The sequence below is a fragment of the Pasteurella dagmatis genome (assembly GCF_900186835.1).
Classification (GTDB): Bacteria; Pseudomonadota; Gammaproteobacteria; order Enterobacterales; family Pasteurellaceae; genus Pasteurella; species Pasteurella dagmatis.
Genome location: NZ_LT906448.1, coordinates 229,629 through 287,299 on the forward strand (window position 1 = coordinate 229,629; position 57,671 = coordinate 287,299).

The following is a 57,671-nucleotide window of genomic DNA, read 5'->3' on the forward strand; positions in this document are numbered from 1 at the left end:
CTCTTCGGCATCCATTCCTGTAGGTACACGTTTATTTAACGATCCATTTTATTTTGCTAAACGTGATGCACTTTATCTTTTACTGTCTTGCGTTTTTTTTTATTTCACTGTGCAAATTTCCACTGAAAAATGGGAACAATGGCATGCGCGTTTATTCTTGTTAGCATTATTTTTATTGGTGCTGGTTTTGATTCCAGGCATTGGGCGTGAAGTGAATGGTGCAAGACGCTGGATCCCAATGTTGTTCTTTAACTTTCAGCCTGCTGAGTTTGCTAAACTTGCACTAACTTGTTTTTTAGCCAGTTATTTTACCCGTAGATATGATGAAGTTCGTTCTCGAAAATTAAGTGCAATCAAACCTTTTGTCGTAATGGGGCTAATGGGTTTTTTATTACTGATACAGCCTGATTTAGGAAGCACTGTTGTTTTATTTGTCATTACTTTTGGATTGTTATTTATTGTCGGAGCCCATTTTATTCAATTCCTTGCATTGATTGGAATTGGTATTTTTCTTTTTGTAGTATTGGTGGTGTCTTCAGCGTATCGATTAAGACGTTTTACTGGCTTTTTAGACCCATTTAAAGATCCTTATGGAACGGGCTTTCAGCTTTCTAACTCGCTAATGGCATTTGGGCGTGGTGAGTTTAATGGTGAAGGTTTAGGTAACTCAGTTCAAAAATTAGAATATTTACCTGAAGCACACACTGATTTTGTAATGGCTGTTATTGGCGAGGAATTCGGTTTTTTAGGCATTCTAGCGATTATTATTTTGCTCGGTTTATTGATTTTTCGCGCAATGAAAATTGGTCGAGAATCTTTACAAAAAGAACAACGTTTCAAAGGCTTCTTAGCATTCGGGATAGCATTTTGGGTTTTCTTCCAAGGATTTGTTAATTTAGGTATGGCGCTAGGTTTATTACCAACGAAGGGGTTAACCTTCCCCCTAATTAGTTACGGTGGTTCTAGCTTAATTATTATGTCAATTTCGATTGGATTATTATTACGTATCGATCACGAAAATCGACTAATGCAAATAGGGCAGGCGAGATTACGTGACGATTAAAGATTTGTGAAAATTTGATGAAAACAGACCGCACTTTTGGTCTAAATTTAGGAATGGTTTATCTGTAATTTTATGTTGCGATAAGAATAATAAAGGAAAATAACGTGACAACACAAAAGAAAAGATTATTAGTAATGGCAGGTGGTACGGGAGGACATGTCTTCCCCGCAATTGCTGTTGCGCAATGTTTACAAAAACAAGGCTGGGATATCTGTTGGTTAGGTACGAAAGATCGAATGGAGGCTCAACTTGTACCTAAGCACAATATTCCGATCGAGTTTATTCAAATTTCAGGTTTGCGAGGAAAAGGGATTAAAGCGTTGCTAACAGCGCCTTTTGCCATTTTAAGAGCGGTTTTTCAAGCGTATAAAATTATTAAACAATACCGACCGCACGCAGTGTTAGGGATGGGGGGATATGTGTCAGGTCCTGGTGGTGTCGCTGCAAAATTATGTGGTGTGCCAGTGATTTTGCACGAGCAAAATGCAGTGGCAGGTTTGACCAACAGTTGGTTATCAAAAATTGCCAAACGTGTATTACAAGCATTCCCAAATGCTTTTCCAAACGCTGAAGTCGTGGGTAATCCTGTACGTGAAGCTTTATTTTTAAAGCCAGAGCCAGAGCAACGCTTTTCACAGCGAGAAGGAAAATTACGTGTATTAGTGGTTGGTGGTAGCCAGGGGGCAAAAGTATTAAATATGACTTTGCCAGAAGTGCTGGCAGGTCTTGCTAATAAAATTGAAGTTCGTCATCAAGTGGGACAAGGTGCAGTTGAAAATATACGAGCATTATATGCAAAAGATGCCTCTGTTACTGTCACTGAGTTTATTGATGATATGGCAGACGCTTATGCGTGGGCGGATATTGTGATTTGTCGTTCTGGAGCGTTAACGGTCTGCGAATTGGCTGCTGTGGGAGTACCTGCAATCTTTGTGCCATTCCAACATAAAGATAGACAACAATATTTGAATGCAAAATACTTAGCAGATGCGGGAGCTGCAAAAATTATTGAACAGCAAGATCTTAATGCTGAAGTCTTAATTCGGTTATTAAATCAATTTGATCGCAGAACATTACTTGAAATGGCAATTAAAGCAAAAACAATGTCAAAGCCATTTTCAGCACAACGTGTAGCTGATGTCATCATTGAAGAAGCAAATTAGAGCAGGAATAAAGCAATGATCAATTCAAACTGTGGAAAAGAATTTAAACAACGTGTAAGAGATATGATCCCTGAAATGCGCCGAGTGCGCCAAATTCATTTTGTTGGAATTGGTGGTGCAGGTATGGGCGGTATTGCTGAAGTGTTATTAAACGAAGGCTATTTTGTGACCGGATCCGATATTATGGAAAGTGCGGTCACAAATCGTTTAGTTTCTTTAGGTGCGAAAATTTACTTTACGCATTCAGCAGAAAATGTACAGGATGCTAGTGTTGTTGTGGTTTCAAGTGCGATTAAACCAGATAATATAGAAGTGGTTACTGCAAAAGAAAAGCGTATTCCAGTGATTCAACGTGCACAAATGCTTGCAGAGATTATGCGTTTCCGTCACGGTATCGCTATTGCAGGTACGCACGGCAAAACAACAACTACCGCAATGATCTCAATGGTTTACGCAGAGGCGGGCTTAGACCCGACCTTTGTGAACGGTGGTCTTGTGAAATCAGCAGGAACAAATGCGCATTTAGGTTGTAGTCGCTATTTGATTGCAGAAGCGGATGAAAGTGATGCATCCTTTTTACATTTACAACCTATGGTATCTGTGGTTACGAATATCGAACCTGACCATATGGAAACATACAATGGTTCATTTGAAGAAATGAAACAAACTTATGTGAATTTCTTACATAACTTACCGTTTTATGGTCTTGCAGTGCTTTGTGCAGATGATCCCGTTTTAGAAGAATTAATGCCAAAAGTTGGCCGCCAAGTGATTACTTATGGTTTCAGTGAAAAAGCTGATTATCGTATTGAGGATTACCAGCAAACGGGTTTCCAAGGGCATTACACTGTGATGACACCAAGTGGTGAGCGCATTGATGTATTATTGAATGTACCAGGTCGTCATAATGCATTAAATGCAACAGCAGCATTAGCTGTAGCGAAAGAGGAAGGTATTGAAAATGAGGCAATTTTAGCCGCACTTGCAGATTTCCAAGGCGCAGGACGTCGTTTTGATCAGCTTGGGCATTTTATTCGCCCAAGTGGTAAAGTGATGTTAGTGGATGATTATGGTCATCACCCAACTGAAGTGGCTGTGACTATTCAAGCTGCTCGTCAAGGTTGGGAAAATAAACGTGTTGTAATGATTTTCCAACCGCATCGCTATTCACGTACACGTGATTTATTTGATGATTTTGTACAGGTGCTATCACAAGTTGATGCACTAATTATGCTCGATGTGTATGCCGCTGGTGAAGCACCAATTGCAGGTGCAGATAGCCGATCATTATGTCGCTCAATTCGTAACTTAGGAAAAGTTGATCCTATTTTTGTATCAGATCACAACCAATTAGGCGAAATTCTCGATCAAATTTTACAAGATGGCGATTTAATCTTGGCACAAGGTGCTGGCAATGTAAGTAAAATTGCACGTCAATTAGCAGAAAAATGGACTCAAGAATAACGGATAACAAAATGAAAAAAACATTAAAAGAAGAAAAAATTGCCGTGTTATTAGGCGGTACTTCTGCAGAACGTGAAGTGTCTTTAAATTCAGGTCAAGCTGTTTTAAATGCATTATTAAATGCGGGTTTTGATGCGCACCCAATTGATCCAAAAAACTTCCCTGTTGCTAGCTTAAAAGAGCAGGGGTTTGATCGTGTATTTAATATTTTACACGGTCGCGGGGGTGAAGATGGTACAATGCAAGGCTTACTTGAGCAAATAGGTATCCCTTATACAGGTTGTGGCGTGATGGCCTCTGCTTTAACAATGGATAAAATGCGAACAAAAATGTTATGGAAGGCCTTTGGTTTACCTGTTGCCGAAATGGAAATTGTGACAAAAAACAATGTTGCAGAACTTAATCCAGCCGAAGTTGTCGAAAAATTAGGATTACCATTAATGGTAAAACCTTCTTTAGAGGGGTCTAGTGTTGGTTTAACTAAAGTTAAAGCGGTAGAAGATCTCAAAAGTGCGGTCGATTTTGCGTTAAAATTTGATGAAACCGTATTAATTGAAGAATGGTTAGCTGGAGATGAATTAACGATTCCTGTGCTAGATAATGAAGTGTTACCCGCTGTACGCATTGTGCCTGAAGGCGAGTTTTACGATTATGAGGCTAAATATCTTTCAGATAACACACAATATTTTTGTCCCGCAGGTTTAAGTAAAGAACGTGAACAAGAGTTAAACCAATTAGTTAAGCGTGCTTATGATGTGGTAGGTTGTCGTGGTTGGAGCCGAATTGACGTAATGACAGATAGCAAAGGTCAATTCCGCTTAGTTGAGGTGAATACTAACCCAGGAATGACAAGCCATAGCTTATTCCCAAAATCAGCAGCAGTTGTTGGCTACTCATTTGAGCAATTGGTTGTTAGAATTTTGGAGCTAAGTGCGAAATGATTCAGGGTGTTAAACGTAGAGTAACACAAAATATCAAGTATAACGACTCAGAAAGTTATACGTTTAAACCTGTAAAATTAGTGATTATCCTATTGTGTTTAGGTGTGTTTTTTTATGTGTACACAAATTGGCAGAGTTTATTAGAAAAATTAGATAATCGACCAATTAATGCCTTTATTTTGACCAATAACCCATCCTACACGACTTATGATGATGTACGTGATTCTGTGCTAAAAATGGGCGGTTTAAAAGGCTTCTTTGGTCAGGATATTGATGCTGTACGTGAGCAAATAGAAACAATGCCTTGGATTAAAAAGGCTGCTGTTCGGAAGATTTGGCCTGATAAGCTAAGCATTGCCGTCATTGAGCACCAACCAATTGCAATTTGGAACGAAGGTGAGTTTTTATCGAAAGAAGGCGAAATTTTCCAGTTACCCATGGATAAATTAGAAGATAAAAATTTACCGCACTTATCGGGACCTGACTATCAAAGTACGAAAGTGTTAGAAGCGTGGCATCAAGTGAATGCGAATTTGACGGAAAAAGGGCTAAAATTAAAGGCTGTTACAATTGATGACCGTGGTGCGTGGCAAATTGTATTAGATAATAATCTTGTATTAAAATTAGGTAGAGGTGAATGGAAAGCAAAACTTGATCGTTTTGTCACAATTTACCCACAAATTGAAGTACCAGAAAATAAAAAATTGTCTTATGTGGACTTAAGATATAGCGTTGGTGCAGCCGTTGGATTTGCTGATATTGATGCTAATTAGTTTTTTGTGAAGTGATAAGAAATGGCAAAGATTGTGGAATCAAAAATTATTGTTGGACTTGAAGTGGGAACCTCTAAAGTGGTTGCTTTAGTGGGTGAACTTTTACCCGATGGTGTAGTCAATATTCTAGGAGTTGGTAGCTGTCCAGCAAAAGGTATCGATAAAGGAAATATTACTGACTTAAATGCTGTTGTGACATCGGTACAACGTGCGGTTGAGCTTGCGGAGTCAGTTGCGGATTGCCAAATTCTCAGTGTGACTTTGGCGATTACAGGCGAACATATCCAAAGTTGGAATGATAGCGGTGCAGCCCCCATTGTAGGTGATGAAGTGACGCAAGAAGATATTGATGCAGCGTTGCATACAGCAAGTTCAATTAAAATGCCAGAAGGTTTAGCATTATTACATCGTCTTCCACAGGAATACTCTGTGGACCAACAAAGAAATATTAAAAATCCACTTGGTTTTCAAGGTGGCCGGTTAACTTCAAATGTGCATTTGATCGCTTGCCACCAAGATTGGCTGAATAATTTACGTCAAGCAGTTGAGCGTTGTAAGTTGAAAATTGATAAAGTCGTGTTTTCAGGCATTGCAGCAAGCCATTCTGTATTAACCGAAGATGAAAAAGATCTTGGTGTATGCTTGATTGATTTTGGTGCAGGTACAATGGAGGTCATGGTATATACCAATGGTTCATTGCGTTTTAGTAAAGTAATTCCTTACGCAGGTAATCGTGTGACTGATGATATTGCCTATGACAGGACAACATCACGTATTGAAGCAGAAAATATTAAAGTGAAATATGGTAGTGCAGTAAGCCCTCCTCGTCAAAATCCTGAAGCTGAATTTGATGTAATGAGTATTGATGGTAGTGTGATTGGTCGCTGTTCAAAAGCACGGTTGTCTATGGTAACCGCTGCACGTTATCAAGAATTGTTAGGATTAGTGAAACAAGAGCTGATTCAACTTAAATATGAATTGGAAAGTAAACAAATGAAATTTGAGCTTATTGCAGGTATTGTGATTACAGGTGGTGGTGCTCAAATTAAGGATTTAAAAGAGTGTGCAACAGAAGTATTTGGTTTACACGTACGTATCGGTAATCCATTGAACATTACTGGCGTAACACATCACGTAGAGAATAAACCACAATATTCAACAGTATTAGGTTTATTGCAATATGATTATAGTAGTAATGATGAAAGCCCTTTAAATGATACTTATAGCAATGATGCTAGTCTTTTGGGCTCTTTATGGTCAGGAATGAAAAAAGTTGCCAAGAAAGTGCGTTCAGAATTTTGAGAATTTAGATTTTTCATCTACAATAAGAAATATTTAAGTTTTAGTAATGTGCTAGCAGAGAATTAGCATCGACGGAGAATGAATATGTTTGAACCAGTAGATTACGATCTTGGTGAAATGGACGGAGCTCTCATCAAAGTTGTGGGCGTAGGTGGAGGTGGTGGTAACGCCGTAAACCATATGGTTGCCAGTATGATTAAAAATAATATTGGTGGCACACTAGTTGATGAAAGTGTAATGGATTCAGATGAGCATGGAAAAATCATTTTCTATGCAGTGAATACTGATGCCCAAGCATTGCGTAAAAGCCAAGTACAACAAACTGTACAAATCGGTGGTTCAACAACGAAAGGTCTGGGTGCTGGTGCAAACCCTAATGTAGGTCGTAAAGCAGCAGAAGATGATCAAGATGCACTGCGTGCTATGCTTGAAGGTGCTGATATGGTGTTTATTGCTGCTGGTATGGGTGGCGGTACTGGTACAGGTGCAGCCCCAATTGTTGCGCAAATTGCAAAAGAATTGGGTATTCTTACCGTTGCAGTTGTGACTAAACCATTCTCATTCGAAGGCAAAAAACGTATGGCTTTTGCGGAAATGGGAATTAAAGAACTTTCAAAACACGTTGATTCTCTAATCATTATTCCGAACGAACAATTAGCAAAAGCATTGCCAAAAAATGCGACACTACTTCAAGCTTTCTCTGCAGCTAATGATGTATTACGTAACTCGGTGACCGGCATTTCAGATATGATTACTTCACCGGGTTTAATTAACGTGGATTTTGCTGATGTAAGAACAATAATGTCTGAAATGGGGCAAGCAATGATCGGTTTCGGTTCTTGCAAAGGCTCAGCTGGTGAAGGTCGTGCAGAAGAGGCTACTCGTCTTGCAGTGAAAAGCGATTTATTAGAGCGTGTAGATCTATCTGGTGCAAAAGGTATTTTAGTGAATATCACCGCAGGTCCAGATTTAGCGTTCACTGAATTTACTATCGTGGGCGATACGATAGCAGAATTTGCCTCTGATGAGGCGACAGTTGTTGTTGGTACAACATTAGTTCCAGAAATGGAAGATGAAATCCGTGTGACTATTGTTGCAACAGGTCTTGGTGAACTTGATACGCCAGATGTACAAATCGTACAGCGTCAGCAATCCATTCACCATACACCGGGTGAGTCAAGACCATTGCAACCAGCAAACTTAAGTGGCCACCAAGTTCAAAACCCTACTTACGGTTCACCACCAAATACAAGTAGACCGACTGACTTAAGTAAGACAAGTATATTGGATACGCCAATCACAGCGCGTCCAACAAATTTGCAAAAAGATGAAAGTTTATTTAATGTACCAAACTTTCTTCGCAATACAGATAAATAATTAAGATTAGCCTTGTTGTATTAAGTGCAATAAGTTAAGAGACGAATATGATTAAACAAAGAACTTTAAAACAAAGCATTAAAGTAACAGGTGTTGGCTTACATAGTGGTAATAAAGTAACCTTGACGTTACGTCCTGCTATGCCAAATACTGGCGTGATTTATTGTCGGACTGACTTAAACCCACCAGTAACTTTTTCTGCAAATGCTAATTCAGTACGTGACACAATGCTTTGCACCTGTTTAGTAAATGAAGAAGGTGTCCGCATTTCAACTGTTGAGCACTTAAATGCTGCATTAGCAGGTTTAGGTATTGACAATGTCATTATTGAAGTGGACGCACCAGAAATTCCAATTATGGATGGTAGTGCTAGTCCTTTCATTTATCTTCTATTAGATGCAGGCATTGAAGAACAAAATGCAGCGAAGAAATTTATTCGTCTGAAAAAACATGTGCGCGTTGAAGATGGTGATAAATGGGCAGAGTTTAAACCTTATAATGGTTTCCGCTTAGACTTTACGATTGATTTTGAACATCCTGCTATTGGCAAAGATGTACGTAATTATGTGATGGATTTTTCTGCACAAGCATTCGTTCAACAAATCAGTCGTGCACGAACTTTTGGTTTCATGAAAGATATTGAATATCTTCAATCTCAAGGGTTAGCATTAGGTGGCAGCCTAGATAATGCCATTGTGTTAGATGATTACCGTATTTTGAATGAAGATGGATTACGTTTTAAAGATGAATTAGTTCGTCATAAAATGTTAGATGCTATTGGTGACTTATATATGGCCGGTTATAATATTATTGGTGATTTTAAAGCCTATAAATCTGGTCATGGTCTAAATAATAAATTATTACGTGCAGTATTAGATAACAAAGATGCTTGGGAGTTTGTGACTTTTGAGGATAAACAAGATGTTCCACAAGGTTACGCAGTATCAACACAAGTGTTAATCTAATTACATCACTCTGATTAAAAAAGCTATATTTCTTATGAAGTATAGCTTTTTTGTTTAATATAATCCGTATTATTTATTGTGAAAGCCATTATTATAAATGGGGTCTTTTAGTTAGGTTTAGAGTATAAAATTTAATCTAGTTGGTAAATAAGTTAATCATTTTAGTTTATTCATATAATTATGAATGAGTAGTCTTCTTTCAAAAATATAACGTTTAAAGGCATTGTTTAAAAATGCAACAAGAAACTCATTTGCATCATCTTAAAAAAGAAGTTCAGTGTAAATTGCATCAATCTTTCCAGATTGCAGAAACTTATTTTGCTCGTCAGTTTTTAATCCCTAATGTTAATTATAAGGTTCGGGGGGCAAAAGCCGGAGTTGCTTATTTACAACAAAATGAAATCCGTTTAAACCCAATATTATTGTTAGAAAACAGTGAGGATTTTATTCGTGAAGTTGTGCCACATGAGCTAGCTCATTTGCTAGTATATCAACTCTTTGGGCGAGTCAAACCACATGGCCAAGAATGGCGGAATATGATGAAAAATGTTTTTCATTTGGAGCCTCGAGTTTATCACCAATTTGATACATCAAATGTAGTAAAGTCAGTTTTCCCCTATGAATGCAGGTGTAAAGTACATTATTTAACAATTAGACGACATAATAATATTCAAAATGGTAAAATAATATACTTTTGTAAAGAATGTAAAATTCAGCTAAAATTTAAAGCATAATTCAAACTAAGTGCTATACTTCAAGAAAAATATAATTCTTAACCATATAAAGAGGGAATTTATGATGAAAAAATCATTATTAGTATTAGCAATGGGAACATTATTTGCAGCAACTGCAAGTGCTAATTTCTATGTTCAAGGAGACTTAGGAACATCGAAAGTAAAATGGTCTGGAGATGGTGAAAGTTCTAGTAAGACTGGTTTTTCACCAAGTTTATCTGTTGGTTATAAATTGACAGATTTTCGTTTAGCTCTTGATTATACAAAATATGCAGATGTTAAATATAGTTATGTAGATGAAGAAGATTTGGCTAATGTATTTGTTTCTGCAAGTGGTAAATTTAAAACTGAATCTTTAGGTTTATCTGCAATCTATGATATTGACCTAAATAGTAATTTAACTCCTTATGTTGGTGCGCGTATTGCAGTTAACCGCTTCTCATTAAAAGAAAGTGGTACTGAAAGACACGTTACTCCGAATATGCAAGGAAAAGATAAAATAGTAAAAACTAATGAAAGCTATAAAGAGACTAAAGTTGGTTATGGCATTTTAGCTGGTGTGAGTTATAAATTTACTGATAGCTTAGCGGCTAACGCAGGTCTTGAATATAACCATTTAGGTAGTTTTGATGGTGTAAAAGCTCGTCAATACGGTGCTAAAGTAGGTTTACGCTACGAATTCTAATTGAATTTATCTCAATTCCAAAAGTGCGGTAGAAAAATCAAAAATTTTTACCGCACTTTTTGTATTCATTTCCCTTGAAATTTCCTTTTTTGCTCTTATATCTAAAAGCACTTGTGTTTTAGCGTAATAAAAGGAAATGCTATGTCGAATAATCAAGAAACTCGTGGTTTTCAATCTGAAGTTAAACAACTTCTTCAATTAATGATCCATTCTTTATATTCCAATAAAGAAATTTTCTTACGTGAATTAATTTCAAATGCCTCTGATGCGGCAGATAAATTACGCTTTAAAGCGCTTTCGGCACCAGAATTGTATGAAGGTGATGGCGATTTAAAAGTGCGTATCAGTTTTGATGAGGCAAAAGGCACATTGACCATTAGTGATAATGGTATTGGGATGACCCGTGATCAAGTGATTGATCATCTAGGTACGATTGCAAAATCCGGTACGAAAGAGTTTTTAAGTTCATTAGGACAAGATCAAGCCAAAGATAGTCAATTGATTGGTCAGTTTGGTGTAGGTTTCTATTCTGCATTTATCGTGTCTGATAAAGTGACTGTAAAAACACGAGCTGCGGGTGAAAGTGCAGATAAAGCTGTGCTTTGGGAATCTGCGGGTGAAGGTGAATATTCTGTTGCAGATATTGAGAAAAAAGAACGTGGTACAGAAATCACCTTACATTTACGCGAAGATGAAAAAGAGTTTTTAAACGAATGGCGTTTACGTGAAATTATCAGTAAATATTCCGATCATATTGGTTTACCAGTAGAAATTCTAGCTAAAGAATATGACGAGGAAGGCAAAGAAACAGGCATTAAATGGGAAAAAATCAATAAAGCTCAAGCTCTTTGGACTCGTTCGAAAAATGAGATTTCAGAAGATGAATACAAAGAATTTTATAAACATATTAGTCACGATTTTGCGGATCCACTTCTTTGGTCGCATAACCGTGTAGAAGGTAATCAAGAATACACGAGCTTGCTTTATGTGCCTGCAAAAGCACCGTGGGATTTATTTAATCGTGAACATAAACATGGTTTGAAATTATATGTTCAACGCGTGTTTATTATGGATGATGCTGAGCAATTTATGCCAAATTATCTGCGTTTTATGCGTGGTTTAATTGATAGTAATGATTTACCGCTGAATGTTTCGCGTGAAATTTTACAAGACAATAAAGTCACAGCTGCCTTACGTAAGGCGCTTACTAAACGCTCATTACAAATGCTTGAGAAATTAGCTAAAGATGATGCAGATAAATACCAAAGTTTCTGGAAAGAATTTGGTTTAGTATTAAAAGAAGGTCCAGCAGAAGATTTTGCTAATAAAGAAAGTATTGCGAAGTTATTGCGTTTTGCATCAACACATAGTGACAGTAGCGAGCAAAACGTGTCTTTAGACGATTATGTCGCTCGTATGAAAGAAGGGCAAAAGGCGATTTACTACATTACTGCGGATACCTATGTAGCAGCGAAAAACTCACCGCATTTAGAGTTATTCAATAAAAAAGGTATTGAAGTCTTATTATTATCAGATCGCATTGATGAGTGGATGTTGAGCTATTTAACTGAATTTGATGGAAAACAGTTACAAACCATCAGCAAAGCAGATTTAGATCTAGGTGATTTAGCGGATGAAGAAAAAGAAGAGCAAAAACAGCAAAATGAACAGTTTGCTTCTTTTGTTGAACGTGTGAAAAACTTACTTGGTGAACGCGTGAAAGAGGTGCGTTTAACTCACCGTTTAACTGATACACCGGCGGTGGTTTCAACTGGTAATGATCAGATGACAACTCAAATGGCAAAATTATTTGCAGCTGCGGGTCAAGCAATGCCAGAGGTGAAATATACGTTTGAGTTAAACCCAGAGCATAGTTTAGTGCAAAAAGTGGCGGATATTGCTGATGAGCAACAATTTGCTGATTGGATCGAATTATTGTTAGAACAAGCGATGTTGGCGGAACGTGGTTCGTTAGAAAATCCAGTTGCGTTTATTAAACGTATGAACAGTTTATTGGGTAAATTAACAAGTCATTAACGCACAATTTTTTAAATATGCTAAAATCCCTAAGGTAATAAACCTTAGGGATTTTTAGTTTAGAGGTATAAATATGATTACTGTTTATGGCATTAAAAATTGTGATACTGTAAAAAAAGCATTGACTTGGTTGGCGGCACATAATATTCCACATCAATTACATGATTATCGTATTGACGGTTTAGATAAAACTTGGCTGGAACAAGCAGAAGCACAATTTGGTTGGGCAAATTTAGTCAATAAACGGAGTACGACTTGGCGAAATTTAGCTGATGATGTCAAAGAAAATCTATCAAAACAGACTGCACTTGAGGTGTTGTTTGAACAACCAACATTGATTAAACGCCCAATTATTTTGCAAGAAGGCAAAGCGTTGATTGGCTTTAATGTAAAAGAGTATGAAGCTTGTTTTAAATAATATTCGTGGGCAGACAGTGTGTCTGCCCTGAATATTTGTTTCCATAAAAGTGCGGTATAAAAATGAAAAATTCGATTATTGAGCTTGCAAGTGAGTTAATTCGTCGCCCATCGGTTAGTCCTGATGATCAGGGTTGTCAACAAGTGATTGCTGAACGATTGCAAAAATTAGGTTTTCAAATTGAATGGATGCCCTTTAATGACACCTTAAATTTATGGGCAAAACACGGTGTTGGATCTCCAGTGATTACGTTTGCAGGGCATACTGATGTTGTACCTGTAGGTGATGAAAAACAATGGCAATATCCCCCTTTTTCCGCTCAAATTGTGGACGATGTACTATATGGGCGTGGAGCCGCTGATATGAAAGGCTCGCTTGCAGCAATGGTGGTGGCAGTAGAGAAATTTGTTAAAGCAAATCCAAATCATCAAGGTACGATTGCATTATTGATTACTTCTGATGAAGAAGCAGCAGCTAAAGATGGTACTGTGTGTGTAGTTGAAACCTTAATGGCACGTAATGAACCAATTGATTATTGTATTGTTGGAGAGCCGTCTAGTTCTCAGAAGTTAGGTGATATTGTGAAAAATGGTCGTCGAGGTTCAATCACTGCAAACTTGTATATTCAAGGTATTCAAGGTCATGTCGCTTATCCGCATTTAGCAGAAAATCCTGTGCATAAAGCATTAGCTTTTTTAAGTGAATTGACTACTTATCAATGGGATAATGGGAACGAATTTTTTCCACCTACTTCATTACAAATTGCCAATATTAATGCTGGAACAGGCAGTAATAATGTGATTCCGGGAGAGCTTTATGTACAGTTTAATTTACGCTATTGCACCGAAGTGACAGATGAAATTATTAAAAAAACAGTAGCTGAAATGTTACAAAAGTATCAGTTAACACATCGTATTGAATGGAATTTATCAGGTAAACCATTTTTGACGAGAAATGGAAAACTTGTAGAGGCAACAATTAGTGCAGTGCAAAAAATCACGAAAAATACACCGCACTTAGATACAGGTGGTGGCACATCTGATGCACGCTTTATTGCGTTAATGGGGGCTGAGGTAGTGGAATTTGGTCCATTGAATAAAACTATCCACAAAGTGAATGAGTGCGTTGATGTAAATGATTTGGCTAAGTGTGGTGATGTTTATCAACAAATTTTAATCAACCTTTTGGATAAATAATGTGTATGAGATTGAGTTCAGCGCAGTTAACGGGGAAATCCCGAAATCATTTAGTTCATTTACCTTGTCCATTTTCCAGTAACCATTTTTTACAAGCAGATTCACTTAAAGCATTTCAATGTTTACAACAAAGTGCGTTGAAAAAAGGTTTTAATTTACAGCCAGCTAGCAGTTTTCGGGACTTTCAACGTCAACAATTAATCTGGAATAGTAAATTTAATGGTGAGCGTAAAGTTCACGATAATCTTGGAAATCCATTAAATCTGACCGCACTTTCTGTGTGGGAAAAAGTACAAGCGATTTTGCGTTGGTCAGCATTACCAGGAGGCAGTCGCCACCATTGGGGAACGGAAATTGATTTGTTTGATCCTAATTTATTGCCACCTGAACAAACTTTGCAATTAGAGCCTTGGGAATATGAAAAAGGCGGTTATTTTTATGAATTAAGTGAGTGGTTACAGCAAAATCTTGCACATTTTGATTTTGTATTACCGTTCACACACTTACCGGAAACGAAAGAAATTGGCTACGAACCTTGGCATATCAGTTATTTACCTGCGGCAGAACTTGCCAAACAACAGTTGTCAGTCGAGATATTATTAGAATCTTGGCAAAATGAAGATATCGCAGGCAAGGTCTGTTTAACACAGCATTTAGATGAAATTTTTCAGCGATTTTTTATTTAATTTTTATTGGATTTTATGGGGAAATAATGGAAAAGAGGACATCAGAACAAAATCATAGCCATTTTAGTAAAATAATATCCAGTTTATTGCAGTGGGTGCTAAATATTTCATTGGTAATTTTGGCAGGGATTTTGGTTATATTTTTAGCACAAGAAACCTATAGTCTTGCACAAGTTTTGTTAACAGAAAGCAATAAAGCATCTTATTTATTGATTGAAAAAATCGTGGTGTATTTTTTGTATTTTGAGTTTTTAGCATTGATTGTGAAATATTTCAAAACTAATTATCACTTTCCATTACGCTATTTCATATACATTGGGATCACTGCAATGGTTCGTTTAATTATTGTGGATCATTCAAGTGCAGTAAACACGTTGCTGTTTTCAGGGTCGATCTTATTAATGGTGATAGCACTATTTTTAGTCAGTTCAGAACGATTAAGAAAAAGTTAATTTAAGAGGATAACAATAAAATGGATATTCAACAGTTTAGCCAGCAAGATATTGAAATTTTACACGAAGAAACCTTGTATAAAGGTTTTTTTGAATTGAAACGTATTCAATTTAAACACAAATTATTTGCTGGAGGCGAGAGTGGTATTGTGACTCGCGAATTATTAGTGAAAGGGGCTGCATCTGCAGTGATTGCTTATGATCCTGTTAAAGATGCGGTAATTTTAGTGGAGCAAGTGCGTATAGGTGCTTATCAACCACAATCTCGTCAGTCACCTTGGTTATTAGAGCTCATTGCTGGTATGGTGGAAGAAGGCGAAAAGCCAGAAGAAGTGGCATTGCGTGAAAGTGAGGAAGAAGCTGGCGTGAAAGTCACTAATTTACAACATTGTTTAAGCGTATGGGATAGCCCCGGTGGTGTGATTGAGCGTATTCATTTATTTGTAGGAAAAGTGGATAGCACTCAAGCAAAAGGAATCCACGGACTTGAAGAAGAAAACGAAGATATTCGTGTGCATGTAGTGAGCCGTGAAACAGCTTATCAATGGGTGAATGAAGGTAAAATTGATAATGGAATTGCAGTATTAGGGTTACAGTGGTTACAACTTAATTACCAATCATTACAGTAAGTAAGTGTTGAATCAATTTAGTTCAAAAATGTGATTTAGGTTTAATTTTTAAAAAAATTTTATAAAGAAATATGACATAGATAACATTTTTTTATTTTGGTGCGTGCAATTTATTTTGTAAATCTGTAACTTATTCGCAGTTTATTATTTTATATTTGCAGTAGGAGTTCGCTTTGTTCAGTACTTATACATACGATACTTCGGCGGAGGTGTTTAAATTTATTCAAGTCACTGATCCGCACTTATTTAGGGAAGAAAACAGTGAATTATTAGGTGTTAAAACATATCAAAGTTTCGTACAAGTATTGGACGAAATAAAAGAGCAAGATTTCGATTATGATTTTGTTTTAGCTACCGGTGATTTAGTTCAAGATAATAGTGATGAGGGATATTTACTGTTTTGTGAACAAGTCAAAAGGCTTGATAAAACAGTATTTTGGATTCCTGGCAATCATGATTTTCAACCTAAAATGTTTGCTATTTTGAATCAAAATCAAGGTAACTTGAATGCTAAAAAACATATTGTGCTAGGAAAATACTGGCAAATTTTAATGTTAGATAGTCAAGTATTTGGCGTACCTCATGGTGAATTGAGCCAGTACCAAATTGATTGGTTAGTCTCTAAATTAAAAGATAATCCCGAACGTTACACGTTAATTGTGTTACATCACCATATTCTACCAACGAATTCAGCTTGGTTGGATCAGCATAATTTGCGTAATGCACATGAATTAGCTTATGCACTTTCTCCTTTTGATAAAGTGAAAGGTATTTTACATGGTCATATTCATCAAGAAGTGGATGCAGAGTGGAATGGCTATAGAGTCATGGCAACACCAGCGACTTGTATTCAATTTAAACCAGATAACAATACGTTTGCATTAGATTGTGCTCAGCCAGGTTGGCGTGAAATTGAGTTATATGCTGATGGTAGAATTGAAACACGTGTTAAACGCATTCAAAAAGCACAATTTTTACCTAATATGAATGAAGAAGGTTATTAATTATTTGAAATAAAAAAGAGCGGTCAAAATTTTTAAATTTTTGACCGCTCTTTTTATGGCTTAGAAAAGGTAAAAATAGCAGTCATTATTAGCTTTTATAGCCATAGTATTCATAGTAATTGGAGGCTTTTAGTTTCGCCCCATTTAAGATAAATCCATTGATATTAATACCTGCTTGCTCAAAACGGGCTCTTGCGACTTCAACTTCTTTGACTGTTGTTTTACCGAAATAGCCTACGAGTAGTATAGTGCCAACATATTTTCCAATTACTGCAGCATCTGTCACAGGGAGAATTGGTGGCGTATCAATGATTACAAAGTCATAATTATTAGATGCCCATTCCAATAACTGTCTAAAGCGATCTTCATAAAATAATTCTGAAGGATTTTTTGGTGTTTTTCCTTTAGTCATGATGGAAAAATTACCATATTGGCTAATCGCATTTTCAAATGGGATATTTTGTGTTAGCACTTCGCTTAATCCCTCATTGTCTTTCATAGATAGGAAGGAATTGAGATAGCTACGACGTAGGTCGGCATCAATAAACAAAACTTTCTTATCTGTCTTAGCAAGGATATTTGCTAAGTTCATAGAGACAAAGCTCTTTCCTACAGATGGTATAGTACCAGAAATCATAACAAGATTATTTGGTGCATTTTGCATAGCAAAATATAAGCTTGTTCTCAAGCTGCGAATTGCTTCGATAGCATTGTCTTCAGGGTGACTGTCTGAAAGTAATGTATGTTTCCCTTTACCAATATTTTTTAATGAAAGATTTGGCTGCAGTGATGAATGGGGAATAACAGCATAAGTCGGTAACCCTGTTTTCTCAATTTCTGCTGTAGACTCAATCCCTCTAGATAAGAAACTTTTTATCATTATTGCCAATGAAGACAGTGCTAATCCTAAAATGAGTGACATTAAAATAATTAATGATTTTTTAGGTGCAATTGGGTCAGGAAATACTTGGGTCGTATCTAAAATCCTCACATTACCAATTGTACTCGCTTTTACAACATCTAATTCTTGAATACGGTTAAGTAATTGGATGTAGACTTGTTGGTTAACTTCAAGATCTCGGGTTAAGCGGATAATTTCTTTTTGGGTATTTGGTAACCTTTCAACTTGTTTGTTTAAGCGTTCTTTTTCTGCATTTAATACATTACGTTTTTTCATCAATGCTACATAAGCGGGATGATTGCGCGTAAATTTTTGTGAGATTTCACTTTCATGAGTCTTTAATTCGCTTAACTCAGTTTCAAGACGAACGATTGTTTCTAATGTAGATCTTGCTTCAAAACTTAAATCTAAAGATTCATTTTTCAAACGAAATGCATTTAATTTATTTTCTGCATCAGAAAGTTTTTCTCTGATTTCTGGTAATTGCTTATTTAGGAACTCAAGACTTTTTGATGCTTCAGCAGAATTTCTTGCCACGTTCTGTAATAAGTAACTATCAGCAACGCTTGTTACGATATTTTTGATATGGTTTTTATTTTCACCCTGTATAGCTATATCAATAATACCAGTTTGTTTTCCTGCTTCGGATACAGAGATTTGGTCTTTTAATTTAGAAATAGCAGATAACTCAGATACTTTGTTTATTTTAAAACGTTGTCCTGGCTTAGCATTAATTTGAGATACTGCAAAATGTAGAAGCTCAGTTTCATATATATTTCCAACGTTACCATCTAAGATTTTATCAGAAGTTATAGCTGAGTAGATAGAATAAGTATTTGGTTCATCTCCCACTTCTAATATTAGAGAATTTGCATTATCAGATAGTGGAGCAAAGTAATATACTTTTAATTCTGGTTCATAATTAGATAATCGTGCCATCATTTTTCCAAAAACTGGTATAGAAAAGTGCGGTGTGATTTCTGTAGTAAGGTTAAGTTGATTTACGCTATAAGATAAGACCATTCTTGATTTTAAAATAGCCATCTCTGTATGGGAAGATGATTTCTCTTCAAAAATTCCCGCAAAATCTTTTAAGGCACCGCCATGAGATTTTTCCTCAATCTGGATTGATGCATGAGCAAGATAGATCGGGCTGGATAAGAAAGCGTAGCCAATCCCAATAACAGTTGTTATAAGCGTAGAAATAATTATCCACCACTTATAATCCATTAAGGTCCTCATTAATTTAAGTATATCAATTGTATCTTCTTGATTTGTTTCACTCATTATGAATCATCCTATAATTTTTGTTTCCAATGATATGCTGCTAGTTCAAGTTTTTTATAAACAGAGTCATATATGCTTATATCCTTTTTATATGGATCAGGTATTTCTAATTGAGGTATTAGCCAGTGTCCAAATAGCATTACTTTTCCTATAGAGGCTGGGCATAGTTGATGTACTAACTCAATTTGTCCTTTATCCATAACTAGAATGAGTTCTGCCTGATTGCAGTGTATAGTTGTGACTTGCTGGGCCAAATGACTACTAATATCTAAATTGCTTTGTTTGGCAATTTGTATCATTTTGGGATCAGCTGTTTTTCCCACTAAGCCACTTTCTTCTACAACAATGCCGGCAGATATAATTTTTTTTTCAGGGAAATAGTACTGTAATAATTTCTCACCAACAGGGGAGCGACAGATATTTCCCATACAAACAACAAGAATGTTTTCAAACATTTCTACCAGTTTCTAATACGTAATGTACTTTCAGTGATTGAGTTAAAGCCAGATAGTGTTGGTATCACTTGAGTAATTACACGGTTCCAACGAGTAATTGGTGCAGTTGTAACGTACACCACATCGTAAGGTTTTAAGTAAAACTCTGTACCTAAGATGTAAGAGGTTGCATCTGTTACATCAAGTTGATAAATATCTGCCACTTTCTCAATTTGTTCATTATTTTCAATATCCGCTTGTGGTACGCTTAAATGTGGTTTTTTCGTTTGATTACGTTGACCACGGATAACGAAAATACCTGTCGCATCAGCGGCAAGTTTGTCTATGCCTCCACTAGCAGTAATGGCTTCTGTCAATGTCATACCGTAATGGGTAATTTTAAGCATTTGTGGTTGTGCTACTTCGCCAATCACGAAGATCTTATTTGCATCATTACGTGGTACGTGAACAATGTCCCCATCTTCAAGTAAACGGTTTTGGCTAAGATCGCCTTTTTGGATAAGTGCTTCAAGTGATAGTTTTTCTTCTCTGCCTTTATTGGTTAAGGTCACATTATGCCAGTCGGCATCTTGAGCAAGTCCCCCCGCTTTATTGATAGCATCTAATAAAGTGAGTGGAATATTGGAGAGATATTGCTGACCTGGGTTATTCACTTGTCCTGTAATGTAGGTTTTTTGGGATTGGTAAGCTGCGACACTCACTTCAATTTGAGGGTCGCTAATATAGTTGGCAAGTCGTCTTGTTAGCTTAGTTCGAATTTGGCTAACAGTTAAACCTGAGACGGAAATTGAGCCTACGTACGGGTAGAAAATCGTGCCATTTGCGTGAACTTGGCTACCTGATTCTGCTGCTGAACGATAAGATCCTGCTGGTGTGGTTAATTCTGGATGATCCCATACTGTGATATTAAGAATATCGCCAGGTCCAACTCGGTATTGATAGCCTTTAAGTTGTTCTTCAAGTGATTGATTGGTTCTTGCGTATGCTAGATTTGGAGCCATTCTTTTGACGAGTGCTGGTGTAATTAAGTATGCATCAACAGCTTTTTCTGCATTTAAAGGCTCACCTTGTGAATGTACCTTCACACCCCTAATTGGGGAGTGTGTTGAAGGAAAAATTAGAGAGCAAGCAGAAATAGATGCTACAATACTTAAGACTGCGAACAGTTTAGATAATTTATACATATATTGTTCTCATTTTAGTTAAAGATTGTTGGTTTACAGTTAATTAGACTATGAAGTTTAAATAATATTCAATATTGTTTTGTTATGTACAATTTGTCTACTCCTAAGCATGTATTTTAGTTTGTTCAGTATGGATTAAATCTGATAATTTACTTACTGGTTTATAGCCAGTTGGCGCTTTGAGTAAAATCTCATTAATTTTTTCATAATCAGATTGCTTGCATGCTAGTTCTAACTCATCTAATAATGAAGACAATTCTGTGAAAGAAAGAAAGTTTTCTTGTGCAGTTAGAATCCTTGGGTGAATCGTTTTATTTACATTTTCTTCCCCGATTAGAAGTTCTTCGTAGAGTTTTTCTCCTGGTCTTAACCCTGTAAACTTAATTTCAATATCGCCATTAGGATTATTACTATTTTTGATACTTAATCCGGATAAAGTAATCAGCTTTTTAGCAAGATCAACGATTTTGACAGGTTCTCCCATATCTAGAATAAATACATCGCCACCTTTAGCCATGGCACCAGCTTGAATAACAAGTTGAGCTGCTTCAGGAATAGTCATAAAGTAGCGTGTGATTCGTTTATCTGTAACTGTTATTGGTCCCCCTTCTTTAATCTGATCTTTAAAAAGTGGGATTACAGAACCTGAAGAACCCAATACATTACCAAATCGCACCATACAAAAGAGGGTATTGTGAGTCACATTATTGAATTGTTCTCCTTGCAGATGTGCAAATGCTTGCAAACAAAGTTCAGCAATTCGTTTAGTTGTCCCCATAATATTCGTAGGGCGTACAGCTTTATCTGTAGAGATTAAAACAAAAGACTCAACATTATTTTGTATTGCTGCTTTAGCGGTGTTATAGGTACCAAAAATATTGTTATAAATGCCTGGAATGATATTGTATTCTACTAATGGTACATGTTTGTAAGCAGCAGCGTGATACACTGTTTGAATATTAAACGTTTGCATGGTTTTCATTAGCAAGTCAAGATCTTGAACTGATCCTAGTAGTGGTATGAGCTCAACATTCACATTATTTTCTTTTTGAATCTGTAAAAGATCCATATGAATTGAATAAAGTGCATATTCACATAGTTCAAATAACACAAGCTTTTTCGGATTATTCAAAATAATTTGGCGACATAATTCCGAACCAATTGAGCCCCCAGCACCAGTAACCATTACATTCTTATTCTTGATATTTTTATTTAATAGCTCTTCGATTGGTGGAACAGGATCTCTGCCTAAAAGATCTTCAATTGAAATATCTTGAATATCAGAGATTTTAACTTCACCATTCACCAATTTTTTTAGATTCGGTAGCTCTTTTATTTTGCAATTGGATTTATCTAATTGGCGAATGATCTCACGTCTTCTTTCCCGGCTAACAGAAGGTAATGCGATGAGAATTTCATCAATCTCATTTTTCTTCAAAAGAGTGATCGCTTTCTCAAAAGGATACACTTTAAATCCATCTAATGTTCTGCCCCATAATTGTTTATTATCATCAATAAAGAAAACAGGTGTGTATTCAAAAGAGCGGCTTAACGCACTAATAATTTGTTGCCCTGCAGCACCCGCGCCATAAACCACGATACGCTTATTGGTTGCTTTAGTAGCAAGTTGTGATTTGACTATAAAACGAATTGCCCCTCTACTTACCCAAATCCAAGTAAACATTAAAAAGCCATACATTAAGGGAATCGAACGTGGCAATATTTCTTCGGAAATAAAGCTAAGTAAATAGAGGTTGAATACAGTCATTACTGTAGCGAAACCTAACTTTAAAATTAAGGCTTCAGTAAAGCTACGAATAATAAAGTTATAGATACCAAATAACAGTAATATTCCTACAGAGAGTAGAGATATACCGAATAAAAACGGTAAACGTGTTGGAACATCTGCACTCCAAAATCGCAATAAATAGCACAACCAAATTATTATTGGAAATGCAAAGAAATCCAAAACTAATAAGAAAATTTTCTTATTGGTCTTAGAAAGTAATGTCAGTCTTGTGATAAAAGCAGTCATAAAATTCCGATAAAATTGTCTATTTAATTTGTTCAATTACATTTTTAATAACATCAATGCACTTTTGCATATTCTCTGATGTCAATGTAGGATGAACTAAAAACATTAAGCTTGTTTCACCCAAAAATTTTGCATTGTTCAAGCGTTTAGCTGGTCGCCAAGGTGTATTATCAAAGGCCTTTTCAAGATACACTTCAGAGCAAGAACCGCTATAGCAAGGTACACCTAAATCATTGATTAGCTCCATAATGCGATCACGATTCCAACCTTCGGGTAAGGTCTCTGGATTAACTTGTATGTAGCATTTATATGCTGCGTGAGAAAAGTCAGCACTTGGTCTGTGTACAATGAAATATGGTGATGTTTCAAAGGCAGACAAAATAGTTTGCATATTTTCATTGCGCTTTCTTGTCCACTCAGCCATTTCCCCCAGTTGAATACGACCAATTCCAGCTTGTATTTCCATCATTCGCCAGTTAGTGCCAAAAGAATCGTGCAACCAACGAAAACCCGGCGGGTGCTGTTTGTTATACACCGTATCAAAGTTTTTACCATGATCTTTGTATGACCACATCTTATTCCACAGATTTTCATCGTTAGTAGTGACCATTCCTCCTTCACCACCAGTTGTCATAATTTTATCTTGACAGAAAGACCAAGCACCGATATGCCCTATAGAACCAGCAGGTTTACCTTTGTATTTTGCACCGTGTGCTTGAGCACAGTCTTCAATTACATATAAGCTTTTTTCTTGAGCTAATTGCATAATTGGATCCATATCACACATTAAACCTGCTAAATGTACGCAGATAATGGCTTTCGTATTAGGTGTAAGTGCTGCTTCAATTGTACGACGAGAAATATTCTGTGAATCAAGTTCTACATCCGCAAAAATAGGATTTGCTCCAGCAGTAACGATACAACTAGCTGATGCTAGAAATGTACGTGATGTCACAATAACATCATCACCAGCTTTGATATCTAATGCTTTTAGCGCGACATCAAGAGCAACGGTACCATTCATTAATGCTATTGCATATTTTGTTTGGCAAAATTGAGCAAATTCTTTTTCAAATTCACGACATTCTTGACCTGTCCAATAATTCACTTTATTTGATTTTAGAATTTCAGATACTCGGTCAATCTCTTTTTGTGAAAAAGATGGCCAAGGAGAAAATGGCGTGTTTAGCATAGTAAATATCCTTTATAAAATTAGTTTTTCTTTGCAATATGTGTAGTTGGGCAAACGAAATTAATATATCTTTTAGCATCTGGATGTTGATCAAACTCCTCTTTCAAAATGGCAAGGTTATGCAGATCACACCATTCTCCTGCTTTGAAAATTGCCTCTTTTTGGACCCCTTCATTTCTCCAATGGCATTTATCAATGTAAAGTGTAAGACTGGGTTTATTAGTACTTAAAATTTCAGCGTATAAACGTCTTAGACCTACTGAATAAAAAGCCCAAGCCATCATCAACATTAGGGACTCAGTGCCGTATCCTTTATTATTTTCTTGAGACATAATTTTTATGCCTGATTCCGCTGACCTATTTTGCCAGTTAATATTCCACAATCCTGTCATACCGATATGTTTCTGTGATTCATTATCTTTGATGATAAATCTGTAATCTTTTTGAGTGCTAGGTAAAGATTTAATGAAACTCTCCTGAGAATGTAAAGAAACAGGAAAAGACCAACCAACAGTATTATTAGTGATTAACGGGTCGTTCATTAATTGCTGTAATAATTTACTATCCTCAATTTCAATAGGTTTTAGTGATATTTTTTTACCTATTAACATATTTGTTCTCCTAAAAAATTATTTTCGGTACAAAGGAAAAAATTGCGTAACATCTTTAATATTTAATTCAGAAAATCCTTTTTCACAGCATAACTTTTGGTAAATATCATTATTTATAATAATTCTTTGGCTCCTGAATAAATGTTCGTTGGAACTAAATCCTTTTTTATATTCATATAAGGAATCTTTTTTAGCTCCTAAACCACCACCAAAATGGAGCACTTTATAGTGGTTTTTGCGTCCCCAACTCCTTGCTTCATGAGTAATTAATTTGGATGGCTGTAGGTAGCGATAATCATCTAATGTTCCTCCCAAATGATGCTGCATAATTCCTGTTTTTTCACATAATGTGTAAATTGATGATGCTATTGGCTTGTTAGAGCTATTAAATGCAGTGATTAAGATGATATTTTTTTCTAATAAATTAGCTAAACTAAAATAATACGCTTTATTGAAGAAATAAAAATCTGATGCACCTAATGTGCGCATTGTTTCTTCGTAGATATCATAAAAAATCTCAATATTTTCTTTAGTCAATTTTTCTATTTTGATTGTACAACCTTCATTTAATGCTCTTTTAATTCCTCTACGGTGTCTAACTTGTGTTTCAGACCAATGCTCTTCTTCTGTTTTTGTTAAGTCAGATGACAGTGTTGGGCCATGTTCTATAATATGTCCAACTTGAGACTGCCAGTTTTTATTTAGGATTGGATGTAAACGAATAAACCAAGAAACACAGTTTTGTGATTTTAAATAATTTATAGTTTCATTGAGCATATAATTGATTTCATCTTCTGTGAGATTATCCGAGTGTAGAACACCGCTATACCCATAAGTGGATGTAATATCCCAATAGATATCATCAATTTTCCGGATAATGAGTGGAAATAATAATTTCTTATCATCCATTGATATAATTAATCCCTTAGCCTCACCTTTATCAATTAATTCTGATGATTTAATCCAGCCAGACATATGGTAAATATCAAAATCGAATTGATTGATATAATCATCCCATTCCGTATTAATCTCGAATAATTCACAAATTACAGGGCTCTTCATATTATTTCTCCTTCATTTTGCCTGAAAATTTTGGCATTGAATGTCCTGAAGTATCGTTAATGTCTTGTCGAAAAAATACTACTTTCAAGGTCTTAAGAATAATTTTGATATCTAAGCAAAGTGACTGGTTTTCTACATACCACACATCTAATTTGAATTTTTCTTCCCAACTAATAGCATTACGTCCATTCACCTGTGCATAACCAGTAATACCAGGGCGTACATCATGGCGTCGCGCTTGTTCTTCGGAATATAAAGGTAAATATTCCATTAATAGCGGTCTAGGACCGACTAAGCTCATATCACCTTTCAATACATTTAATAATTCAGGTAATTCATCTAGACTAGTTGAACGCAATTTCAAGCCAAAAGGCGTGAGACGATCTGTGTCAGGCAACAATTCACCTGATTGATCACGAGAACTTTTCATCGTTCTGAATTTAATCATTTCAAATGGTTTACCATGTAAGCCAGGCCTTACTTGGCGAAATAGCACTGGTGAGCCTAAATTTTTCTTCACTTTATAGGCGATTATTAAAAATAAAGGGCTGAGTAAAACTAAAGCTATTGCTGAAATCACGATGTCAATAAAACGCTTTAACATTTTCATTTGTCCTAAATATCTTGGTTATTAGTAGCTTATTTCCGAGAGACGTTTTTAAATACAGAAATAAATTTTTCGACACCTTTATTTAGAGATAACTCTTGGAAATAAAAAGCTTGTCCATTTTTACCTAATTTGTCTTGTTCAACTTTCGGTAGTTGGTAAATTTTTAAAATCGCTTCTGCGATATTTGTGGCATTTTCTGAAATAGCAATCTCACCACATTGTGCTTTTATAACTAAATCAGCTGCATCCCCCGGCACACTCATAATAATAGGTTTACCAATAGCCATATAAGCTTGTGTTTTTGACGGTACAGTAATCTCAAATAATTTGTCTTGTTTTAAATGTACTAACAATGCAGAGGCCTGCTCCAAAATATTACCTACTTGAGACATTGGAACGCGAGGAATAAAGGTAATATTCTCTAAATTCTCATTGATTTTGCGTTGTTTTAGGCGTTCTGTTTCAGTGCCAGAGCCTACAAAAACAAATTGAATATCAGTATAGTTTCTTATGTTAGATGCGACTTCAAAAATTGTATCTAACATTTGTGCTTTCCCCATATTGCCAGCAAACACAACATTAAATTTGTGTTTATCTAACTGAATTAGTGAATTAGGATCTTTATTTGAAAGTTCTGATTCATTACACCAGTTATAAATAATGCTGATTTTATTTTCAGGAACAGATTTACTGAGTAATCTTTGCTTAAAGCCTGGACTTAAAACCACGATATGATCGACAAATTTATAAACAAACAGGCAAACATAATCGACAATCTTTAAGATTCGATCATTGGTTAACATTCCCGTGGCTTTTAATGTGTCAGGCCATAAATCTTGAATATCGTAAACAATCGGCGTTCTTCTAAATAGTTTAATGAACACAGCCGCAATGCCTGTTGTTAGTGGTGGGTGATAGGCATAAATAACATCCACTTTTTTAGTAAAGAAGATCCCAAAGAGCATTGCCATCAATGCAAAGCTGACATAATTAAAAATACGTCTAATTGCCGAGCTATCGTGACTTGGATATAACGGCACTCTTAAAACATTGATCCCATCAATATCTTCTTTTTGAAACAATTTGATTTTGTATCCCTCATAGACTTTCCCTCCCGGATAATTCGGAAATCCGGTCAACACTTGTACTTCGTGTCCTTGAGCTTTTAGCTCTTTTGCAAAAGCCAAGCCTTTGATAGTAGGTTCTGGATCAAACCATTGTGTTAATAAAAGTATTTTCATTCGTATTTTTTCCAAATCACTCGGTTTACATAATCCGTATAACTTAAAATAATGCGTACAATTTTTTCGCTAACATTTGGCATACTATAATCTTCAACCAAACGTAGTGTTCGTTCTTGCCCTCGAGATTGGCTTTGTAAAATGGATAGTCCTTGTAAAACACGTTCAGCTGTTAAACCTACCATCATGACGGCTGCTTCTTCCATTCCTTCCGGTCTTTCGTGTGCTTGTCTTAAATTTAAGGCAGGGAAATTTAAAATAGAGGATTCTTCATTAATTGTTCCACTATCTGATAGTGTGGCTTTAGCAGATAACTGCAGTTTGTTGTAGTCTAAAAAGCCGAGTGGTTTCAGTAATTGGATCAAGGGATGGAATGTAATGTTTAATTCCTCAATACGTTTACGCGTTCTTGGGTGCGTTGAAACAATCACTGGAAATTGATAAGCACTAGCAATTTCATTCAACATATTTACCAAATCACGGAAATTGTGATCAGAATTAATGTTTTCTTCACGATGAGCACTAACCACAAAATACTGTGATTCTGTAAGGTTAAGTTTTTCCAAAATAGTTGATGCTTGAATACCGTCGCGATAATGATTAAGCACTTCGAACATCGGGCTACCTGTTTTTATTACAAGATCAGGACTTAATCCTTCTGCGAGCAAGTAATCACGAGCAATACTACTGTACGTCAAATTAATATCGGCAGTGTGATCAACTATGCGTCGATTAATCTCTTCAGGGACTCGCATGTCAAAACAACGGTTTCCTGCTTCCATATGGAAAGTCGGAATTTTGCGACGTTTGGCTGGTAATACAGCTAGACAGCTATTAGTATCCCCCAACACGAGCAAGGCTTCAGGCTGAACTTTTTCTAGTAATTTATCGACAGCGATAATAACGTTACCAATTGTTTCTGAGCTTGTTTTTCCTGCCGCATTGAGGAAGTGATCTGGTTTACGAATACCTAAATCACTGAAAAAAACTTCATTGAGTTCATAATCGTAGTTTTGACCAGTATGAACTAAAATATGTTCGAAATGCTTATCACAAGCCGCAATGACACGAGATAAACGTATTATTTCAGGGCGTGTTCCAACGACAGTCATTAATTTTAATTTTTTCATTCTTTATCCCCATTAATCCGAGAGTGGCATTGCATAAGTATCGGGTTTTTCTCTATCAAAAATCTCATTTGCCCATAGCATTACAAACATTTCATCATCACCGATATTGGTAATATCGTGAGACCAACCTGGTACTGTTTCGACAATAGTTGGATGTTCACCATCTGTTTCTAATTGATATGTTTCTCCAGTCACAACGTGTTTAAACTTGAATAATGCTTTCCCTTTAATAACTAAAAATTTTTCCGTTTTAGTATGGTGGTAATGTCCACCGCGAGTAATACCTGGATGTGCAGAAAAATAAGAAAATTGCCCCGCACTTTGTGTTTTCAGCATCTCAACAAAGACACCTCTCGCATCACCGTATTTGGGTACATCGTAAGTAAATTGCTCTGGAGGCAAGAAACTGAGGTAAGTAGAATATAAAGCACGAACTAACCCGGTCCCTACATTCTCTGTAATGAGTGTATTGCGTGAATTTTTGAATGTTTTGAGTTGTTCATATAAGCCAGCAACAGTGATCTTATATTCTGGTTGAATATAAAATGGCGCTGGTGATGGTTGATATTGCCTTTGGATAATTTGCCAGAATGTATCCACTACATCATCTACATACACTAAACGGATTTCAGCATCTGCTTGGTGAATTTCCACCGGTAGGTCATGAATAACATTGTGGCAAAATGTGGCAACTGCTGAGTTGTAATTCGGTTTTGACCATTTACCAAAAACGTTCGCTAAACGGCAGATATAAACAGGATTGCCGTTTTCTTTTTGTAATTTTTCGACCGCACTTTCTCCTGCTAATTTGCTTTGTCCATAAGTTGTCAATGTTTCACGTTCTACTTGAATGGAAGAAGACAAAATAAGCGGCGTGCGCTTTTTAGCATTAACTAATATTTGGCAAATTCTCTCTGTTAACGTCACATTGGTATCGATAAACTCTTGTTCTACAAGAGGACGATTTGCTCCTGCTAAATGAATAATCCAATTGGCATTTGTAACTGCTTGAATTAAATCATTATCAGTGGATTGTCTGTGATATGGCAAAATCTGAATATCGGATTTTTCAGATAAAAACTGAATCAGATTTTGGGCAATGAAGCCATTTGAACCAGTAACGAGAATCTTCATAGTTATACCTCAGGTGAAATATATTCACCCTCAATCATTTTGCGAATAAATTCGAGTTTGAGCAGTAATTGCTTCATTTCTTCTAAATTTAAACGATAGGTATTGTGTGAGTTGTAATCCGTTACTTCTGAAATTTTAGGCTCACCTTTTTCAACATATTTGCTGTAATTTAAGCTACGTTGATCAGCAGGAATACGAAAATAATTGCCTTGATCGATTGCTTTAACCATTTCTTCACGACTTAATAATGCTTCAAAGGCTTTTTCACCGTGGCGAGTACCAATAATTGAGATAGGGTGGTTTGGTACTGATAAGAGTTCGGTAATTGCTTGAGCGAGAATACCAATTGTTGCAGCAGGGGCTTTTTGTACAAAAACATCACCATTTTGACCGTTTTCAAAGGCGTATAGTACTAAATCAACAGCATCTTCCAATGTCATCATAAAACGTGTCATTTCTGGATCAGTGATTGTAAATGGCTGACCTTGACGAATTTGATCAACAAACAAAGGAATAACTGAACCACGCGACGCCATCACATTTCCATAGCGAGTGCAGCAGATTGTTGTGGTGGTTTCATCTAAGTTACGAGATTTAGCAATAATGACTTTTTCCATCATTGCTTTTGAAATTCCCATTGCGTTGATTGGGTAAACTGCTTTATCTGTACTTAAGCAAACAACACGTTTGACCTTATTTTGGATAGCCGCTTCAAGGACATTTTCTGTCCCTAAAATATTGGTTTTAACTGCTTCTAAAGGGTAAAACTCACAAGAAGGAACTTGTTTTAATGCCGCAGCGTGGTAAATATAATCGACACCACGAGTTGCATTTAAAATGCTATCGTAGTCTCTAACATCACCGATATAAAACTTGAGCTTTGAGGAATTATATTTCTTCCGCATATCGTCTTGTTTTTTTTCATCACGCGAGAAAATACGAATTTCTTTAATATCAGTTTCTAGGAAACGTTTTAATACAGCATTTCCAAAAGAACCTGTTCCGCCAGTAATTAAAAGGATTTTATCTTTGAACATAATGGTAGTCTCAAGTATTGCATTTATAATAAATCTAAAAACATATTTCTATTTGCATTTAATTCTTCTTGATTGTTAATCACAGAACTTGCAAATGCGATACATCTTTTTTTCATTAAATAACGTTGTTCGTTATCTAATTGGTAATATTTATTTATCGCGTCAATAAATAGATCTTTATCTTCCAGTGGAAGATCCCAGCCTATTCCTTTATTTTCAAGATCTCTCCAAGGCGTGTTATTGCTCAATAATATTGGGGTTCCAGCTGAGAGTGCCTCAATAAAAACATGTCCATAGTTTTCACTCTGAGTTGGAACAAAAAATAAATCATATTGCGCAATTGTTTTTTGTACTTTTTCATTTTCTACTAAGCCGTAATATTCGATATGAATATTGCTTGGTAGTTTTTTTACAAACTCTAAACAACTATCCCAATATTGCTTGTCTTCTAATGGACCATATATACCTAAAAAAACAGGAAATTCTATTTTTGTTAATATTTCTAATGCATATCGAAGATTTTTTATTTTTGCAATTCTGGAAAGAAAGCAGATTCTTAGTTCTTTATTATTTTTTTCTTCTTTAATCTCACAATCTATTTCTTTCAAATTAGCAAGGTCACTTGCCACAATAATATTTTTATATGGAATCTTATGTATTGATAAAAATTGCAAGATATCTTTTTTCTCTTCTTCAGATGAACCCTGCCAAGTAATATTTTGTGAATGTAATCCAATTCTTTTTGCAATAGAGATAAAGAGTTTTTTCTTCATACTTTTTATCTTTAATGCTGCTGGAAAAAGCTCACCTCTTGGCGCTAAAATAATAGGCTTTTTCTGGATTTTATTTGTTTTCATCCATAAAAGTGGTTTAATAGAAAAATCAGAATTAAAAAAGCTATTAATATAAAGAAGATCATAATCTAGCTTATTTATTACTCGGTGCAGCTGACTTCTATCAGATGAATAATAAATATTAACATTTTCTAATTTTATCCATTTATCTAATTCAATATCTGGATAAGGCGCAATATCATTCAGATCGCGATCAGAGGTAATGATAAAAAAATCAAATTCATTGCTTAATCTCGAAACTAAGTTTTGTATAGTCCTAATTGGTCCACCACCTTTTACACCGGGAAGATAGATCCCAATTAAAATTAGAATTCTAGGTTTATTATTCATATTCATGGTGTTTTTTCCAAGGTGGTGCTTCTTTGTAATCAGTAAATAAAATAGTAAATAAATACTCAGCCCCGGCTTTAGCAGTAAGGCTTTGAGCCCATGTTTTTAACTTTTTACGATTTTCAATACTTACTTTTCCTAAAGAAAATTGTTTGTCTAAAAGATGATAAAATTCTTGTTTGAGTGTTTTTTTAAATACTCCACCATTTTTACTGCATATAACGGTTTCTGCAGAACCACAAGCATCACTACAAATAACTGGAGTACCTTCTATAAGAGCCTCTGTTGTGACAGCCCCCCAACCGTCATGCAGGCTTGGAAGCACCAGGCAGTCTGCATTAGACATATATTCCCTAACCTGTTCAATAGGAATATTGCCAAAAAAGTTTGTTTCAATTTTTGTAGTATTCATAATTTTTTGAACTTTATTTTTTAATGGACCATCACCGATAAACCATAATTTGATTTTTTCTTGTTTTTCTCTCGGTAACTGACTTAATTTTTCAGCGAGAAGATCTGGTCGTTTTATTTTTCTTATTGTTCCAACGTAAATGAATACAAATTTATCTTCTGAATTTGGTACTTTTTTTATGATAGGTAATTTACTTCCCAATAAAAAATAAGCAAAAGGATAAATTTTATTACTATCAATATTGCTGACACGCATAATCCAGTCTTTGGTTGTATGCCCAATAGCTAAAATACCATTGATATTTTTTGTGTATTTATGAAATAGCTGCTTATAAATATATGGTTTAATAAATTGAGCCAATCCAATCAGAGCAACTGTTTCCATAATGATCCAAAATTTTTTATCCTTTGATTTAAAATATTCCATTAAATTAGATATATAGCCATTTCCTCTAATACCTTGGAGTATATGAATGGCATTTTCATTACTTAATGAAAGTAAATCTAAAAAAGGTTTTTCCCCTAGAATATGGATATTAATATTCAATGTTTCAGGTATGTGCTGGTTCCAGCCTAATTTAGCTCGTTCATCGCACATGATCTCATCGACGACATAATGAACTTCCACTCCTAATTTAGCTAATTCTAAAGCCACATTAACAATGTGTGGGCTTAAAATTAATTGCCAAAACCAAACTTGTTTTTTCATGATTTACCTATTTTTTGTTGAGTAACTTATACTTCTTGTAAAGAAGATCAACATTAACATTCCCATTCCACCAACTGAAAAGAACATGTTCTCACCTAGATTTAAGCAGAATACACATAATGCAATTGCTAATTTTTGTACATCAGATTTTGCTGCTTGTCTAAAGGAATATAAGAACCAGCAGAATACAAATGTTCCAATAACGAACCCGAGTTCTTCAATAATTGCGACTGGCAAAACTCCTTTTTCGATAACCGCACTTATTGGAAGATTAAAAATAGGATCTCTCACTACATCTAGATGGTTTGGATCTGAGGCAACGCCAAATCCAATACCTAGTAGTGGGTGCTCTGAAATATTACGTATCATATCTTGTACAAGGGCACCACGAGATGCATCAGCAAGATCAACCAATGTGCTTGAATGCGTTCTTTTAAAAATATAGCCTTCAAGGCTATCAATATATAAGGGGTAAGTCGCACCTATAATTGCAATAACAGCAAATAACCAAAGGAAAAAATATTTATTTTTAAAAATAGGGTTTGCATCAAAGAAATTTTGTCCTGTAAAGATTGGTCTTAAAATGATAGAAATTGTTAAAGCAAGGAATAGTGCTAATCCAGCAGTTCTTGCTTCAGATAAAATAATCATTACGACACAAGCTATGAACCATAACAATGTAGATATATTTAATTTTCTACTGGAAAGAATTTCTCCAATCATAATTGTTCCCAATAATGCCATTGTTGGTCCGAAGGCTTGAGGATGGTTCAATAAACCCTGAAATCCGGTTCCATTTTTAGCAAAGCCAATCTCAGGGATGAGCAAAAATGGAAGGCTAGTTAACATCACTATTTTTAAAAGAGAAATCAGCAAGGAGTAGGTTTGCTCTTTTGCCTCTTGGTTCATGAATATCCATGTACTCAATAAGGTAAAAGTAGAAATAGCCCAAGATAATAGTTTTAAAATTGAAATTGCCACTTCATAGCTCACGATGATACTGTGTATAAAAATACTAATATTTAATAAGAAAAACCAGATAAAATACTTCTGTATGTGTATCTTCTTATTCCATAGGATATAAAGAGTAACATGTGTAAATCCGAATAAAATAATGATATAACGCAGTAATGAAGCATAATTTCCTTCAGGACCGATAACAGGATTAAATAAGGTAAATAGCCAAGAAAGTAAATAGGCGAAAATAAGGCATTTACCACCATATAATGCGAATAGGGCTAATGCTAAAAAGCTTATATCTGCACCTGTTGTACTGCTAATTCTAAGAAAAAGTAGTGCAATAAATGATATAAATAAGAATTTATTACCTTGAATTGATGCTTTCATAATTTTATTTATCTCAATCACTAGGCTTTCTTACTTTAGCAAAACCTAGAGATATCCTTTTTTTATACATGTAAATAAACTCAATAAGTTATATATTAATGCGCTTAATCCTTGAGCATATAATACTCCCCAGAAACCATAGAATTCCATCATTGGGAAGAGCAAAACAAGTAAAGAAATAAACCACATTAATGTGATAAGAAACCACACTTTAGTATTCATCTTAACGATAATAATATTTGCCAATACATTTATTGGTGCGTAAACAATGGCAAGAAAAAAGAAAAAAGAAATAACATTAGAATATGCAAGATATTCATCACCATACCAATTGGTAAGATAAGGTGAAAATAAAAAACCTAAAATAAAAATGATGAATGCAATACTTAATGTGAATAATAAAGTTATTCTAATTTCTTTTTTTGACTCTATGCCCTTTTTATATTCTTTTACTAGTCTGGGTAATATTACTCTTGATACCATTCCAGGGATAAACATGGCCAAAGCAAACCATTGTAATCCGATGCTATAGACAGAAAAATGTAACACATTAAATGTATCTATTATTATTTTCCCTATCAGCCAAGGTGCGGTGGCGGCAAGAATAGATACGATAGACATTACACCACAAAAAGACATAATTTCTTTTATTGCTTTTCCCCTAAGCTTGAAATTTGAAAGTTCAGTAAATAGAAACGTATTATTTTTAACAATATGTGTTTGTATGAAAATAGAAAATATTACAGAAAATATATATGTATATATTTGTATTGATATTTCATTCATTGAAATTGTTAAAAATGCGCCTGACAATATAATTAAAGAATTTAGTATTGAAAGAAAAAATAGGTCTTTATATTTTTCTATTCCCATAATTGCCCCTGTGGGAACAATGTTTATTACTAAAAATAAAACTGTTATGGTTATTAGTGTTTTATAAAAAGTCGTAGTATCCCAGATTTTATCAATAAAAATAAAAGTTAGTACTGAGGATAAAATAGCTAGAATAATTGCAATGCTATATAAATTACCTAATATAATATTATTTTGGTTTTCTTTTTTTTCAGCAAAGAACCTTGATGCAGCAACTTCTAAGCCCATGGAGCTATAGTTCATGATTGTCATTGAAGTCATCATAAAAAAGTTATACATTGCAAAATCTTCAACTGCTAAATTTCTAGCTAATAACATACCAGATAATAGCAATACACCCCTAGATAAAATATGGCTTCCCATGGACCAAATAATATTTAAAAAAAACTTTTTATTTATCATAAGAGTGATTTCATTAATTATAGTTTATATAATGTTGTATGAGTATAGATATTTTCTGAATTTATATATTTTTAATATTATGTTAAAAATTTAATATTTAATCTCTTTAAAATATTTGATCTCATATTGTTTAATGAAATACATAAATTGTCATAGAGATCTATAATTAGAGGCAGATGTTTGTTTCTATCTGTTTTATAAAAATAGTTATAGGCTTTTTAGTTAGTAATGGGGTAAATGAGTTCCACAAATCGATAATTTGAAATATTAATTTATTGATATACATAGTTCATTCTTCAAAATAAATATAAATGATAAAAATTAGTATCAGCTACATTATTTACCTTACATAAGGTGAGATAAAATATATGTAAAGTAAGTATTTAAATCGTTATTTATTGTAAATATCCAATTACAATTATCCATTGAATGATTAAGTGTGGAGTTAAATATAGTACTTCAAATAATTTCTTTATTTATCATGATTAAACTAATCATCAACATATAAAATATACCCATGTACATAATACTCCATATTTTTTATGTGTCTTTATTGGATTTATCACAATTTACTAATTATTAACGTTTTCAATTTATTGAAATAAAAAGCTTATATTTTATAGATTATATGTTTTATGAAAAAAAAGCAAATTGGAACAAGGAGCTAAAAATGGGATGAGTATATTATTTTGAATAAAAAACATTTACTTATAATAAAAAAGCAAAATTGTAAAATAATGAAAATGCTTTATTGATAAATAACGTAAATAGCATTTAATTTTATTTTTAAGTAATTAAATATAATTAATTTTTTATTTTGTATTGATAATGTAATTTATATTATATTTATGTAAATATTAGAATTTTGTGGATTGTTTGTGAGGTTGGATTATAAGATAAGAAAAAGGTAATAGAATAAGGTAATAGAATAAAGATTAAAGCATAATAAAAGAGCTTTAATCCTTATTTAATTAGGGTAATTATTCCCACTCGATCGTTGCTGGTGGCTTACCACTTACGTCATAAACAACACGAGAGATCCCATCGACTTCATTGATAATACGATTTGATATTTTACCTAAAAGATCATAAGGCAGATGTGCCCAATGTGCGGTCATAAAATCGATAGTTTCTACCGCTCTTAAGCTCACAACCCAGTCATATTTACGCCCATCTCCCATTACGCCAACTGATTTTACAGGTAGGAACACAGTGAATGCTTGGCTGATTTTGTAATACCAACCTGAATCATGTAATTCCTCCATAAAGATTGCATCAGCACGACGCACTAAATCACAATATTCTTTTTTAATTTCACCTAATACACGTACACCTAAGCCTGGGCCTGGGAATGGGTGACGATTTAACATTTCTGCTGGTAAACCTAATGCTAAGCCAATTTTACGCACTTCATCTTTGAATAATTCGCGTAGTGGTTCAACTAAACCAAGTTTCATATAATCAGGTAAGCCACCAACATTGTGGTGTGATTTAATCACGTGAGCTTTACCTGTTTTGCTTGCCGCAGATTCGATCACGTCAGGGTAGATTGTACCTTGTGCTAACCATTTCACGCTTGATAGTTTTTTCGATTCATCGTCAAATACATCAACGAATACTTTACCGATGGTTTTGCGTTTTGCTTCTGGTTCATCAATGCCTTTTAATGCATCTAAGAAACGATTTTCAGCGTTAACGTGAATGATGTTTAAGCCGAATTTATCGCCAAACATATCCATCACTTGTTCTGCTTCGTTTAAGCGGAGTAACCCGTTATCGACAAACACGCAGTGTAAGTTTTTACCAATCGCACGGTGTAATAAAAGTGCGGTTACAGAGGAGTCAACACCTCCTGATAAGCCTAAGATCACCTCATCATCGCCAACTTGTGCTTTGATGCGTGCTACGGCATCTTCGATAATATTTTCTGGTGTCCAGTTACGTTCACAACCACAGATATTCACGACGAAGTTGGTTAATAATTCTAAGCCACTTTTCGTGTGTGTCACTTCTGGGTGGAATTGTACGCCGTAAAAACGACGGCTTTCATCAGACATTGCTGCGATTGGGCAAGTTGGCGTTACACCAGTTACTTGGAAGTTTTCAGGTAAGCGAGTGACTTTATCACCGTGGCTCATCCAGACGTCTAATTTTGGTGCCACACTTGTTAAGTCATCATTTAATTTTGCGAATAGTGCATCAGTTACTTTTAAATCCACAGATGCATAACCAAATTCACGATGATCTGAAGTTTCAGTTAAGCCACCTAATTGCATTGCCATTGTTTGCATACCATAGCAAATACCTAACACAGGCACCCCTGCATTGAATACATATTCTGGTGCACGAGGGCTATTTTCTTCCGTAGTACTTTCAGGACCACCAGAAAGAATGATCCCAGTTGGATTAAATTCACGAATATCAGCTTCGCTCACGTCCCACGCCCAAAGTTCGCAGTAAACACCAATTTCACGCACACGACGCGCAATCAGTTGAGTATATTGTGAACCGAAGTCCAAAATTAAAATTTTATGATTGTGAATGTTGTTCATTTAAGTTCTCTTTAAGTGTTATAAATATTTGAAATAAAATCTTCAAAATTATCTGCATATGGTAAAACTAAATAATTTCTTGATGTTATATGTTCAAATAATATACTTTCGATAAATTGCGGAGAAAATTGATATAATTTAGATAACTCATTACAGAGCAATTTTCCTTTTTCTATACTTAGAGGTTGATTAGATTTAAATAATAAGAAAACAGATCCAATACCTATATATTCATATTGATAATATTTTTTTAAATGGCGGATAATCGCATAATTTTCTTTTGGTTGTAAATCACCGATGAAATAGCCATTAGGTTCTGCTGCAAAAGTGTATTCACAAGATTGCACAGGACATAATTTGATTAATATCCGCTTATAAAATAAAGGAAAAGGTTCTTCATTGACTTTTTTTAGATTAGAAAAATTATCAGTAAAATTTAGTTCTGTTTCTATATCAGATAATGAGAGTTCATTTGTATTTAATTCATCTAAAATAAAATGAAAATTTTCTATCTCGTTTAATTCTTCTTCGGGAGAAAAGTTACTCAAGGATGCGTGCATACTGGTATATTTACACTGTTCAATATCTTCAAATAAAAAAAGAGGTAAAGAGTCTGGATATTTTTTTCTCAGAGCATCGTATAAAAGAAACAATGAATGAATATTGCTAACGCCATAGACGTTAGCATATTCAGCTAAATAACTCTCAGTAGGAGTCATCTCTTTTCCAAATTCATCCCAATAAATTTTGGATCTTTCTATTAACATAATTAATTTTTGATGTTAATTCATTATTTTGAAATAAATCTTATTACCCCATTCGATAGTTAGGAGCTTCTTTTGTAATCGTTACATCGTGAACATGGCTCTCTTTCATACCTGCGCCACTGATACGTACGAATTGTGCTTTAGTACGTAATTCTTCGATCGTTGCACAACCTGTTAAGCCCATACAAGAACGTAACCCGCCCATTTGTTGGTGGATAATTTCTTTTAAGAAACCTTTGTAAGGGATACGACCTTCAATACCTTCTGGTACTAATTTGTCAGCGGCATTATCTGATTGGAAATAACGGTCACTTGAGCCTTTGCTCATTGCACCTAATGATCCCATTCCACGATAAGATTTGAATGCACGACCTTGATAAAGCTCAATTTCACCCGGTGCCTCTTCAGTACCTGCAAACATTGAACCGACCATCACACAAGATGCGCCAGCAGCAATTGCTTTTGAAATATCACCTGAAAAACGGATACCACCATCAGCAATAACAGGGATACCACGATCTTTTAAAGCTTCGGCAGCATCAGCAATAGCTGTAATTTGTGGTACACCCACTCCTGTTACGATACGAGTGGTACAGATTGAACCTGGTCCAATCCCCACTTTCACCGCACTTGCCCCTGCATCAGCTAAAGCAATTGCACCTTCAGCAGTTGCGATATTACCTGCAATAATAGGTAGGTTTGGATATTTCGCACGGGTTTCACGCACGCGTTGTAAAACGCCTTCAGAATGACCGTGTGATGAGTCGATTAATAAAACATCGACACCAGCTTTTACTAATGCATCGATACGCTCTTCGTTACCTGGACCCGCACCAACAGCAGCACCAACACGTAAACGACCAAATTCATCTTTACACGCATTCGGTTTTTGTTCGGATTTTTGGTAGTCTTTTAATGTGATCATTCCTTTTAATTTGAAATCATCATTCACAACAAGCACTTTTTCTACGCGATGAGTATGCATTAAACCAAAAATTTCATCACGGCTTGCATTTCTTTTAACTGTGACTAACCTATCTTTTGGGGTCATAAAATCAGCAACTGTTTTGCTTAAGTCTGTCACAAAACGCGTGTCACGACCAGTAATGATACCTACTAAGTTTTTGTTTTCATCAACAACAGGGAAACTTGCAAAACCATTTTTCTTCACAAGGTTGGCAAGCTCAGATAAGGATAGAGTCGGTGATACAGTAACTGGATCTGAAACAATACCACTTTCAAATTTCTTCACTTTACGCACGCGATCTGCTTGGCGCTCAATTGACATATTCTTGTGAATAAAGCCAATACCGCCTTCTTGGGCTAGAGATATTGCTAATTTTGCTTCTGTGACAGTATCCATTGCAGCGGATAACATTGGGATATTTAAGCGAATTGTTTTTGTGAGTTGAGTTGAAAGGTCAGCTGTATTTGGAAGCACTGTGGAATGTGCTGGTACAAGAAGTACATCATCGAAGGTCAAGGCCTCTTTTATTACTCGTAACATTGCAATATTCTCTCTTAGGTTATAGTTTAAATGAAAAAAGGGTAAAAAATATTGCGGTCGCATTATACAGATTTCATTAGGGTTTGAAAACGGGTTTTTAATCGATTTTGCATAAAATAGATGCTTATGGTAAAAAGACAACATTTGATTATAAAAAGAGGGATTTAATGCAACATTTACTCTTATTATTGGCAACCTACTCACAACTTTCTCTCGAAGATTTAACTGCGCTTTTACCTTATTCCAAAGAAGATATCCTGCAGCAAATTGAAGCGCTACGACAGCAAGGGATACAGATAGAAGAAAGTGCGGTTGGTTTTCAGTTAATTCCACAATTAGATAGATTGAATGAGTCCTATTTAACGCGTGAGCTTGCACCTTATAGTGTTCATATTAAACCTATCGTTAATTCAACCAATCAATACTTATTAGATAACATTGCTTATTTAGAAAAAGGTACAATTTGTTTATCTGAATACCAAACTGCTGGGCGTGGGCGACGTGGTAGACAATGGCTATCACCTTTTGCGGGGCAAGTTATTATGAGTTTATATTGGACGTTGGATCGTCAAATTAACTTAGAAGGTTTAAGTCTAGTGGTTGGAATGGCAATTGCTGATACATTAAGAAGAACAGGCGTTAGGAATGTTAAACTAAAATGGCCAAATGATGTATTGCTAAATGGACGCAAGCTTGCAGGAATTTTGGTAGAAATTGCGAATCGTCCAAATAATTTACATAATTTAGTCATTGGATTAGGGATCAATCTTTCATTACCTAAACAACAAAATAATATTACTCAACCTTGGGCAGAATTGATTGAAGTGTTGCCGAATTTTGACCGTAACAAATTGATCGTATCGTTAAGTCAAAATGTACTTGCGCGTTTACAGCAGTTTGAGCAAGTTGGGATTGATAAGAAATTCCGACTAGAATGGGAGGAAATTGATGCTTATTTTGGAGAGGAAGTAAATATATTGAGTGAAAAGCACAAAGTCACAGGTATTGAACAAGGTATTGATGAACGAGGTTATATTCAATTGATTACAAAAGAGGGTGTGCAATATTTTAATGCTGGGGAAGTGTCTCTAAGAAAAGTATAGCTTATTTTATCTCTATAAGTAGAAAGTGCGGTCAAAATTTTAAATTTTTTGACCGCACTTTTTCTCTATTAGCTAGACCACTTTTTGGATAAGAGCGGAAATGTCATTTGGAAATTGCTCTTTTTTCGCCATTTCGGCAATATCTTCTGCAGAATATTGTTTTGCATTATAAACCACAACAATACTTACATCTCCGACTTGTAAAAAATTGCGCTCACCAAATTCTGTATAACGTGTTGCACCAATACTGATCACTGCTTGTTTAGGATAGTTCGCTTTTTCAATTAAGGCAGGAATATCATTCATCGGGCCTAAATCTGGCTGAGTGTTCATTTTATCGATAATCCAATTCAATAATTTATGATGGAAATAGCTATAACCTAATGCAGGGCTATTAATGCCATATTCATTAAATGTCTCATTACGTTTATGAAAGCAAGCAATATAGAATTGATCAATTTCTGAATCTAAATCAAAAGACGTTAATGGTAATAGTGTGGCAGAAAGTCCTTTTGTGTTTGTCCCCCAGTTTTTTTTCTCACTAATTTTTTTGGCATTTGGGCGCCGAATAGAACAGTCATTATAAGCACCAAAAAACCGTGGAATAAGCGCAGTCACTTTTTTATCAGAATATTCAATATCACAAATTAATGCAATTTCAGGTTCAATCTGTAAATTATCAGCGCCTTGTTCAGGAAAGTGAATTTGATTGTGACTAAGCGGAAAAATAGAAAGGAACTGATGTTCAGGATTAAGAGTTTGGCTAGGGACATAGAAAGGGAAAATAGCTTTTGGTTGAATTGCTTCTTCTGTTTTTACTGTAATAAAATCGGCAGCTTCGCCCGCCTGCTCTAAATGGCCTGCGAAATTACCAGCTACACCAAAGCCAATCGCATGTTTAAAATCCATTCTCTGCTCCTTTATATCATCTTAAATGTGAGTTTCGTTTTACTTTAGTATTAAATATAAGCTAAAACAACTGTTTTTGCTTGCTTTATAAACATTTAATAAAAAAACACAAAAAAATTGCAAAAAGGGGTTGCAAAGGGTGATGAAATGCCTATAATACGCAGCACACAACGACGCGACGTTGTAAACGAATTAATAAATACACTCGCGTCGTTGTTTTTTGTTCTTTAACAATATATCAGACAATCTGTGTGGGCACTTGTTGATTGATTTCATTTTGAAAAAATTTAATTATTGAAGTCTTAATAGGTGCTTAAACTGAAAATTCATAAACTTTTGAAGTGAATGTAAACTTTAGCTAAGCAGTTTATTGAGCGATTGAACTTGAATTGAAGAGTTTGATCATGGCTCAGATTGAACGCTGGCGGCAGGCTTAACACATGCAAGTCGAACGGTAGCAGGAAGAAAGCTTGCTTTCTTTGCTGACGAGTGGCGGACGGGTGAGTAATGCTTGGGAATCTGGCTTATGGAGGGGGATAACTGTGGGAAACTGCAGCTAATACCGCGTAGTATCGAGAGATGAAAGGGTGGGACCTTCGGGCCACCTGCCATAAGATGAGCCCAAGTGGGATTAGGTAGTTGGTGGGGTAAAGGCCTACCAAGCCGACGATCTCTAGCTGGTCTGAGAGGATGACCAGCCACACTGGGACTGAGACACGGCCCAGACTCCTACGGGAGGCAGCAGTGGGGAATATTGCGCAATGGGGGGAACCCTGACGCAGCCATGCCGCGTGAATGAAGAAGGCCTTCGGGTTGTAAAGTTCTTTCGGTAATGAGGAAGGGGTATTATTGAATAGATAATATCATTGACGTTAATTACAGAAGAAGCACCGGCTAACTCCGTGCCAGCAGCCGCGGTAATACGGAGGGTGCGAGCGTTAATCGGAATAACTGGGCGTAAAGGGCACGCAGGCGGACTTTTAAGTGAGATGTGAAATCCCCGAGCTTAACTTGGGAACTGCATTTCAGACTGGGAGTCTAGAGTACTTTAGGGAGGGGTAGAATTCCACGTGTAGCGGTGAAATGCGTAGAGATGTGGAGGAATACCGAAGGCGAAGGCAGCCCCTTGGGAATGTACTGACGCTCATGTGCGAAAGCGTGGGGAGCAAACAGGATTAGATACCCTGGTAGTCCACGCTGTAAACGCTGTCGATTTGGGGATTGTGCTTTATGCATGGTGCCCGAAGCTAACGTGATAAATCGACCGCCTGGGGAGTACGGCCGCAAGGTTAAAACTCAAATGAATTGACGGGGGCCCGCACAAGCGGTGGAGCATGTGGTTTAATTCGATGCAACGCGAAGAACCTTACCTACTCTTGACATCCAAAGAAGGCCGTAGAGATATGGCTGTGCCTTCGGGAACTTTGAGACAGGTGCTGCATGGCTGTCGTCAGCTCGTGTTGTGAAATGTTGGGTTAAGTCCCGCAACGAGCGCAACCCTTATCCTTTGTTGCCAGCGATTTGGTCGGGAACTCAAAGGAGACTGCCAGTGACAAACTGGAGGAAGGTGGGGATGACGTCAAGTCATCATGGCCCTTACGAGTAGGGCTACACACGTGCTACAATGGTGCATACAGAGGGCGGCGAGACGGCGACGTTGAGCGAATCTCAGAAAGTGCATCTAAGTCCGGATTGGAGTCTGCAACTCGACTCCATGAAGTCGGAATCGCTAGTAATCGCAAATCAGAATGTTGCGGTGAATACGTTCCCGGGCCTTGTACACACCGCCCGTCACACCATGGGAGTGGGTTGTACCAGAAGTAGATAGCTTAACCTTCGGGAGGGCGTTTACCACGGTATGATTCATGACTGGGGTGAAGTCGTAACAAGGTAACCGTAGGGGAACCTGCGGTTGGATCACCTCCTTAACCGAAAATGGAACGACTGCAAGTGTTCACACAGATTGTTTGATAAGTTGTGTAAAAATAGAGAGAACGAAGTTCATCCTACGGGTCTGTAGCTCAGGTGGTTAGAGCGCACCCCTGATAAGGGTGAGGTCGGTGGTTCAAGTCCACTCAGACCCACCACTCATATGAGTGAGGACGTAGGAGCAATGGTAATGGGGATATAGCTCAGCTGGGAGAGCGCCTGCCTTGCACGCAGGAGGTCAGCGGTTCGATCCCGCTTATCTCCACCAAACATCATTGCTAAGTATTTTTCATTGGTTTATTAAGATGCCAATGATAAAAAGTAAAAAAGTACTTAGCAATGATGAGCGAAAAAATGGCAAAACCATTTTAACTTGTCTTTATTGTTCTTTAAAAAATTGGAAACAAGCTGAAAAACTGAAGAGATTTTCGAAAGAAAGTCTGAGTAGAAAAATCTTGTATGAAAAAGGCATACAAGTATTAGCGTTTAAACACAACAGTTAAGTAGAAAATAGTAAAGTATTACTAAAAATACTTGAGGTTGTATGGTTAAGTGACTAAGCGTACAGGGCGGATGCCTTGGCAATCAGAGGCGATGAAGGACGTGCTAATCTGCGAAAAGCTTGGATGAGTCGATAAGAGGCGTTTAATCCAAGATGTCCGAATGGGGAAACCCAGTAGATGAAGAATCTACTATCGTTACTTGAATTCATAGAGTAACGAGGCGAACCGGGAGAACTGAAACATCTAAGTACCCCGAGGAAAAGAAATCAACCGAGATTCTGTGAGTAGCGGCGAGCGAAAGCGGAAGAGCCAGTAAGTTTTAGCAAATGCATTAGAAGAACATTCTGGGAAGGATGGCGGCACAGGGTGATAGCCCCGTATTCGACAATGCCTATGTGGAACTAAGCTTACGATAAGTAGGGCGGGACACGAGAAATCCTGTTTGAAGATGGGGGGACCATCCTCCAAGGCTAAATACTCCTGATTGACCGATAGTGAACCAGTACTGTGAAGGAAAGGCGAAAAGAACCCCGGTGAGGGGAGTGAAATAGAACCTGAAACCCTGTACGTACAAGCAGTGGGAGCCTGTAAGGGTGACTGCGTACCTTTTGTATAATGGGTCAGCGACTTATATTTTGTAGCGAGGTTAACTGAATAAGGGAGCCGAAGGGAAACCGAGTCTTAACTGGGCGATTGAGTTGCAAGGTATAGACCCGAAACCCGGTGATCTAGCCATGGGCAGGTTGAAGGTTGGGTAACACTAACTGGAGGACCGAACCGACTAATGTTGAAAAATTAGCGGATGACTTGTGGCTGGGGGTGAAAGGCCAATCAAACCGGGAGATAGCTGGTTCTCCCCGAAATCTATTTAGGTAGAGCCTTGAGCGGACACCTTCGGGGGTAGAGCACTGTTTCGGCTAGGGGTCCATCCCGGATTACCAACCCGATGCAAACTGCGAATACCGAAGAGTGATACTCAGGAGACACACGGCGGGTGCTAACGTTCGTCGTGGAGAGGGAAACAACCCAGACCGCCAGCTAAGGTCCCAAAGTCTATATTAAGTGGGAAACGAAGTGGGAAGGCTTAGACAGCTAGGATGTTGGCTTAGAAGCAGCCATCATTTAAAGAAAGCGTAATAGCTCACTAGTCGAGTCGGCCTGCGCGGAAGATGTAACGGGGCTAAAATATAGCACCGAAGCTGCGGCATCAGATGTAAATCTGTTGGGTAGGGGAGCGTTGTGTAAGCGGATGAAGGTGAATCGAGAGGTTTGCTGGACGTATCACAAGTGCGAATGCTGACATAAGTAACGATAAAACGAGTGAAAAACTCGTTCGCCGGAAGACCAAGGGTTCCTGTCCAACGTTAATCGGGGCAGGGTGAGTCGGCCCCTAAGGCGAGGCTGAAAAGCGTAGTCGATGGGAAACGGGTTAATATTCCCGTACTTGGATAAACTGCGATGTGGGGACGGAGAAGGTTAGGTTATCGACCTGTTGGATGGTCGTTTAAGGTAGTAGGTGGAAGATTTAGGCAAATCCGGGTCTTCTTAACACTGAGAGCTGATGACGAGGTGCTACGGCACTGAAGTAACTGATACCACGCTTCCAGGAAAAGCCACTAAGCTTCAGGTTTATCTAAACCGTACTGAAAACCGACACAGGTGGTCAGGTAGAGAATACTCAGGCGCTTGAGAGAACTCGGGTGAAGGAACTAGGCAAAATAGCACCGTAACTTCGGGAGAAGGTGCGCTTACCGTAATTGTAGTCCCTTGCGGACGAAGGTGAAGTAAGTCGAAGATACCAGCTGGCTGCAACTGTTTATTAAAAACACAGCACTCTGCAAACACGAAAGTGGACGTATAGGGTGTGATGCCTGCCCGGTGCTGGAAGGTTAATTGATGGTGTTATCGAAAGAGAAGCTCCTGATCGAAGCCCCAGTAAACGGCGGCCGTAACTATAACGGTCCTAAGGTAGCGAAATTCCTTGTCGGGTAAGTTCCGACCTGCACGAATGGCATAATGATGGCCAGGCTGTCTCCACCCGAGACTCAGTGAAATTGAAATCGCCGTGAAGATGCGGTGTACCCGCGGCTAGACGGAAAGACCCCGTGAACCTTTACTATAGCTTGACACTGAACATTGAATTTTGATGTGTAGGATAGGTGGGAGACTAAGAAGCAGGCACGCCAGTGCTTGTGGAGTCGTCCTTGAAATACCACCCTTTAACGTTTGATGTTCTAACGAAGACTGCGGAACGTGGTCTCGGACAGTGTCTGGTGGGTAGTTTGACTGGGGCGGTCTCCTCCCAAAGCGTAACGGAGGAGCACGAAGGTTTGCTAATGACGGTCGGACATCGTCAGGTTAGTGCAATGGTAGAAGCAAGCTTAACTGCGAGACAGACAAGTCGAGCAGGTGCGAAAGCAGGTCATAGTGATCCGGTGGTTCTGAATGGAAGGGCCATCGCTCAACGGATAAAAGGTACTCCGGGGATAACAGGCTGATACCGCCCAAGAGTTCATATCGACGGCGGTGTTTGGCACCTCGATGTCGGCTCATCACATCCTGGGGCTGAAGTAGGTCCCAAGGGTATGGCTGTTCGCCATTTAAAGTGGTACGCGAGCTGGGTTTAGAACGTCGTGAGACAGTTCGGTCCCTATCTGCCGTGGGCGTTGGATGATTGATTGGGGCTGCTCCTAGTACGAGAGGACCGGAGTGGACGCATCACTGGTGTGCCAGTTGTCTCGCCAGAGGCATTGCTGGGTAGCTAAATGCGGAAGAGATAAGTGCTGAAAGCATCTAAGCACGAAACTTGCCAAGAGATGAGTCATCCCTGACTTAAAGTCAGTAAGGGTTGTTGGAGACTACGACGTAGATAGGCTGGGTGTGTAAGTGTAGTGATACATTGAGCTAACCAGTACTAATTGCCCGAGAGGCTTAACCATACAACGCTCAAGTGTTTTTGGGTGTAGGTGAGAGACGCTAAGCAAAGCAATAACGCAGACGAAAATTGGAAAGACTCATTAGACAGCTTGTTTCGAATTAAAGAACAAAGACAATAAGATAACATCAACGGGATATCTTGGCGGCGATAGTGCAGTGGACCCACCTAATTCCATGCCGAACTTAGAAGTGAAACGCTGTTACGCCGATGGTAGTGTGGGGTTTCCCCATGTGAGAGTAGGTCACCGCCAGGTTTTGATTTAGAGAGAGCCTCAACTAGTGATAGTTGAGGCTTCTTTTCTTTTGGGAGAAAGAAAAATAAGAAGAAAATAACAAAAGCAAGAAGCAAGTCACAGAAAAGTAAGATAAAAGAAAAACAAAGAAACGAATAAATAAAGCTCATAAAAAATACCGCACTTGGTGCTCTCAAAGTGCGGTGTTTTTTAAGAAAGTTTTATTACTTCACTTCTTTAAACATAATCTCACTTGGGATCACTGAACCTTGCCAATAAAGTTCTGTTGCGACTTTTTCTGCAAGTTGGATAAAAGATTGTGCAATTTCACTTTCTGGCGCAACTGCAACAGTTGGCGTACCTTTGTCAAGATCTTCACGTAAGCGAATATGTAATGGTTGTTGACCTAACACTTTAACATTGTATTTTTCTGCAATTTTTTCTGCGCCACCTGTGCCAAAAATAGCTTCGTGGTGACCGCAGTTGCTACAAATGTGCATTGACATATTTTCGATAATGCCGAGTACTGGTACAGATACACGCTCAAACATTGCTACACCTTTGATTGCATCAAGCAATGCGATATCTTGCGGTGTCGTGACAACAACAGCTCCAGTGACTGGAATTTGCTGTGAAAGTGTTAATTGGATATCTCCAGTCCCAGGAGGCATATCAATCACTAAATAATCTAAATCTGGCCATAAAGTTTCTTGTAGTAATTGGCTTAATGCACTACTCGCCATTGGACCACGCCAAATTGTTGCACTGTCCGCCTCCATTAAGAAACCAATGGAGTTAGCAAATAAGCCATGTGCTTGGATTGGTGTGATATGTTTGTTATCTGGTGAGGTTGGACGCTGATCTGAAACGCCTAACATATGCGGAATTGATGGACCATAAATATCGGCATCTAAAATACCGACTCGAGCACCTTGTTTTTGCAGTGCAATTGCTAAGTTTACAGAGACGGTTGATTTTCCAACACCACCTTTACCTGAAGTCACTGCAACAATATTCTTCACACCTTTGACAGCAGGGTGATTATTCGCACGTTTTAATGTTGCAATCTGATAATTTAATTGCCATTTAATTTCTTGGCTTTCGCTTGCTTTAAGTAATGATTCTGTCAGTGCTGATTTAAGTTGCTCAAATCCAGTATTCCACGCAAATGGCATTTGAATTTCGATACGTAATGTATTGCCGCCTTTTTCAATTTTTTTGATAGTGTTTAAGGCGACTAAATCTTTTTGTAAGCTTGGATGTTGAAATTGTTTAAATATATTTTGAATAGTCTCTTTTTGACTATCATTTAAACTATCTGAAAACAAAATTCCCATTGATTTTATCCTGTTATTGTATGGCTAAAAAGCCCTAGTTAATCACTCAACAATATTTAACCACGAACCTTTGCAACTGTTAAGCAGAAAAGTGGAAAAGTGCGGTTAAACTGGAAAAAATACTGCTGATAAGGTAACATAAACGCCAATTTTTTGATGAAAAGTAGGAATAATCAATGGCAAGTTTGGCACGAAATATTTTAGTTACTTGCGCCTTACCTTATGCAAATGGCGCAATTCATTTAGGGCATTTACTTGAGCATATCCAAGCAGATATTTGGGTGCGTTTCCAACGTATGCGTGGGCACAATGTGTATTTTATTTGTGCAGATGATGCACACGGCACTCCAATTATGCTTAATGCGGATAAATTAGGGATTACACCGGAAGAATTGATCGCAAAATCAAAAGCAGATCATGTTGCAGATTTTGAAGGTTTCAATATTAGTTACAACAATTACCATTCAACGCACAGCCCTGAAAATGAGGCATTAACGGCAGAAATGTATAAAAAATTACGTGCGAATGGTTTCATTAAAAGCCGTACAATTTCACAATTATTCGATCCTGAAAAAGGGATGTTCTTACCAGATCGTTTCGTGAAAGGTACTTGCCCTAAATGTAAGGCAGAAGATCAATATGGTGATAATTGTGAGGTTTGCTCTTCGACTTATAGCCCAACAGAATTGATCAATCCACGTTCTGTGGTATCTGGTGCTACGCCTGTTTTAAAAGATTCAGAACACTTCTTCTTTGATTTACCTGCATTTGAAGGCATGTTGAAAGAATGGATCAAATCGGGTTCATTACAACCTGAAATTGCTAATAAGATGCAAGAATGGTTTGAATCTGGCTTGCAACAATGGGACATTTCACGTGATGCGCCTTATTTTGGTTTCAAAATTCCAGATACTGAAGACAAATATTTCTATGTTTGGTTAGATGCCCCGATTGGCTATATGGCATCGTTTAAAAACCTATGCGATAAGAGCGGTCTAAATTTTGATGATTTCTGGAAAAAAGACAGCACAGCTGAGCTTTATCATTTTATCGGTAAAGACATCGTTTATTTCCATAGCCTGTTTTGGCCAGCTATGTTAGAAGGTTGTGATTTACGCAAACCTACTAACGTATTTGCGCATGGTTATGTCACGGTAAATGGCGTGAAAATGTCAAAATCTCGTGGTACATTTATCCAAGCATCCACTTATTTACGCCACTTAGCACCGGAATATTTACGTTATTACTACGCTGCAAAATTAAATAACCGCATTGAAGATTTAGACTTAAATCTTGAGGATTTCGTACAACGTTTAAATGCAGATGTTGTGAATAAATTTGTTAATTTGGCTTCCCGTAGTGCTGGTTTTATTACAAAACGTTTTGATGGAAAGCTTTCTGCAGAAATTGCTGATCCTGCGTTGTTAGCTGAGTTTGTAGAAAAATCAACACAAATTGCAAACTATTATGAAGAGCGTGAGTTTGGTAAAGTTGTGCGTGAGGTGATGTTATTAGCGGACAAAGCAAACAAATATATCGATGACAAAGCCCCTTGGGTAATTGCGAAAGAGGAAGGTCGTGATGCTGAATTACAAACGATTTGCTCAATGGCATTACAATTATTCCGAGTGTTAGCGATTTATTTGAAACCCGTGATTCCACAAATTATCGAACGTGCGGAAGCATTTTTACAAGATGAATTAAGTTGGGAAAGCTTAAACGCTCCATTATTAAATCATCAAATTTTACCATTCAAAGCATTGGCACAACGTTTAGAACCAAAACACATAGAGGCTATTGTGAACGAAACGAAAGAACAATTTGCAGCACAGCAAGCATTAGATCAAAAGAACTCGGCAAAAGCAGAGCCAGTAAGCCAAGTTGAACCTATTGCAGAAACGATCACGATCGATGATTTTGCGAAATTAGATTTACGTGTAGCAAAAGTGATTAAATGTGAAGCTGTACCAGAAGCAAATAAATTATTACGTTTTGAATTAGACTTGGGCGACCATACTCGTCAAGTATTCTCTGGTATTAAAGCTGCTTACGACAAACCGGAAGAGCTTGAAGGTCGTTTTGTTATCGTGATTGCAAACCTTGCAGCACGCAAAATGAAATTCGGTTTATCTGAAGGGATGATTTTAAGTGCGGGTACAGGCGGTAGCGATTTATTCTTACTTGACGTTGACGATGGTGCAAAACCAGGTATGCAAGTGAAATAATTTCATTTTTCTTCTATAAAAAAGAGCGGTCAAAAAATGCAAAATTTTGACCGCTCTTTTTATTTGGTGAATTACCAGTTCATCCAGAAGAAGTAAGAAAGTGAACCGATAATTGCAATACAAATAATATTTAACAATAAGCCCACTTTTGCCATTTCGGATTGACGGATAAAGCCAGTCGAGAACACAATCGCATTTGGCGGTGTCGCAATGGGTAACATAAAGGCACAAGATGCCCCTGTTGCGATAATTGCCGCAAGCGATAAGATTGGCAAGTTAAGTGAAGTTGCCACAGAAATAAAGATCGGCATTAGCAACGCTGCACTTGCGGTATTTGAGGTAAATTCGGTTAGGAACACAATAAATGCGGTCAACACGATTGTCATAAATAACCAGTGTTTATCGCCAACAGATGCCACAATGGTATCAGCTAGGATTTTGCTTGCACCGGTATTTTGTAACACAATACTTAACACTAATCCTCCTCCAAAGAGCATTAATACCCCCCACTCTGTTTTTTCTTGAATTTGTTTCCAAGTCGCCGCACCACTGATACTCATTATGACAACGGAAGTCATTGCAATTACAGTATCGAAGTTTTTAATTTCGGCTGGGAGCGCTAAAAATTCACGTACATAGGGTTCAATAAATTTACTTGCGATAAGTAAAATTGCGGTGAGGATGAAAACCACTAAAGTGAATAAACGGATACCATTGAGTGAAATGTCTTCAATCTCCGCTTTAAATGGCACGTTAAAATTCGGACGTAAAATCAAAAACATTGATAAGATCATTGCAGGCATTAATAACATCATTACTGGCATACCATAAGGTAGCCAGTCACTGAATGTGATATTGGTTAATAACGCAAGTAATGCATTTGGTGTACTACCTACAAGGGTAGCAATTCCTCCGATGCTAGCACTAAATGCAATCCCAAGTAGTACAAAGACATAGAGCGGTCGATTTTTTTCAGGATCAACTTGGCTTAAAATGCCCATTGTAAGTGGTAACATCATTGCAGCTACTGCTGTATTATTGATGAACATTGATAAAAATGCAGTCACAGTAAATAAATACACGATTGTCATTTTTAAACTACCTTTGGCAAAACGAATAATATGACCGGCGATCCAAAGGTCGATTTTTTGAATTCGTAATACTGCAGCAATAACAAACCCCCCAAAGAACATAAAAATAATTGGTTTGGCAAATGGCGTAAAAGCGGCTTCTGTGGAAAGTACTCCTAGGAATATGGCGAAAAGTGGTACCATTAATGATGTGATTGTGATGTGGAATGCTTCTGTTAGCCACAAAATTGCGACAAAGACTAATAACGCTAAGCCTTTATTTTCCTTTGCTGAAAACGGAAGGACTTGTAGTAAGACAAAAAAAACAATGATGCTAAATGCTAAAATTGCAAAGCCCCGAATATTTTTGATCATAAAATCTCCTTAGCTAGAAAATCTTTGTCAATTTAACAAAGAATTAACATTTGTGATATGGTTTTTTTTTGCTCAACTTCACACTTTTGAGAAGTTTTTACGATTTTGTCTTCAAATGAAGTTAAAAGTCTTTTGTTCAATGGAATGCTGAGGGGAATAAATTCACGAAAAGTGAGATTATCTGCTATAATTCACGCCATTTTTATCAATTAGAGATCGCCTATGAAAACACTTTTCGCCACAACTGCACGTGGTTTTGAAGAATTATTAAAAGTTGAATTAACCGAGCTTGGTGCGACAGAATGTCAAATTGCACAAGGTGGCGTTCATTTTTGTGCAGATGAAAAAACTCAATATCGAGTGTTACTTTGGACACGTTTAGCTTCACGCATTTTATTGCCAATTGTAAATACAAAAATTTATAGCGACCTTGATTTATATTCAGCTGTAGTGAGCCAAAATTGGTTGGATTATTTTGATGAAAAAGCCAGCTTTATGGTAGATTTTAACGGCACAAACAGAGAAATTCGCCATACTCAGTTTGGTGCAATGCGTGTTAAAGACGGTATCGTGGATTATTTTGAACGCACAGGTAAAGCACGTCCTAACGTGGATAAAGATTATCCAGATATTCGTATTCACACTTACTTAAATCGTGAAGAATTGGTGATCTCTTTAGATTTAAGCGGTGAAGCATTGCATATGCGTGGCTATCGTGAAGATACCGGCAAAGCGCCTTTGCGTGAAACATTAGCGGCTGCGATTGTGTTACGATCAGGTTGGGAAGTTGGCACGCCGTTAGTTGACCCGATGTGTGGTTCGGGGACATTGTTAATTGAAGCTGCACAAATGCAAGCGAAAATAGCACCGCAGTTACACCGCTTACATTGGGGCTTTGATTTTTGGAAAGGGCATAATCAAAGTGCGTGGGATAAAGTCAAAGGCGAAGCAGTCGCATTAGCAGAACAAGAATTTAACAGAGAACATAAAGCGAATTTTTATGGCTTTGATTTAGACCATCGAGTATTGCAAAAAGCAAAACGCAATGCACAAAATGCTGGTGTAGCTCATTTAATCCAATGGCAACAAGGCGATGTGGCAGGATTAAAAAATCCATTTGCTGAAGAAAAAGGCACAGTGATTTGTAACCCGCCTTATGGTGAGCGTTTAGGTACAACGCCGGCATTAATTGCCTTATATTCTGTGTTCGGTCAGCGTTTGAAAGAGCAATTTACCGATTGGAATGTGTCAGTATTTAGTGCAGAACCTGCATTATTAGACTGCTTACGTTTGCGTTCACACCGTCAATTTAAAGCGAAAAATGGTCCGCTAGAATGTGTTCAAAAAAATTATCGCATCAGTGTTCGCCCATCCTCTGAATTACAAAAAAGTGCGGTAGAAAATACGTTAGAATTTGACCGCACTTCGGCAACCCCTGTGGCAGTTGATTTTGCGAATCGTCTGCAAAAAAATATCAAAAAAGTCGAAAAATGGGCGAAACAACAAGGTCTGAATGCTTATCGTCTATACGATGCAGATTTGCCTGAGTATAACTTAGCGGTGGATCGTTATGACGATCATATCGTCGTGCAAGAATATGCCGCACCAAAAAATATTGATGAAAACAAAGCGCGCCAACGTTTATTAGATGCAGTTACTGCAACTTTACAAGTGACTGGCGTAGAAACCAATAAACTGATTTTAAAAGTCCGTCAAAAACAAAAAGGTACCAATCAATATGAAAAATTAGCCAATAAAGGCGAATATTTCTATGTGAATGAGTATGGTGCCAAATTATGGGTGAACTTAACCGATTATTTGGATACAGGTTTGTTCCTCGATCACCGTTTAACCCGCAAAATGCTTGGTGAAATGGCAAAAGGAAAAGACTTCTTAAACCTGTTTGCTTACACAGGCTCGGCGACTGTTCACGCTGCATTAGGCGGTGCAAAATCCACAACTACAGTGGATATGTCGAACACCTATTTAAACTGGGCAGAACAAAATTTATTGCTCAATGATTTAGAAGGCAAACAGCACAAACTCATTCAAGCAGACTGTTTACAATGGCTTGAACGTTGTGATCGCCAATTTGATTTGATTTTCGTTGATCCACCAACATTCTCTAACTCAAAACGTATGGAAGACAGTTGGGACGTACAACGCGATCACATCAAGCTAATGACCAATTTAAAACGCATTTTACGCCCAAATGGCACAATCGTTTTCTCCAACAACAAACGAGGTTTCAAAATGGACTTTGACGGTTTAAATGAATTGGGATTAAGTGCGGTCGAAATTTCCGCAAAAACGTTACCGCTCGATTTTGAACGTAATAAACAAATCCATAATTGTTGGGTATTGACGTTGGAGAAATAAATTTGAAAAGTAAGATTTGATAAGATTGTCTTTTTTTTAATGTGCGGTACACTAGTTGTACCGCTGAAAAAGTGGCTTAGAAAGTTATGTTTTTATATTTTCTTAAAAGTTTCACCGCCGATTATAGGCGGTTTTTAAGTTTTTATATAGGTTAGAGAGTTTTATTTAAATCCGTTATATTTTTATTTTTTCTTTATATATAATGTTGACTTGTTGGTTTTATCTGGGTATTATTTAATCGAAATAGTACAAAAGAGGTATAAGATAATGTCTCATTTTATAAAAAGTAGAATTTCATTGTTCCTTAAAGAGCAAAATCTCAAAAAATCTGAAGGCGACCGTAAAAAGCTCGCTAAAGCCACAGATCCTGCCGAGATTGAAAATCTCACTCAAATCATTCAAGAATTTGATCAGAAATACCAATTTGATACTTGGATAGCTAATGCCGCGAATGTAATGGCTAAACAACTTAAATTTGGTACTCATATTTCGAAAGGGATTCATCCAGATACGAAAGGAGATAATGTCAATTTCCAATCAAATGATTTGCTCCCACCTGAATATGTAGGTTCGCAAAGTGTAAGCAGCTTAGAGCTAGATGCGAATGGTAATGCTGCCGCACTTCCTCTTGCTTCTTTTTTCAATTTTATTGTTGATGAAGAAAAACAGCTTAAATTGCGAGATTTATTGCTTTCAGATGATCTAAGATTAGACAGTTGTTTTGCCGATGATTTAGAGTTATCAAAGTGTTATAAAAAACAATTTCAACAAGCATTAATGGGTGATTTAACACAGCCTGAAACTCACGAGAGAAATAAGCAATTGCTTTGGGCTAATGGAGAGAATGCGATAGAAAATGATGATTATACTTGTTTAATTCCGCTTTATCCTTCCTCTCTTACTTATGCCTTCTACCAAAAAGTGAACAATAATCGCTATTCAGAGCAAAATAAACAAGCGAGAGAAAATCGAAATAAAAAAACAGTAGAACAAGCACATTATGTTTCTATCAATCAACTTGCTACAGTCGCTCTTGGTGGAAGCAAACCACAGAATATATCGCTGTTAATGTCTGCACAAGGTGGTCGCAATTATCTCCTTCCGTCTTTACCACCGATTATGACTTCAAGTCATTATTTTAAACTTTCCACTTCCCAAACTACTATTTTCAATGATCGCCTTGTTTATGCTTGTCGTTATGGATTGCGTCAATTATTTGAAGTTGTTGAGGCTCGTAAAAATGTGTATGAGGTGCGAGATAACCGAATTGAAGCGTTAAACATTGTTTTGCAGTCCGTATTACGTATCGCAAGCACGTTACAAAAGCAGCAAGCGGGCTGGTCTAAAGACTATCAATTGGAAATGTGTGAGAAATATTGGCTTGATCCAAAACGTTCGTTATTGCCGGAAGAAGAGGCGTTCCGAGTTGAGTATGAAAAAGGCGATTGGGTTGATGAAGTTGAGCGTCATTTTGCTTTGTGGATAAATCGTTGTTTACAGAAACGGTTCCCTAAAATTGCTGACGATTTTGCTGATCCAGAATACAACGAATGGCGCAGAAATATTCGCAATACCTTACGTTATCGCTTACGTCATCCATAGGAGGGGAAGATGTTTCAGACTGATTTCTATATTTTATTTGATCATATCAAAGTACAAAGTGCGAATGCGATTTCAGGCCCTCTAAGTTATGGCTTTCCAGCCTTAACTGGCTTTACAGGTGCAATGCACGCACTTAATCGTAAATTATCTCACCATAACGTGCAGTTTGGTGGGGTGATGGTGGCGTGTCACGATTATGAATTACAAACTTATCAAAGTTCGTCATTTTCGGACCGCACTTTTAAACAAACACGCAATCCGATTAAAAGAGATGGGAAAACAGCATCAATTATCGAAGAAGGAAAAATTCATTTAGATGTTTCATTAGTTGTTGAATTAAGTGTCCCTAATGATGAATTATTTGGTGCTCTTCAATATGCAGGTAGCCAAATTGCGCAAGATTTTTTACAAGAGTGCAAAGATTTACTTTGGAAACAGAGAATCGCTGGTGGTTCAGTGCTGGAGATTGGTGATAGTCAATTATTTAAGGTAGAAGAAGATCAAGACATTCCTTTAGCATTGATGCCTGCGTTTGTATTGATGGATGCA

At 36.8% G+C, this 57,671-nt stretch carries 44 protein-coding genes, 2 tRNA genes and 3 rRNA genes (2 of these 49 cut by a window edge); 27 read left to right on the plus strand and 22 right to left on the minus strand.

Annotation, left to right across the window (positions count from 1 at the left end; all coding sequences use genetic code 11):
* The 17 genes from ftsW to cpdA form a co-directional block, all read left to right on the plus strand.
* On the plus strand, nucleotides 1-1,063 hold the 3' portion of the coding sequence (gene ftsW, locus CKV78_RS01220) for a putative lipid II flippase FtsW (protein WP_005765467.1). It extends 128 nt beyond the left edge of the window; 1,063 of the gene's 1,191 nt are visible here — the last part of the coding sequence; its start codon lies beyond the left edge, outside the window; it ends in the stop codon at nucleotides 1,061-1,063.
* 104 nt (nucleotides 1,064-1,167) lie between these two features.
* Nucleotides 1,168-2,226: an undecaprenyldiphospho-muramoylpentapeptide beta-N-acetylglucosaminyltransferase gene (gene murG, locus CKV78_RS01225; RefSeq protein WP_005765470.1), complete on the plus strand. Its 1,059-nt coding sequence runs from the start codon at nucleotides 1,168-1,170 to the stop codon at nucleotides 2,224-2,226.
* 15 nt (nucleotides 2,227-2,241) lie between these two features.
* Nucleotides 2,242-3,690 carry a UDP-N-acetylmuramate--L-alanine ligase gene (gene murC / locus CKV78_RS01230; protein WP_005765472.1) on the plus strand — a complete coding sequence of 483 codons (1,449 nt, stop codon included), beginning with the start codon at nucleotides 2,242-2,244 and terminating at the stop codon, nucleotides 3,688-3,690.
* Between the two features lie 11 nt (nucleotides 3,691-3,701).
* The gene (locus CKV78_RS01235; RefSeq protein WP_032855691.1) at nucleotides 3,702-4,631 is read left to right on the plus strand and encodes a D-alanine--D-alanine ligase; all 930 of its coding nucleotides are present in this window, start codon (nucleotides 3,702-3,704) and stop codon (nucleotides 4,629-4,631) included.
* Nucleotides 4,631-5,404, plus strand: a complete 774-nt coding sequence (locus CKV78_RS01240) for a cell division protein FtsQ/DivIB (RefSeq protein WP_032855714.1) — start codon at nucleotides 4,631-4,633, stop codon at nucleotides 5,402-5,404. The genes CKV78_RS01235 and CKV78_RS01240 overlap by 1 nt, the downstream gene beginning before the upstream one ends.
* Nucleotides 5,405-5,425: 21 nt before the next feature.
* Nucleotides 5,426-6,706, plus strand: a complete 1,281-nt coding sequence (gene ftsA, locus CKV78_RS01245) for a cell division protein FtsA (protein WP_005765478.1) — start codon at nucleotides 5,426-5,428, stop codon at nucleotides 6,704-6,706.
* Nucleotides 6,707-6,790: 84 nt separating this feature from the next.
* On the plus strand, nucleotides 6,791-8,083 hold the full coding sequence (gene ftsZ / locus CKV78_RS01250; protein WP_032855692.1) for a cell division protein FtsZ: 1,293 nt from the start codon (nucleotides 6,791-6,793) through the stop codon (nucleotides 8,081-8,083).
* Between the two features lie 47 nt (nucleotides 8,084-8,130).
* A complete protein-coding gene (lpxC, locus tag CKV78_RS01255; RefSeq protein WP_005765483.1) occupies nucleotides 8,131-9,048 on the plus strand; it encodes a UDP-3-O-acyl-N-acetylglucosamine deacetylase in 918 nt (305 codons plus the stop codon).
* 233 nt (nucleotides 9,049-9,281) lie between these two features.
* Nucleotides 9,282-9,782, plus strand: coding sequence for a SprT family zinc-dependent metalloprotease (locus tag CKV78_RS01260; RefSeq protein ID WP_005765485.1), 501 nt, complete (start codon nucleotides 9,282-9,284; stop codon nucleotides 9,780-9,782).
* A 61-nt stretch (nucleotides 9,783-9,843) separates the two neighbouring features.
* Nucleotides 9,844-10,467, plus strand: coding sequence for an opacity family porin (locus CKV78_RS01265; protein WP_331715588.1), 624 nt, complete (start codon nucleotides 9,844-9,846; stop codon nucleotides 10,465-10,467).
* 141 nt (nucleotides 10,468-10,608) lie between these two features.
* Nucleotides 10,609-12,504 carry a molecular chaperone HtpG gene (htpG, locus tag CKV78_RS01270; RefSeq protein WP_005765490.1) on the plus strand — a complete coding sequence of 632 codons (1,896 nt, stop codon included), beginning with the start codon at nucleotides 10,609-10,611 and terminating at the stop codon, nucleotides 12,502-12,504.
* Nucleotides 12,505-12,577: 73 nt separating this feature from the next.
* The gene (locus CKV78_RS01275; RefSeq protein WP_005765492.1) at nucleotides 12,578-12,922 is read left to right on the plus strand and encodes an ArsC family reductase; all 345 of its coding nucleotides are present in this window, start codon (nucleotides 12,578-12,580) and stop codon (nucleotides 12,920-12,922) included.
* Between the two features lie 62 nt (nucleotides 12,923-12,984).
* Nucleotides 12,985-14,118, plus strand: a complete 1,134-nt coding sequence (dapE, locus tag CKV78_RS01280; protein WP_005765494.1) for a succinyl-diaminopimelate desuccinylase — start codon at nucleotides 12,985-12,987, stop codon at nucleotides 14,116-14,118.
* Nucleotides 14,118-14,804, plus strand: coding sequence for a M15 family metallopeptidase (locus tag CKV78_RS01285; protein ID WP_005765496.1), 687 nt, complete (start codon nucleotides 14,118-14,120; stop codon nucleotides 14,802-14,804). The genes dapE and CKV78_RS01285 overlap by 1 nt, the downstream gene beginning before the upstream one ends.
* 26 nt (nucleotides 14,805-14,830) lie before the next feature.
* Nucleotides 14,831-15,256: a phosphate-starvation-inducible protein PsiE gene (gene psiE / locus CKV78_RS01290; RefSeq protein WP_005765498.1), complete on the plus strand. Its 426-nt coding sequence runs from the start codon at nucleotides 14,831-14,833 to the stop codon at nucleotides 15,254-15,256.
* A gap of 20 nt (nucleotides 15,257-15,276) precedes the next feature.
* Nucleotides 15,277-15,885, plus strand: a complete 609-nt coding sequence (gene nudF, locus CKV78_RS01295) for an ADP-ribose diphosphatase (RefSeq protein ID WP_005765500.1) — start codon at nucleotides 15,277-15,279, stop codon at nucleotides 15,883-15,885.
* 173 nt (nucleotides 15,886-16,058) lie between these two features.
* A complete protein-coding gene (gene cpdA / locus CKV78_RS01300; protein ID WP_032855694.1) occupies nucleotides 16,059-16,889 on the plus strand; it encodes a 3',5'-cyclic-AMP phosphodiesterase in 831 nt (276 codons plus the stop codon).
* Nucleotides 16,890-16,977: 88 nt separating this feature from the next.
* Here cpdA and CKV78_RS01305 read toward each other — a convergent pair whose 3' ends face one another.
* From CKV78_RS01305 to guaB, 19 genes are all read right to left on the minus strand, one after another.
* On the minus strand, nucleotides 16,978-19,077 hold the full coding sequence (locus tag CKV78_RS01305) for a polysaccharide biosynthesis tyrosine autokinase (protein ID WP_005765504.1): 2,100 nt from the start codon (nucleotides 19,075-19,077) through the stop codon (nucleotides 16,978-16,980).
* A gap of 11 nt (nucleotides 19,078-19,088) precedes the next feature.
* Nucleotides 19,089-19,532 carry a low molecular weight protein-tyrosine-phosphatase gene (locus CKV78_RS01310; RefSeq protein WP_005765506.1) on the minus strand — a complete coding sequence of 148 codons (444 nt, stop codon included), beginning with the start codon at nucleotides 19,530-19,532 and terminating at the stop codon, nucleotides 19,089-19,091.
* Between the two features lie 2 nt (nucleotides 19,533-19,534).
* Nucleotides 19,535-20,716, minus strand: a complete 1,182-nt coding sequence (locus CKV78_RS01315) for a polysaccharide export protein (RefSeq protein WP_005765508.1) — start codon at nucleotides 20,714-20,716, stop codon at nucleotides 19,535-19,537.
* Between the two features lie 103 nt (nucleotides 20,717-20,819).
* Nucleotides 20,820-22,751 (minus strand): nucleoside-diphosphate sugar epimerase/dehydratase, encoded by a 1,932-nt coding sequence (locus tag CKV78_RS01320; RefSeq protein ID WP_005765510.1) that lies wholly within the window; start codon nucleotides 22,749-22,751, stop codon nucleotides 20,820-20,822.
* A 19-nt stretch (nucleotides 22,752-22,770) separates the two neighbouring features.
* Complete coding sequence (locus tag CKV78_RS01325; RefSeq protein ID WP_005765512.1) at nucleotides 22,771-23,943, minus strand: DegT/DnrJ/EryC1/StrS family aminotransferase; 1,173 nt, start codon at nucleotides 23,941-23,943, stop codon at nucleotides 22,771-22,773.
* Between the two features lie 20 nt (nucleotides 23,944-23,963).
* Nucleotides 23,964-24,554 carry a GNAT family N-acetyltransferase gene (locus CKV78_RS01330; RefSeq protein WP_005765514.1) on the minus strand — a complete coding sequence of 197 codons (591 nt, stop codon included), beginning with the start codon at nucleotides 24,552-24,554 and terminating at the stop codon, nucleotides 23,964-23,966.
* A gap of 18 nt (nucleotides 24,555-24,572) precedes the next feature.
* Nucleotides 24,573-25,616 carry a peptidoglycan bridge formation glycyltransferase FemA/FemB family protein gene (locus CKV78_RS01335; RefSeq protein WP_005765515.1) on the minus strand — a complete coding sequence of 348 codons (1,044 nt, stop codon included), beginning with the start codon at nucleotides 25,614-25,616 and terminating at the stop codon, nucleotides 24,573-24,575.
* A 1-nt stretch (nucleotide 25,617) separates the two neighbouring features.
* A complete protein-coding gene (locus CKV78_RS01340; protein WP_005765517.1) occupies nucleotides 25,618-26,226 on the minus strand; it encodes a sugar transferase in 609 nt (202 codons plus the stop codon).
* A 29-nt stretch (nucleotides 26,227-26,255) separates the two neighbouring features.
* Nucleotides 26,256-27,467, minus strand: coding sequence for a glycosyltransferase family 4 protein (locus tag CKV78_RS01345; RefSeq protein ID WP_005765520.1), 1,212 nt, complete (start codon nucleotides 27,465-27,467; stop codon nucleotides 26,256-26,258).
* Nucleotides 27,464-28,597, minus strand: coding sequence for a non-hydrolyzing UDP-N-acetylglucosamine 2-epimerase (gene wecB, locus CKV78_RS01350; RefSeq protein WP_005765522.1), 1,134 nt, complete (start codon nucleotides 28,595-28,597; stop codon nucleotides 27,464-27,466). Before wecB ends, CKV78_RS01345 begins: the two co-directional genes overlap by 4 nt.
* Before the next feature lie 12 nt (nucleotides 28,598-28,609).
* A complete protein-coding gene (gene wbjC, locus CKV78_RS01355; RefSeq protein WP_005765524.1) occupies nucleotides 28,610-29,731 on the minus strand; it encodes a UDP-2-acetamido-2,6-beta-L-arabino-hexul-4-ose reductase in 1,122 nt (373 codons plus the stop codon).
* A gap of 2 nt (nucleotides 29,732-29,733) precedes the next feature.
* A complete protein-coding gene (locus tag CKV78_RS01360; protein WP_005765526.1) occupies nucleotides 29,734-30,768 on the minus strand; it encodes a nucleoside-diphosphate sugar epimerase/dehydratase in 1,035 nt (344 codons plus the stop codon).
* Between the two features lie 23 nt (nucleotides 30,769-30,791).
* Entirely contained in the window at nucleotides 30,792-31,958 is a 1,167-nt protein-coding gene (locus tag CKV78_RS01365; RefSeq protein ID WP_005765528.1) for a glycosyltransferase family 4 protein, read from the minus strand.
* Nucleotides 31,945-33,072, minus strand: coding sequence for a glycosyltransferase family 4 protein (locus CKV78_RS01370; RefSeq protein ID WP_005765530.1), 1,128 nt, complete (start codon nucleotides 33,070-33,072; stop codon nucleotides 31,945-31,947). The genes CKV78_RS01365 and CKV78_RS01370 overlap by 14 nt, the downstream gene beginning before the upstream one ends.
* 3 nt (nucleotides 33,073-33,075) lie before the next feature.
* Nucleotides 33,076-34,419 carry an O-antigen ligase family protein gene (locus CKV78_RS01375; RefSeq protein ID WP_155811623.1) on the minus strand — a complete coding sequence of 448 codons (1,344 nt, stop codon included), beginning with the start codon at nucleotides 34,417-34,419 and terminating at the stop codon, nucleotides 33,076-33,078.
* Nucleotides 34,420-34,464: 45 nt separating this feature from the next.
* A complete protein-coding gene (locus CKV78_RS01380) occupies nucleotides 34,465-35,694 on the minus strand; it encodes an oligosaccharide flippase family protein (protein ID WP_005765534.1) in 1,230 nt (409 codons plus the stop codon).
* A 980-nt stretch (nucleotides 35,695-36,674) separates the two neighbouring features.
* The gene (gene guaA, locus CKV78_RS01385) at nucleotides 36,675-38,246 is read right to left on the minus strand and encodes a glutamine-hydrolyzing GMP synthase (RefSeq protein WP_005765536.1); all 1,572 of its coding nucleotides are present in this window, start codon (nucleotides 38,244-38,246) and stop codon (nucleotides 36,675-36,677) included.
* An 11-nt stretch (nucleotides 38,247-38,257) separates the two neighbouring features.
* Complete coding sequence (locus CKV78_RS01390; protein WP_005765538.1) at nucleotides 38,258-39,013, minus strand: hypothetical protein; 756 nt, start codon at nucleotides 39,011-39,013, stop codon at nucleotides 38,258-38,260.
* 43 nt (nucleotides 39,014-39,056) lie between these two features.
* Nucleotides 39,057-40,520, minus strand: a complete 1,464-nt coding sequence (gene guaB, locus CKV78_RS01395; protein ID WP_032855697.1) for an IMP dehydrogenase — start codon at nucleotides 40,518-40,520, stop codon at nucleotides 39,057-39,059.
* Nucleotides 40,521-40,687: 167 nt separating this feature from the next.
* Between guaB and birA the strand changes: the two genes are divergently transcribed.
* Entirely contained in the window at nucleotides 40,688-41,623 is a 936-nt protein-coding gene (birA, locus tag CKV78_RS01400; RefSeq protein ID WP_032855698.1) for a bifunctional biotin--[acetyl-CoA-carboxylase] ligase/biotin operon repressor BirA, read from the plus strand.
* Between the two features lie 72 nt (nucleotides 41,624-41,695).
* Here birA and CKV78_RS01405 read toward each other — a convergent pair whose 3' ends face one another.
* Nucleotides 41,696-42,532: a DUF5718 family protein gene (locus CKV78_RS01405; protein ID WP_005765545.1), complete on the minus strand. Its 837-nt coding sequence runs from the start codon at nucleotides 42,530-42,532 to the stop codon at nucleotides 41,696-41,698.
* Nucleotides 42,533-42,918: 386 nt separating this feature from the next.
* On the opposite strand from CKV78_RS01405, the gene CKV78_RS01410 reads away from it, so the two are divergent.
* From CKV78_RS01410 to rrf, 5 genes are all read left to right on the plus strand, one after another.
* Nucleotides 42,919-44,460 (plus strand): 16S ribosomal RNA (locus tag CKV78_RS01410).
* A gap of 82 nt (nucleotides 44,461-44,542) precedes the next feature.
* Nucleotides 44,543-44,619: transfer RNA gene (locus CKV78_RS01415), tRNA-Ile, on the plus strand.
* A 34-nt stretch (nucleotides 44,620-44,653) separates the two neighbouring features.
* A tRNA-Ala gene (locus CKV78_RS01420) sits at nucleotides 44,654-44,729 on the plus strand.
* 278 nt (nucleotides 44,730-45,007) lie between these two features.
* Nucleotides 45,008-47,903, plus strand: a 23S ribosomal RNA gene (locus CKV78_RS01430).
* Between the two features lie 136 nt (nucleotides 47,904-48,039).
* Nucleotides 48,040-48,155: ribosomal RNA gene (gene rrf, locus CKV78_RS01435) — 5S ribosomal RNA — on the plus strand.
* The 16S, 23S and 5S rRNA genes sit together here with 2 tRNA genes alongside, the layout of an rRNA operon.
* Before the next feature lie 203 nt (nucleotides 48,156-48,358).
* Here rrf and apbC read toward each other — a convergent pair.
* Nucleotides 48,359-49,471: an iron-sulfur cluster carrier protein ApbC gene (apbC, locus tag CKV78_RS01440; protein WP_005764768.1), complete on the minus strand. Its 1,113-nt coding sequence runs from the start codon at nucleotides 49,469-49,471 to the stop codon at nucleotides 48,359-48,361.
* Nucleotides 49,472-49,647: 176 nt separating this feature from the next.
* Between apbC and metG the strand changes: the two genes are divergently transcribed.
* Entirely contained in the window at nucleotides 49,648-51,696 is a 2,049-nt protein-coding gene (gene metG, locus CKV78_RS01445) for a methionine--tRNA ligase (RefSeq protein WP_005764767.1), read from the plus strand.
* A 71-nt stretch (nucleotides 51,697-51,767) separates the two neighbouring features.
* Here metG and CKV78_RS01450 read toward each other — a convergent pair whose 3' ends face one another.
* Complete coding sequence (locus CKV78_RS01450) at nucleotides 51,768-53,141, minus strand: SLC13 family permease (protein ID WP_005764766.1); 1,374 nt, start codon at nucleotides 53,139-53,141, stop codon at nucleotides 51,768-51,770.
* A gap of 222 nt (nucleotides 53,142-53,363) precedes the next feature.
* On the opposite strand from CKV78_RS01450, the gene rlmKL reads away from it, so the two are divergent.
* The 3 genes from rlmKL to csy2 form a co-directional block, all read left to right on the plus strand.
* The gene (gene rlmKL / locus CKV78_RS01455; RefSeq protein ID WP_005764763.1) at nucleotides 53,364-55,520 is read left to right on the plus strand and encodes a bifunctional 23S rRNA (guanine(2069)-N(7))-methyltransferase RlmK/23S rRNA (guanine(2445)-N(2))-methyltransferase RlmL; all 2,157 of its coding nucleotides are present in this window, start codon (nucleotides 53,364-53,366) and stop codon (nucleotides 55,518-55,520) included.
* Between the two features lie 267 nt (nucleotides 55,521-55,787).
* Nucleotides 55,788-57,122: a type I-F CRISPR-associated protein Csy1 gene (csy1, locus tag CKV78_RS01460; protein ID WP_005764761.1), complete on the plus strand. Its 1,335-nt coding sequence runs from the start codon at nucleotides 55,788-55,790 to the stop codon at nucleotides 57,120-57,122.
* A gap of 9 nt (nucleotides 57,123-57,131) precedes the next feature.
* A protein-coding gene (csy2, locus tag CKV78_RS01465; RefSeq protein ID WP_005764760.1) for a type I-F CRISPR-associated protein Csy2 crosses the window boundary here: on the plus strand, nucleotides 57,132-57,671 show its 5' portion. Its footprint extends 444 nt past the window's final position; 540 of the gene's 984 nt are visible here — the first part of the coding sequence; the start codon lies at nucleotides 57,132-57,134; its stop codon lies off the right edge, out of view.

Coding starts and splice junctions, on each gene's coding strand:
- murC (WP_005765472.1), top strand. CDS start 2,242: ATGATCAATTCAAACTGTGGAAAAGAATTTAAACAACGTGTAAGAGAT.
- CKV78_RS01235 (WP_032855691.1), top strand. CDS start 3,702: ATGAAAAAAACATTAAAAGAAGAAAAAATTGCCGTGTTATTAGGCGGT.
- ftsA (WP_005765478.1), top strand. CDS start 5,426: ATGGCAAAGATTGTGGAATCAAAAATTATTGTTGGACTTGAAGTGGGA.
- ftsZ (WP_032855692.1), top strand. CDS start 6,791: ATGTTTGAACCAGTAGATTACGATCTTGGTGAAATGGACGGAGCTCTC.
- lpxC (WP_005765483.1), top strand. CDS start 8,131: ATGATTAAACAAAGAACTTTAAAACAAAGCATTAAAGTAACAGGTGTT.
- CKV78_RS01260 (WP_005765485.1), top strand. CDS start 9,282: ATGCAACAAGAAACTCATTTGCATCATCTTAAAAAAGAAGTTCAGTGT.
- CKV78_RS01265 (WP_331715588.1), top strand. CDS start 9,844: ATGATGAAAAAATCATTATTAGTATTAGCAATGGGAACATTATTTGCA.
- htpG (WP_005765490.1), top strand. CDS start 10,609: ATGTCGAATAATCAAGAAACTCGTGGTTTTCAATCTGAAGTTAAACAA.
- CKV78_RS01275 (WP_005765492.1), top strand. CDS start 12,578: ATGATTACTGTTTATGGCATTAAAAATTGTGATACTGTAAAAAAAGCA.
- dapE (WP_005765494.1), top strand. CDS start 12,985: ATGAAAAATTCGATTATTGAGCTTGCAAGTGAGTTAATTCGTCGCCCA.
- CKV78_RS01285 (WP_005765496.1), top strand. CDS start 14,118: ATGTGTATGAGATTGAGTTCAGCGCAGTTAACGGGGAAATCCCGAAAT.
- psiE (WP_005765498.1), top strand. CDS start 14,831: ATGGAAAAGAGGACATCAGAACAAAATCATAGCCATTTTAGTAAAATA.
- nudF (WP_005765500.1), top strand. CDS start 15,277: ATGGATATTCAACAGTTTAGCCAGCAAGATATTGAAATTTTACACGAA.
- CKV78_RS01305 (WP_005765504.1), bottom strand. CDS start 19,077: ATGAGTGAAACAAATCAAGAAGATACAATTGATATACTTAAATTAATG.
- CKV78_RS01310 (WP_005765506.1), bottom strand. CDS start 19,532: ATGTTTGAAAACATTCTTGTTGTTTGTATGGGAAATATCTGTCGCTCC.
- CKV78_RS01315 (WP_005765508.1), bottom strand. CDS start 20,716: ATGTATAAATTATCTAAACTGTTCGCAGTCTTAAGTATTGTAGCATCT.
- CKV78_RS01320 (WP_005765510.1), bottom strand. CDS start 22,751: ATGACTGCTTTTATCACAAGACTGACATTACTTTCTAAGACCAATAAG.
- CKV78_RS01325 (WP_005765512.1), bottom strand. CDS start 23,943: ATGCTAAACACGCCATTTTCTCCTTGGCCATCTTTTTCACAAAAAGAG.
- CKV78_RS01330 (WP_005765514.1), bottom strand. CDS start 24,554: ATGTTAATAGGTAAAAAAATATCACTAAAACCTATTGAAATTGAGGAT.
- CKV78_RS01335 (WP_005765515.1), bottom strand. CDS start 25,616: ATGAAGAGCCCTGTAATTTGTGAATTATTCGAGATTAATACGGAATGG.
- CKV78_RS01340 (WP_005765517.1), bottom strand. CDS start 26,226: ATGAAAATGTTAAAGCGTTTTATTGACATCGTGATTTCAGCAATAGCT.
- CKV78_RS01345 (WP_005765520.1), bottom strand. CDS start 27,467: ATGAAAATACTTTTATTAACACAATGGTTTGATCCAGAACCTACTATC.
- wecB (WP_005765522.1), bottom strand. CDS start 28,597: ATGAAAAAATTAAAATTAATGACTGTCGTTGGAACACGCCCTGAAATA.
- wbjC (WP_005765524.1), bottom strand. CDS start 29,731: ATGAAGATTCTCGTTACTGGTTCAAATGGCTTCATTGCCCAAAATCTG.
- CKV78_RS01360 (WP_005765526.1), bottom strand. CDS start 30,768: ATGTTCAAAGATAAAATCCTTTTAATTACTGGCGGAACAGGTTCTTTT.
- CKV78_RS01365 (WP_005765528.1), bottom strand. CDS start 31,958: ATGAATATGAATAATAAACCTAGAATTCTAATTTTAATTGGGATCTAT.
- CKV78_RS01370 (WP_005765530.1), bottom strand. CDS start 33,072: ATGAAAAAACAAGTTTGGTTTTGGCAATTAATTTTAAGCCCACACATT.
- CKV78_RS01375 (WP_155811623.1), bottom strand. CDS start 34,419: ATGAAAGCATCAATTCAAGGTAATAAATTCTTATTTATATCATTTATT.
- CKV78_RS01380 (WP_005765534.1), bottom strand. CDS start 35,694: ATGATAAATAAAAAGTTTTTTTTAAATATTATTTGGTCCATGGGAAGC.
- guaA (WP_005765536.1), bottom strand. CDS start 38,246: ATGAACAACATTCACAATCATAAAATTTTAATTTTGGACTTCGGTTCA.
- CKV78_RS01390 (WP_005765538.1), bottom strand. CDS start 39,013: ATGTTAATAGAAAGATCCAAAATTTATTGGGATGAATTTGGAAAAGAG.
- guaB (WP_032855697.1), bottom strand. CDS start 40,520: ATGTTACGAGTAATAAAAGAGGCCTTGACCTTCGATGATGTACTTCTT.
- birA (WP_032855698.1), top strand. CDS start 40,688: ATGCAACATTTACTCTTATTATTGGCAACCTACTCACAACTTTCTCTC.
- CKV78_RS01405 (WP_005765545.1), bottom strand. CDS start 42,532: ATGGATTTTAAACATGCGATTGGCTTTGGTGTAGCTGGTAATTTCGCA.
- apbC (WP_005764768.1), bottom strand. CDS start 49,471: ATGGGAATTTTGTTTTCAGATAGTTTAAATGATAGTCAAAAAGAGACT.
- metG (WP_005764767.1), top strand. CDS start 49,648: ATGGCAAGTTTGGCACGAAATATTTTAGTTACTTGCGCCTTACCTTAT.
- CKV78_RS01450 (WP_005764766.1), bottom strand. CDS start 53,141: ATGATCAAAAATATTCGGGGCTTTGCAATTTTAGCATTTAGCATCATT.
- rlmKL (WP_005764763.1), top strand. CDS start 53,364: ATGAAAACACTTTTCGCCACAACTGCACGTGGTTTTGAAGAATTATTA.
- csy1 (WP_005764761.1), top strand. CDS start 55,788: ATGTCTCATTTTATAAAAAGTAGAATTTCATTGTTCCTTAAAGAGCAA.